The sequence below is a fragment of the Mycobacterium sp. NGS27 genome, from assembly GCF_059813005.1.
In genome coordinates, this window is the sequence record NZ_JCALDT010000007.1 from 54993 (window position 1) to 112663 (window position 57671).

General features: G+C 68.6%; 55 protein-coding genes (2 of these 55 cut by a window edge). 19 read left to right on the forward strand and 36 right to left on the reverse strand.

All coding sequences use genetic code 11. The annotated features are described in order from the left end of the window. A protein-coding gene (locus AC5Y30_RS19325; protein WP_499920298.1) for an FAD-dependent oxidoreductase crosses the window boundary here: on the reverse strand, positions 1–779 show its 5' portion. 709 nt of this gene lie to the left of the window's left edge; 779 of the gene's 1488 nt are visible here — the first part of the coding sequence; the start codon lies at positions 777–779; the stop codon falls past the left edge of the window. A 147-nt stretch (positions 780–926) separates the two neighbouring features. Between AC5Y30_RS19325 and AC5Y30_RS19330 the strand changes: the two genes are divergently transcribed. Further along, positions 927–1535, forward strand: coding sequence for a TetR family transcriptional regulator (locus AC5Y30_RS19330; RefSeq protein ID WP_499920300.1), 609 nt, complete (start codon positions 927–929; stop codon positions 1533–1535). Next, positions 1532–2356 (forward strand): hypothetical protein, encoded by an 825-nt coding sequence (locus AC5Y30_RS19335; protein WP_499920301.1) that lies wholly within the window; start codon positions 1532–1534, stop codon positions 2354–2356. The genes AC5Y30_RS19330 and AC5Y30_RS19335 overlap by 4 nt, the downstream gene beginning before the upstream one ends. Positions 2357–2464: 108 nt before the next feature. Here the strand turns inward: AC5Y30_RS19335 and AC5Y30_RS19340 are convergent, their stop codons facing one another. From AC5Y30_RS19340 to AC5Y30_RS19360, 5 genes are all read right to left on the reverse strand, one after another. Next, entirely contained in the window at positions 2465–3748 is a 1284-nt protein-coding gene (locus AC5Y30_RS19340) for a fatty acid desaturase family protein (protein ID WP_499920302.1), read from the reverse strand. A gap of 86 nt (positions 3749–3834) precedes the next feature. Continuing rightward, positions 3835–4986 (reverse strand): ferredoxin reductase, encoded by a 1152-nt coding sequence (locus tag AC5Y30_RS19345; protein ID WP_499920732.1) that lies wholly within the window; start codon positions 4984–4986, stop codon positions 3835–3837. Positions 4987–5122: 136 nt separating this feature from the next. Beyond that, positions 5123–5653 carry a DUF6912 family protein gene (locus tag AC5Y30_RS19350; RefSeq protein WP_499920303.1) on the reverse strand — a complete coding sequence of 177 codons (531 nt, stop codon included), beginning with the start codon at positions 5651–5653 and terminating at the stop codon, positions 5123–5125. A 2-nt stretch (positions 5654–5655) separates the two neighbouring features. Next, positions 5656–6507: a polyphosphate kinase 2 gene (gene ppk2, locus AC5Y30_RS19355; RefSeq protein WP_499920305.1), complete on the reverse strand. Its 852-nt coding sequence runs from the start codon at positions 6505–6507 to the stop codon at positions 5656–5658. A 41-nt stretch (positions 6508–6548) separates the two neighbouring features. Continuing rightward, a complete protein-coding gene (locus AC5Y30_RS19360) occupies positions 6549–7970 on the reverse strand; it encodes a WS/DGAT/MGAT family O-acyltransferase (protein ID WP_499920306.1) in 1422 nt (473 codons plus the stop codon). Between the two features lie 210 nt (positions 7971–8180). Between AC5Y30_RS19360 and AC5Y30_RS19365 the strand changes: the two genes are divergently transcribed. Next, positions 8181–8744: an Rv3235 family protein gene (locus AC5Y30_RS19365; protein WP_499920308.1), complete on the forward strand. Its 564-nt coding sequence runs from the start codon at positions 8181–8183 to the stop codon at positions 8742–8744. A 6-nt stretch (positions 8745–8750) separates the two neighbouring features. On the opposite strand, the gene AC5Y30_RS19370 is transcribed toward AC5Y30_RS19365, so the two are convergent. From AC5Y30_RS19370 to AC5Y30_RS19455, 18 genes are all read right to left on the reverse strand, one after another. Next, complete coding sequence (locus AC5Y30_RS19370) at positions 8751–9857, reverse strand: cation:proton antiporter (protein ID WP_499920734.1); 1107 nt, start codon at positions 9855–9857, stop codon at positions 8751–8753. A 55-nt stretch (positions 9858–9912) separates the two neighbouring features. Then, positions 9913–10395: a cation:proton antiporter regulatory subunit gene (locus AC5Y30_RS19375; RefSeq protein ID WP_499920310.1), complete on the reverse strand. Its 483-nt coding sequence runs from the start codon at positions 10393–10395 to the stop codon at positions 9913–9915. Between the two features lie 61 nt (positions 10396–10456). Next, complete coding sequence (gene mddA / locus AC5Y30_RS19380; RefSeq protein ID WP_499920311.1) at positions 10457–11221, reverse strand: methanethiol S-methyltransferase; 765 nt, start codon at positions 11219–11221, stop codon at positions 10457–10459. Positions 11222–11269: 48 nt separating this feature from the next. After that, positions 11270–12823, reverse strand: coding sequence for an HD domain-containing phosphohydrolase (locus AC5Y30_RS19385; protein ID WP_499920313.1), 1554 nt, complete (start codon positions 12821–12823; stop codon positions 11270–11272). Positions 12824–12856: 33 nt separating this feature from the next. Continuing rightward, complete coding sequence (locus AC5Y30_RS19390) at positions 12857–13603, reverse strand: hypothetical protein (protein ID WP_499920315.1); 747 nt, start codon at positions 13601–13603, stop codon at positions 12857–12859. Positions 13604–13814: 211 nt separating this feature from the next. Further along, a complete protein-coding gene (gene secA, locus AC5Y30_RS19395) occupies positions 13815–16643 on the reverse strand; it encodes a preprotein translocase subunit SecA (protein ID WP_499920736.1) in 2829 nt (942 codons plus the stop codon). Positions 16644–16794: 151 nt separating this feature from the next. Continuing rightward, a complete protein-coding gene (gene hpf, locus AC5Y30_RS19400; RefSeq protein ID WP_499920738.1) occupies positions 16795–17463 on the reverse strand; it encodes a ribosome hibernation-promoting factor, HPF/YfiA family in 669 nt (222 codons plus the stop codon). 333 nt (positions 17464–17796) lie between these two features. Continuing rightward, entirely contained in the window at positions 17797–18429 is a 633-nt protein-coding gene (locus tag AC5Y30_RS19405) for a ComF family protein (protein WP_499920317.1), read from the reverse strand. 29 nt (positions 18430–18458) lie between these two features. Continuing rightward, complete coding sequence (gene lpqB / locus AC5Y30_RS19410) at positions 18459–20213, reverse strand: MtrAB system accessory lipoprotein LpqB (RefSeq protein WP_499920319.1); 1755 nt, start codon at positions 20211–20213, stop codon at positions 18459–18461. Next, positions 20213–21889: an MtrAB system histidine kinase MtrB gene (gene mtrB, locus AC5Y30_RS19415; RefSeq protein ID WP_499920321.1), complete on the reverse strand. Its 1677-nt coding sequence runs from the start codon at positions 21887–21889 to the stop codon at positions 20213–20215. Before mtrB ends, lpqB begins: the two co-directional genes overlap by 1 nt. 37 nt (positions 21890–21926) lie before the next feature. Beyond that, entirely contained in the window at positions 21927–22613 is a 687-nt protein-coding gene (mtrA, locus tag AC5Y30_RS19420) for a two-component system response regulator MtrA (protein WP_007168097.1), read from the reverse strand. Between the two features lie 80 nt (positions 22614–22693). Continuing rightward, positions 22694–23326, reverse strand: a complete 633-nt coding sequence (locus AC5Y30_RS19425; RefSeq protein WP_499920323.1) for a dTMP kinase — start codon at positions 23324–23326, stop codon at positions 22694–22696. Positions 23327–23340: 14 nt separating this feature from the next. Next, positions 23341–24813 carry an adenosylhomocysteinase gene (ahcY, locus tag AC5Y30_RS19430; RefSeq protein WP_499920325.1) on the reverse strand — a complete coding sequence of 491 codons (1473 nt, stop codon included), beginning with the start codon at positions 24811–24813 and terminating at the stop codon, positions 23341–23343. Between the two features lie 96 nt (positions 24814–24909). Beyond that, positions 24910–25530, reverse strand: coding sequence for a TetR family transcriptional regulator AlkX (gene alkX, locus AC5Y30_RS19435; RefSeq protein ID WP_499920740.1), 621 nt, complete (start codon positions 25528–25530; stop codon positions 24910–24912). Between the two features lie 50 nt (positions 25531–25580). Further along, entirely contained in the window at positions 25581–25766 is a 186-nt protein-coding gene (locus AC5Y30_RS19440) for a rubredoxin (protein WP_499920326.1), read from the reverse strand. Further along, positions 25763–25936, reverse strand: coding sequence for a rubredoxin (locus AC5Y30_RS19445; protein WP_499920327.1), 174 nt, complete (start codon positions 25934–25936; stop codon positions 25763–25765). The genes AC5Y30_RS19440 and AC5Y30_RS19445 overlap by 4 nt, the downstream gene beginning before the upstream one ends. Then, on the reverse strand, positions 25933–27171 hold the full coding sequence (locus AC5Y30_RS19450) for an alkane 1-monooxygenase (protein ID WP_499920329.1): 1239 nt from the start codon (positions 27169–27171) through the stop codon (positions 25933–25935). Before AC5Y30_RS19450 ends, AC5Y30_RS19445 begins: the two co-directional genes overlap by 4 nt. A 101-nt stretch (positions 27172–27272) precedes the next feature. Next, positions 27273–28790, reverse strand: a complete 1518-nt coding sequence (locus AC5Y30_RS19455) for an APC family permease (protein WP_499920331.1) — start codon at positions 28788–28790, stop codon at positions 27273–27275. A 99-nt stretch (positions 28791–28889) separates the two neighbouring features. Between AC5Y30_RS19455 and AC5Y30_RS19460 the strand changes: the two genes are divergently transcribed. Next, the gene (locus AC5Y30_RS19460) at positions 28890–30272 is read left to right on the forward strand and encodes an FAD-dependent oxidoreductase (protein WP_499920742.1); all 1383 of its coding nucleotides are present in this window, start codon (positions 28890–28892) and stop codon (positions 30270–30272) included. Here AC5Y30_RS19460 and manA read toward each other — a convergent pair. From manA to AC5Y30_RS19480, 4 genes are all read right to left on the reverse strand, one after another. Further along, complete coding sequence (gene manA, locus AC5Y30_RS19465) at positions 30250–31476, reverse strand: mannose-6-phosphate isomerase, class I (protein ID WP_499920332.1); 1227 nt, start codon at positions 31474–31476, stop codon at positions 30250–30252. The genes AC5Y30_RS19460 and manA overlap by 23 nt on opposite strands. Before the next feature lie 8 nt (positions 31477–31484). After that, entirely contained in the window at positions 31485–32585 is a 1101-nt protein-coding gene (locus tag AC5Y30_RS19470; protein ID WP_499920334.1) for a TobH protein, read from the reverse strand. Further along, the gene (locus tag AC5Y30_RS19475) at positions 32582–33979 is read right to left on the reverse strand and encodes a phosphomannomutase/phosphoglucomutase (protein ID WP_499920335.1); all 1398 of its coding nucleotides are present in this window, start codon (positions 33977–33979) and stop codon (positions 32582–32584) included. The genes AC5Y30_RS19470 and AC5Y30_RS19475 overlap by 4 nt, the downstream gene beginning before the upstream one ends. Before the next feature lie 75 nt (positions 33980–34054). Then, positions 34055–34498 carry a DUF3499 domain-containing protein gene (locus tag AC5Y30_RS19480; protein ID WP_499920337.1) on the reverse strand — a complete coding sequence of 148 codons (444 nt, stop codon included), beginning with the start codon at positions 34496–34498 and terminating at the stop codon, positions 34055–34057. Between the two features lie 188 nt (positions 34499–34686). Here AC5Y30_RS19480 and AC5Y30_RS19485 point away from each other — a divergent pair, with 188 nt between their 5' ends. Beyond that, positions 34687–35109, forward strand: coding sequence for a metallopeptidase family protein (locus AC5Y30_RS19485; RefSeq protein ID WP_499920744.1), 423 nt, complete (start codon positions 34687–34689; stop codon positions 35107–35109). A gap of 61 nt (positions 35110–35170) precedes the next feature. Here AC5Y30_RS19485 and AC5Y30_RS19490 read toward each other — a convergent pair whose 3' ends face one another. Next, positions 35171–35509: a WhiB family transcriptional regulator gene (locus AC5Y30_RS19490; RefSeq protein ID WP_066868492.1), complete on the reverse strand. Its 339-nt coding sequence runs from the start codon at positions 35507–35509 to the stop codon at positions 35171–35173. Between the two features lie 389 nt (positions 35510–35898). Here AC5Y30_RS19490 and cofD point away from each other — a divergent pair, with 389 nt between their 5' ends. The 3 genes from cofD to AC5Y30_RS19505 are packed head-to-tail and all read left to right on the forward strand — an operon-like array spanning position 35899 to position 38829. After that, positions 35899–36900, forward strand: coding sequence for a 2-phospho-L-lactate transferase (cofD, locus tag AC5Y30_RS19495; protein ID WP_499920338.1), 1002 nt, complete (start codon positions 35899–35901; stop codon positions 36898–36900). Next, a complete protein-coding gene (locus AC5Y30_RS19500) occupies positions 36897–38246 on the forward strand; it encodes a coenzyme F420-0:L-glutamate ligase (RefSeq protein WP_499920339.1) in 1350 nt (449 codons plus the stop codon). Before cofD ends, AC5Y30_RS19500 begins: the two co-directional genes overlap by 4 nt. Before the next feature lie 40 nt (positions 38247–38286). Continuing rightward, the gene (locus AC5Y30_RS19505) at positions 38287–38829 is read left to right on the forward strand and encodes an NUDIX domain-containing protein (RefSeq protein WP_499920341.1); all 543 of its coding nucleotides are present in this window, start codon (positions 38287–38289) and stop codon (positions 38827–38829) included. 58 nt (positions 38830–38887) lie between these two features. Here the strand turns inward: AC5Y30_RS19505 and manB are convergent, their stop codons facing one another. The 3 genes from manB to rfbD are packed head-to-tail and all read right to left on the reverse strand — an operon-like array spanning position 38888 to position 41754. Next, positions 38888–39964, reverse strand: coding sequence for a mannose-1-phosphate guanylyltransferase (gene manB, locus AC5Y30_RS19510; RefSeq protein WP_499920343.1), 1077 nt, complete (start codon positions 39962–39964; stop codon positions 38888–38890). 1 nt (position 39965) lies between these two features. Continuing rightward, entirely contained in the window at positions 39966–40856 is an 891-nt protein-coding gene (locus AC5Y30_RS19515) for a glycosyltransferase family 2 protein (protein WP_499920345.1), read from the reverse strand. After that, the gene (gene rfbD, locus AC5Y30_RS19520) at positions 40849–41754 is read right to left on the reverse strand and encodes a dTDP-4-dehydrorhamnose reductase (RefSeq protein WP_499920347.1); all 906 of its coding nucleotides are present in this window, start codon (positions 41752–41754) and stop codon (positions 40849–40851) included. The genes AC5Y30_RS19515 and rfbD overlap by 8 nt, the downstream gene beginning before the upstream one ends. Before the next feature lie 100 nt (positions 41755–41854). Between rfbD and AC5Y30_RS19525 the strand changes: the two genes are divergently transcribed. From AC5Y30_RS19525 to AC5Y30_RS19550, 6 genes are all read left to right on the forward strand, one after another. Further along, complete coding sequence (locus tag AC5Y30_RS19525) at positions 41855–43327, forward strand: LCP family protein (protein WP_499920348.1); 1473 nt, start codon at positions 41855–41857, stop codon at positions 43325–43327. Positions 43328–43333: 6 nt separating this feature from the next. Next, entirely contained in the window at positions 43334–44050 is a 717-nt protein-coding gene (locus AC5Y30_RS19530) for a TIGR03089 family protein (protein ID WP_499920350.1), read from the forward strand. A gap of 101 nt (positions 44051–44151) precedes the next feature. Beyond that, positions 44152–44433, forward strand: coding sequence for a DUF1490 family protein (locus AC5Y30_RS19535; protein WP_499920352.1), 282 nt, complete (start codon positions 44152–44154; stop codon positions 44431–44433). A gap of 58 nt (positions 44434–44491) precedes the next feature. Continuing rightward, positions 44492–46636 (forward strand): manganese-exporting P-type ATPase CtpC, encoded by a 2145-nt coding sequence (gene ctpC / locus AC5Y30_RS19540; RefSeq protein WP_499920746.1) that lies wholly within the window; start codon positions 44492–44494, stop codon positions 46634–46636. An 85-nt stretch (positions 46637–46721) separates the two neighbouring features. Next, positions 46722–47645, forward strand: a complete 924-nt coding sequence (locus AC5Y30_RS19545; RefSeq protein WP_499920354.1) for a class I SAM-dependent methyltransferase — start codon at positions 46722–46724, stop codon at positions 47643–47645. A 3-nt stretch (positions 47646–47648) separates the two neighbouring features. Then, positions 47649–48842, forward strand: a complete 1194-nt coding sequence (locus AC5Y30_RS19550; RefSeq protein WP_499920355.1) for a CaiB/BaiF CoA transferase family protein — start codon at positions 47649–47651, stop codon at positions 48840–48842. Positions 48843–48845: 3 nt separating this feature from the next. Here the strand turns inward: AC5Y30_RS19550 and AC5Y30_RS19555 are convergent, their stop codons facing one another. Together AC5Y30_RS19555 and pstS (AC5Y30_RS19560) are read right to left on the reverse strand one after the other, a co-directional pair. Beyond that, positions 48846–50840, reverse strand: a complete 1995-nt coding sequence (locus AC5Y30_RS19555; protein WP_499920357.1) for a serine/threonine-protein kinase PknD — start codon at positions 50838–50840, stop codon at positions 48846–48848. Between the two features lie 21 nt (positions 50841–50861). Next, positions 50862–51959, reverse strand: a complete 1098-nt coding sequence (gene pstS / locus AC5Y30_RS19560; RefSeq protein ID WP_499920358.1) for a phosphate ABC transporter substrate-binding protein PstS — start codon at positions 51957–51959, stop codon at positions 50862–50864. Positions 51960–52147: 188 nt separating this feature from the next. On the opposite strand from pstS (AC5Y30_RS19560), the gene AC5Y30_RS19565 reads away from it, so the two are divergent. From AC5Y30_RS19565 to pstA, 5 genes are read left to right on the forward strand one after another with little or no spacing between them, the layout of a single operon-like run. Continuing rightward, positions 52148–52936, forward strand: a complete 789-nt coding sequence (locus AC5Y30_RS19565; protein WP_499920360.1) for an ATP-binding cassette domain-containing protein — start codon at positions 52148–52150, stop codon at positions 52934–52936. Further along, entirely contained in the window at positions 52933–54054 is a 1122-nt protein-coding gene (pstS, locus tag AC5Y30_RS19570) for a phosphate ABC transporter substrate-binding protein PstS (protein WP_499920364.1), read from the forward strand. The genes AC5Y30_RS19565 and pstS (AC5Y30_RS19570) overlap by 4 nt, the downstream gene beginning before the upstream one ends. A 52-nt stretch (positions 54055–54106) precedes the next feature. Then, positions 54107–55219 carry a phosphate ABC transporter substrate-binding protein PstS gene (pstS, locus tag AC5Y30_RS19575; RefSeq protein ID WP_499920366.1) on the forward strand — a complete coding sequence of 371 codons (1113 nt, stop codon included), beginning with the start codon at positions 54107–54109 and terminating at the stop codon, positions 55217–55219. Positions 55220–55238: 19 nt separating this feature from the next. After that, the gene (gene pstC, locus AC5Y30_RS19580) at positions 55239–56264 is read left to right on the forward strand and encodes a phosphate ABC transporter permease subunit PstC (RefSeq protein ID WP_499920748.1); all 1026 of its coding nucleotides are present in this window, start codon (positions 55239–55241) and stop codon (positions 56262–56264) included. Between the two features lies 1 nt (position 56265). Further along, positions 56266–57114 carry a phosphate ABC transporter permease PstA gene (pstA, locus tag AC5Y30_RS19585; RefSeq protein WP_499920367.1) on the forward strand — a complete coding sequence of 283 codons (849 nt, stop codon included), beginning with the start codon at positions 56266–56268 and terminating at the stop codon, positions 57112–57114. A 6-nt stretch (positions 57115–57120) separates the two neighbouring features. Here the strand turns inward: pstA and AC5Y30_RS19590 are convergent, their stop codons facing one another. Next, positions 57121–57570 (reverse strand): response regulator, encoded by a 450-nt coding sequence (locus tag AC5Y30_RS19590; protein WP_083097908.1) that lies wholly within the window; start codon positions 57568–57570, stop codon positions 57121–57123. Further along, positions 57567–57671, reverse strand: partial view of a sensor histidine kinase gene (locus AC5Y30_RS19595; RefSeq protein WP_499920369.1) — the end only. 1497 nt of this gene lie beyond the right edge of the window; 105 of the gene's 1602 nt are visible here — the last part of the coding sequence; its start codon lies beyond the right edge, outside the window; its stop codon occupies positions 57567–57569. The genes AC5Y30_RS19590 and AC5Y30_RS19595 overlap by 4 nt, the downstream gene beginning before the upstream one ends.

Here is a 57671-nt window from a genome sequence, read left to right on the forward strand (position 1 = left end):
GATTCATTGGTGCCGTCGTACCGGCTACTCAATTGTGTGCCGAGGTTGCTCGTAGGTGTGCCCTTCCACCACCGCCGGATGCCGCTCGGAAACAGACTGTCGCGGCAGGAGAAGAAGGTTCCCCGGCCGGCGACGAGGTTCACCTCGCGGCCGGGGTATGCGGTGATCAACGCATGCGCGGTGTCCATCGCGGTCTTTCCGCCGCCGACGATCCACACCGGCGCATCGCTTTCGCTGATGTCGCCCGACCGGACGTCGCAGTAGTCGGGCGACACCGAATGGACGCGCGTGCTGGAGATGCGCAGCGGCTCGTTCGGCGTGATTCCGAGGCCATAGGCTTTGATCAATCGCTTGGCCTCGACGACCAGCTTCCGGCCGTCGGCAGCGCTGGCGGTAACCCGGACGATTCCGTTCGCTTCTTCCTCCGACTCGAAGTCCCAGCCGAAGTATTCGTCCACCGGCACGCGTTCCCTGATCACGTCCACGCAGTGCCGAAAATGGTCGAGCACTTCGCCTTTGGTCGCCAAATAGGAGCGGTCCTTGCCGATGGTCCATTCGATGTTGCCCGCGGTGAACATCGGATGCGGTTGGTGCAGGCGCACATACGGGTACACATCGACCCACATGCCGCCGGCACGCGGGCGTCGATCGATCAGGATCACCTTGTTGTTGCGCGACAGGTATCGACTCGCGGCGAACAGAGCATTCAGCCCGGCGATGCCTGCTCCCACGATGCACACGTCGCAGGTTTCTACCGGTGAGGGCTGGGACGCGGACATCTGGCCACCTTTCCTTGCACCGATGACAAGTATGTGCCCGCGCCGCGGCGCGGCGACAGCGTAATCGACTACCCGAAAGCCGAGCGCCTATCCGCTTGACTGACACCCGTCATTGACGACCGTCAGCGAGTGGCGTACGGTGCATCCATGCAGTCACCACCGACGCCGCCCGCGACCGGATCGCCGGCCGGGGGCGTCCGCGAGGCGCGACGGCTGGAAACCCGCGCCCGCCTGTTCGACGCGGCGCTGGCCGAGATCTCGCGGCGCGGCGTGGCCGCCGCCGATGTCAGCGCGATCGTTGCCGAGGCCGGCGTGGCCCGGGGGACGTTCTATTTCCATTTCCCGACCAAGGAGCACGTCCTCACCGAGGTGGAGCGCCTCGAGGAGACCCGAATCATCAGTGAATTCGGCGACACCGGCGGTGATCTGGAGTCGGTGCTCTCCGAACTCGTGCCCCACGTGCTCAGTGCTGAAAGGCGCTTGGGCGAAGCCGTGTTTCGGGACATGCTCGGACTGCATTTCTCCTCTACCCGTCCCATCGAGGACGAGTTCGCGCAGCACCCGCTCGGACAATTTCTGGTGGGCGTCATAAGTCGGGCCCAGGACGCGGGACAGGTCGACTCCACCGCCGATGCAGCGGAACTCGCAACGTTCTTCCTCACCGGACTTTTCGCGCTGCTGGCCACCGGGGCCCACGACGCAACGCTGTTGCGCCACTACGTGTCAACGATTGTCAAAGGAATGGAGAAGCGATGAATCGCACGGGCATCGAGGGCTACCGAGACTTCTTGGCCAAGCGTGACGGCGAGGCCGATCTGCTCAACAGACGGCTTGCCAATCGCGAGGAGTTCTTCAACGGCCTGGAAGCCAACCCCATTCGGTCAGCCCACCCCGCGGACCGAACCACCTTCCTGCGCAACCTGCGACGCCGGCGCCCCGAACCCGGCCTCGACGAGAAGATGCTTTTCCTACTGGCGACCGCGAAGCTGAATCAGGCGGAGCGCTTCGGTGTGGGACTGGGAGAGACGTACGGGCGCAACAGCGACGAAAGCGTGCCGCCCGAGCGCGTCTACCTCGAGCTGGAGGAGCACTACCACACCCGGCTGTTGGCGTACGCCCTCGACGTCTTCGATCTGACCTTTCAGGCCGTCCCGCCGCCCTTCGTCATCCGCCAGTTCGTCAAAGCGAACGTATTCCTGCCCGAACGGCTCGGTTTCTTGTTCGTCGGAGCCGCGGAGATGGCGGGATGCATCCTGTTCGATGAGTTACGACGCGCCGGCATAAGGCTTTTCGCCGACGAACCGGTAGTCGCCGAACGGATCGAACTACTCTACAGCGAAATCCTCACCGACGAGATCGGCCACGTCGGCTACTGCGCATCACGCTGCACACCCGCCGAGCGGGCGATCATGCGCCGAATCTACCCGCTTATCGGAAGACTCTTCGCCCGTCAAACCGCGGAGATAAGCCTGCTGGTCGATCCAAAGGCGTTGCACGCACGGCTGGACCGCCCCTTCGATGTCGAGGAACTGACCGTCGGCCTGAACAACGAGACCTACCTCGTCACACACCCCTGACGGTCGCGCCGAGCGTGCATTGAGGGCGACAAATCGGCGAAATCTTCGCCCTGAGAACACGTTCGGCGCGCTGGGGTGCGCAGGCTCGGCCCGAAAGCCAACCGGCGGTCAGGCGGCCAGATCGTCGTCGGCACGGCGGGCCGCAGCCGCCTGCTTTCCACGCCGCCAACCACGCACCGCTGCGATCGCGGACTTCAGACCGCGGCGGCGGCCGGTCGCCGGATCGGTGCCGACGAAACCGGGCTCGAGCTCGGCGAACATCCGCTCACTGCGGGTCTCCGGAGCATTGTCGGCGTCGTCACGCAGGTAGGAGTTCGGCAGCGAGAGCTTGGCCAGCGTGCGCCACGTCTTGGCGTACTGGAACAGGAAAGAGCCTGTGGTGTAGGGCAAGTCGTACTTGTCGCAAACCTGACGCACCCGCACCGAGATCTCGTGCAGCCGGTTGCTCGGCAGGTCCGGGTACAGGTGGTGCTCGATCTGGTGGCACAGATTGCCGCTCATGAAACGCAGCGCCGGGCCGGCCTCGAAGTTGGCGCTGCCCAACATCTGACGCAGGTACCACTGCCCCTTCGTCTCGCCGATCATGTCGGTCTTGGTGAATTTCTCTGCGCCGTCGGGGAAATGGCCACAGAAGATCACCGCGTTGGCCCACACGTTGCGAATCACGTTGGCAAGCGCGTTGGCCTTCAACGTGGACATGTACGTGGCACCCGGCGACAACGACGTCAGCGCCGGGAACGCGACGTAGTCCTTGAGCACCTGGCGACCGGCCTTGGCCAAGAACTCGTCGACGCGTTGCCGGGCTTCGTCGTTGTCCATGCGCCGCTTGGCGATCTTGCCGAGCTCCACATGCTGCAGCCCGACTCCCCACTCGAAGAGCAGCGCGAGCATGGTGTTGTAGACCAGGTTGAAAACGTTGAAGCGCTTCCATTTCTGGTCGCGGGTGACGCGCAGCAGGCCGTAGCCGACGTCGTCGTCCATTCCCAGAATGTTGGTGTACTTGTGGTGCACGAAGTTGTGCGTGTAGCGCCAGTGCTTGGACGACCCGCTCATGTCCCACTCCCATGTCGAGGAGTGAATCTCGGGGTCGTTCATCCAGTCCCACTGGCCGTGCATGACGTTGTGGCCGATCTCCATGTTCTCGACGATCTTGGCCACGCCCAGGGTCACCGTCCCCGCCCACCAGGCCGAGCGCCGCGAGCCGGCGGCCAGCAGCAGCCGGCCGGTCACCTCCAGCGCGCGCTGGGCCGCGATGGTGCGGCGGATGTAGCGAGCGTCCCGCTCGCCGCGTGAGTCTTCCACGTCCTGGCGGATGGCATCGAGCTCAACGGCCAGGCTTTCGATGTCGGCGTCCGTCAGATGGGCGAATACGTCGACGTCTGTGATCGCCATCGTCGTCATCTCCCTGCGGTCGTTCGGTCGGTACTAGACCTACGCTATCGTAACCTACGAATGCGTAGGTTACCAATGAGTAGCATTTAAATGTCGAGGACGCAATCGCCCGAAGCCGCAGACACGCAGGTCTGCACCCTGGTCCCCGGGTCGTGCTGCTGGCCGGTCCGCAGATCACGGACGTGCCCCTCGGTCAGACTCACCACGCACGACTGGCAGATCCCCATCCGGCAGCCGAAGGGCATCTGCACACCCACGCCCTCGCCCGCGTCCATCAGCGACGTCGCCGCATCGGCAGTTACCGTGCGTCCGCTTTGGGCGAAGGTAACCGTTCCGCCGGCGCCGGCGGGTGCGGCCCTGGACACCGCGAACCGCTCGAGGTGCAGGCGCTCGCCGATGCCCGCCGCTGACCACACGCGCTCGGCCTCGGCGAGCATGCCTTCCGGCCCGCAGGCCCAGGTCTGCCGATCGCGCCAGTCCGGCACCTGCCGATCCAGCACGGACAGGTCGAGGCGACCCTGCGTGCGCGTCTCGCGCAGCTGCATCCGGTAACCGGGATGCTCGGCGGCCAGCGCGGCCAACTCGGCCCGGAACATGACGTCGGATTGGGTGGGTGCCGAGTGCACGTGAGCGATGTCACCAATCTGGTTGCGGCGCACCAGGGTCCGCAGCATCGACATCACCGGCGTGATCCCGGATCCGGCGGTGAGGAACAGGATCGACGCGGGCGCCGGATCGGGCAGCACGAAGTTGCCCTGCGGGGCGGCCAGCCGGACGATGGTGCCCGGCTCGACGCCGGCCACCAAGTGCGACGACAAGAACCCCTCCGGCATCGCCTTCACGGTGATGGTCACGGTGCGGGCCGAACCGGAGCCGGACCTGCCGGACGGAGCCGAGGTGAGCGAATACGACCGCCAGCGCCAGCGCCCGTCCATGAGCAGCCCGATGCCGATGTACTGGCCCGGCTGGTAGTCGAAGTTGAAGCCCCAGCCCGGCTTGATGACCAGGGTCGCGGAGTCTTCCGTCTCGCGGCGCACCTGCAGGACCCGGCCGCGCAGTTCGCGCGCCGACCAGAGCGGGTTGGCCAGATGCAGGTAGTCGTCGGGCAGCAGCGGCGTGGTGATGCGAGCGGCCAGCTTGCGCAGCGCGTGCCAGCCGGGGTGCCGGTCGGCGCCGGCGACAACAGGCCGCTTGGTGTCGACGACGTTGCCCGTGATCGAGGGGTTACGTCTGCCCAGGGGAAGCTCCTGCTCACGATGTGTCGTCTGACTTGCGCTCACATTGTGATCCATTCTGTGCGCCTCACGAAACCTACGGTACCGTAACCTACGGTGTCGTAGCTACCGCAGCGACGCGGATCACCTCACTTAGGCGTCACATCAGCTCCAACAGAAATGGCAGCTCCTGGTTGGCGTACCAGGCCAGATCGTGGTCTTGCGCGTCGCCGACGATCAGGTCGGCGTCCTCATCGCCCAGGTCGGCGGCGTCGACGGCCTCGATGGCCTTCGCCACCGCCGGTTCGGCCCCGGCGTTGTCGACGTAGGCGGCGATCACGTCGCCGATCGGCACCGGCCCGGACAGCCGGACCACCGCGTCGTCGAGGTCGGGACGGTACGTGACGTCCTCGACCTCGGCGGCCAGCACCGCGCGGCGCGGCCGCAGGGATTCCGATGACGCGCCGGTCCCCTCCGCCGCTTCCGCTTCGCGGGCGGCCAGCAGCCGCAACGACGCCAGCGCCGCCTCGCGCAGCGCCACGTCGGCGAGCTCGTCGTCGTCGCCCTCGGCGTAGGCCTCGCGCAACCGCGGCGTCAGTGCGAACGCGGTTCCGTTGACCGGGCGCAGCGAGCCGTCGGCGACGAGCTGCGCCAACATGGGCAGCGTGGCGGGGATGTAGACGACCGTCATGGTCAGATCAGCGTGGCCGCGTAGTCGTCGACGTACGTCGACAGTTCGCGCGGCGGGCGCTGGTAGTCACCGCTGACGACGGGACGCTCGGGCAGCTCGACCTTGGGCGTCTCGACATCGCGGTAAGGGACGGTGGACAACAAATGGGCCATCATGTTCAGTCGCGCGTGTTTTTTGATGTCGGATTCCACGACATACCAAGGGCTTTCCGGGGTGTCGGTGTGCACCATCATCACATCCTTGGCTCGTGAGTAGTCCTCCCACCGGTATACCGATTCGAGGTCGATCGGGGACAGCTTCCATCGCCGCACCGGGTCGTTGAGCCGCGCCTTGAACCGGCGCAGCTGTTCGGCCTCGGAGACCGAGAACCAGTACTTGCGCAGCAGTATCCCGTCGTCGATCAGCATCTGCTCGAAGATCGGCGTCTGCCGCATGAACAGCGCATGCTCTTGCGGCGTGCAGAATCCCATCACCTTCTCGATGCCCGCCCGGTTGTACCAGGACCGGTCGAACAGCACGATCTCGCCCCTGGTGGGCAAGTGCGCGATGTAGCGCTGGTAATACCACTGCCCCCGTTCACGATCCGAGGGCGCCGGCAGCGCGGCGACGCGTGCGATTCGAGGGCTGAGGTATTCGGTGATCCGTTTGATGGCACCGCCCTTGCCCGCGGCGTCGCGGCCCTCGAACAACACCACCAGCCGCGCCCCGGATTGCCGCACCCACTCCTGCAGCTTCACCAATTCCGTTTGCAGCCGGAACAATTCGGCCTCGTAGACGTCGTCGGAGATTTTGGGCACGGCCTGTCGAGCCGACTTCTTCTTGTTCGGCGCGCCATCACTTTTCGCGGTGCTCACAGCAACGAATGATAGCCGCACGCAGGGGTTTTCACCGCCGACTAGGAGCGGGACGCCTCGAGTAGTTCTTCGAGCGCTTGGTTCAGCAGCCCGGGCAGCAGGTCGACATCGCTCATGGCTTCACGGTCGGCGTTGATTCCGTAGTACAGCTCGCCGTTGTACGACGTCACCCCGATGGCCAGCGCCTGGTTGTGCAGCAACGGCGGCACCGCATAGGTCTCCAGCAACTTTGTGCCGGCGATGTACATCTGCGACTGCGCACCCGGCGCGTTGGTGATCAACAGGTTGAACGTGCGCTTGGAGAAGCTCGGGAAACTGGTCGCCACCCGAATGCCCATGGCGTGCAGGGTCGGCGGGGCGAAACCCGACAGGGTGACGATGGTCCTGGCGTCCACCAGCTGCGCGGCCGTCGGGTTCGCCTCGGTCGCGTGCGCGATCTGCGACAGCCGCACCACGGCGTTGGGCTCTCCCACCGGCAGGTCGACGAGGAACGGCATCACCTGGCTGATCGCCTGACCGGGACCGCTGGCGTCGAGGTCGCCGTCGTCGTAGACCGGCAGCGGCGCCATCGCGCGCACCGTCGCGGTCGACGACACCGCCACCCCCCGGGACATCAGCCAGTTCCCCAGCGCGCCGGCGATGACCGCGAGGACGACGTCGTTGACGTCGCAGTCATAGCGCGCGCGCACGGTGCGGTAATCCTCGAGCCTGCCCCGCGCGACCGTGAAGCGCCGGTGCCGCGACACGGTCGCGTTGAGCGGGCTGCTGGGCGCGGTCCCCCGGGCCACGGTGCGCACCAGGTCGACGACCCGACGCCCGGCGTCGAGCAGCTCTGTGTGGTTGGTCACCAGCCCGCCGATCATCGACCCGACGGCCTGCAGCTGCGCGCCCGGACCCGTGACCCATTCACTGATCGCGCCCAGCACCAGCCGGGTGTTGCCGGGGTCGCGCTCCGGTATCCAGATGTCCTCGGGAAAAGGGGGCGGGCGTTTCGTCCGATCGCCGATGACGTGATTGATCTCCAGCGCCGACATGCCGTTGACCAGCGCTTGATGCGACTTGGTGTAGAGGGCCAACCGGTTCTGGGACAGGCCTTCGACCAGGTACATCTCCCAGAGCGGGCGCGACTTGTCCAGCGGCCGCGCGGCCAGCCGCGCGATCAGCTCGTGCAGCTGCTCGTCACTGCCCGGAGAGGGCAACGCCGAGCGCCGCACGTGATAGGTGATGTCGAAGTCGTTGTCGTCCAGCCACACCGGCCGGGCCGTGCCGACCCGCACCTCCCGCACCTTCTGCCGGTAGCGCGGAATCTGTGGCAGCCGCTGCTCGACCGTGGCCAGCAGCGTGTCGTAGCTCAAGCCGGCACGGGGGCGACGCAGGATCGCCAGCGATCCGACGTACATGGGGGTCGCGGTGTTCTCCAGCCGAAAGAACGACGCGTCCGGCGGGGACAAGCGAGTCACCATGCGGCGCTGTCCTCCTGGTCAGTTCGGCGCCCGTCCCGGGGCCCTGGGCCCCTGGGGCCCGATGTCCCGCCCACGGTAATCGTGCGGCCGTGCGCCAAGTCAGCGTGGGTACGCGTGCGGCGGAGTTGTGCCATGATGACCACTGACTAACCGCTGTCTGCCCCTCTCCAGCAGGCTTGAAGGTCCGGCCGAAGAGTTGGAGAGTGCGCGTTGAACACCAGTCCGGTTGCGAATCCGTCTGACGCTTTCACCGTCATACCAGTCGTCGACTACGAGCCGCCGACGCAGGACGCGCCGCACACCGCCACGCCGTGCCGGCAACCGTCACGTCCCGCGTTGCGGCGCCGCAGCAGCCACGCACCGCCGCGGCCCTATACCGGGCAGCCCAGCAGGGCGCCGGCATCGGATCCTGGCGCGGTCATGTCCCCGCGGATGCGTCAAGCGGCCGTCTTCGCCGACGCCGCGCTGCGCCGGGTGCTGGAGGTCATCGACCGCCGCCGCCCCGCCGCCCAGTTGAATCCCCTGCTGGCGCCCAGCCTGGTGGATTCGGTAGCCGCGCTGGGCCGTTCGGCCGCGAGCCGGAGTCGTGACGCGGCGGTGTTGCGCCGGATGCGGCTGCAGCCCGCCGGCCACCCGGAGCCGGATTCGGCGGCCGAGGTGTTCGGTTCCTACCGCCGCGGGAACCGGATGCACGCAATCGCCTGCCGGGTCGAGCAGGTCACCGCTGCCGCGGGCGGAAGCCGGTGGATGGTGGTGGCCCTGCACATCGGGTGAGAGCGGTCAGCTGACCGGTGCGGCGCCGGCCGCCCGCGGGCCGCCGGTGTAACGGGTGAGGACGGGTCCCACGATCGCCATGACGAAAACGTAGGACGTCGCCAGCGCGGCGACGGCAGGCAGCGACTTGCCCGCCAATCCGATGATGATCAACGAGAACTCACCGCGGGCGATCAGCGCGGTGCCCGCCCGCAGCTGCCCGCGCCGCGCCACCCCGTCGTGCCGGGCGGCGAACATCCCGGTGGCCACCTTGGTCGCCGCGGTAACGGCGGCCAGGATCAGCGCCGCCGGCAGCATCGGCACCAATTCGTGCGGGTCCACCGAAAAGCCGATCGCCAGGAAGAAGATGGCGGCGAACAGGTCCCGCAGGGGGCTCAGCACCTGGCGCGTCCGCACGGCAGTCTCGCCGGTCAGGGTCAGCCCGACCAGGAACGCCCCGACCGCGGCCGAAGCATGCAGCGACTCCGCCATGGCGGCCACGATCAGGGTGATGCCCAGCACCCGCAGCATGAGCTGTTCGGAGTCGGGGTGTTCCACCAGCCGCTCCACGTGGTGGCCCCAGCGATAGGACGCGGCGAACGCCGCCATCAGGGCGCCGACCGCCAGGACCATGCCGGCTACGGCGTGCAGCCATCCGCCGCCCGAGGCCAGGACCGCGAACAGCGGCAGATAGGCGGCCATCGCGAAATCTTCCAGCACCAGTACCGACAACACCGCCGGGGTCTCCCGGTTGCCGAGCCGATGCAGGTCTTCCAGCAGCCGCGCGATGACCCCCGACGAGGAGATGTAGGTGACGCCGGCCAGGCACAGAATGGCCACGCCATCCAGCCCCAGCAACCAGCCGGCGATCGCGCCGGGCGCGGCGTTGAGCACGATGTCGACGCCCGCGGACGGCAGGTGGTGGCGCATGCTGCTGGAGAATTCGGCTACCGAGAACTCGCAGCCCAAAGTGAGCAGCAGCAGCACGACGCCGATGGGTGCGCTGGTGGTGATGAACTGCCCGCCGGCGGCCATCGGCAGGATGCCGCCCTTGCCCAGCGCCAGGCCCGCCAGCAGGTATACCGGAATGGGCGACAACGCGAATCGCCTTGCGGCAGCGCCCAATACGGCCATAGTGGCCAGGAGGGCGCCGAGTTGCAATAGCAGCGTCCCCGAAATCTGCACCGGCTCAGCCCTTGTCGATGATCTTCTCGACGCCCGCGATGCCGTTTTCGGTGCCGATGACGATCAGAACGTCCTGGGCATGCAGCATCTCGGCGGGCCCGGGCGAGGCGAGCACTTCCTCGTTGCGCACGATCGCCACGATGGACGCGCCGGTGCGGGTGCGGGCCCGGGTGTCGCCCAGCGGGTGATCGACGAAGGGGCTGCCGGCCAGGATGTGCACCTGACCCGTCTCGAGTCCGGGGATCTCGCGGGCCAGCTCGGTGAACCGCTCGGCGATCCGCGGCGCCCCCAGGATCTGGGCCACGGCCTCGGCCTCCTGATCGCTGAGGTGAAGCAGCGGCCGGGCCTCGTCCGGATCTTCGCGCGCATACACGACGACGTCGAAATCGCCGCTGCGCCGCGCGATGATGCCGATGCGGTCGCCGTTGCGATCGGTGAATTCGTAACGCAGACCGACCCCGGGGAGCAACACCTCCTTGACATCCATACGTCAATCCTGACAGGTCGCCCGGCGCCACCGTCGCCCGGCGCGGCCGGCCGCCCGAAAGCTAATGCAGCTCCGCCGGTTGGGTCGGCCCACCGCGGGGTCGGCGCCCCAGCGGCAGCAGCATCGGCACCTGACGGCGGTAGTCGCGGTACTCATCGCCCAGCGCGGCCACCAGGTCGCGCTCTTCGAATTGCGTAGCGATCAGGATGTAGCCCGTCATCGCGATGGAGAACAGCAGATGTCCGGCCGTCATGGTGGGCACCGCCCAGAACGCGATGACGAAGCCGAGCATGAGCGGGTGCCGCACCAGGCGGTAAAAGAACCGAACGCGAAAGTCGAGGTTGGTGTAAGGCCTTGCGCGCCAAGCCAAATAAACCTGTCGAAGGCCGAACAAGTCGAAATGGTTGACCATGAACGTCGACGCCAGCGCGATCGCCCAGCCGAGCCCGAACAACGTCCACAGCGCCAGGCGCCCGGCCGGCGGCTCTACCTCCCAGATGACGGCCGGCATCGTTCGCCACTGCCAATAGAGCAGCACCAGCACGACATTGGACAGCATCACGTAGGTGCTGCGCTCGATCGACGGCGGCACCAGGCGCGTCCACCGCGCCTTGAACCCCGGCCGTGCCATCACGCTGTGCTGCAGGCCGAACACGCCGAGCAGCACCATATTGACCAACACCGCCTCGCCGATGGGCGACGCGACCCCGTGATCGACCGTCCGCGGCACCCAGAAGTTGCCCAGGAACGCGACAAGGTACAGAAATACGGCGAGAAAGAGCAGATAAGCGGCCGCGCCGTAGCCGACCGTCAGGTAACGCTTCATTAGCTGATTGTGCGCCTGATCGCCCGCGAAGAACATGGGGCGATTGCCTCATTGTTCGGCGAGCACCAGCCCGTGCTGCAGGGCATACATGCTGGCGCCGATGCGGTTCGAGACGCCGATTTTGGCGTACGTCCGCTCGACGTGGTTGCGGGCCGTTTTCTCGCTGATCACCAGCGCCGCCGCGATCTCCTTGTTCGACGCGCCACGGGCGACCAGGCACAGCACCTCGATCTCCCGCGGGGTCAGCCCGTCCGGCCGCAGGGCCGGCCGCTGCGCGGGTTGCCCCGCCGCGTGCAGCACCGCCTCGACGGCGACCGATTCGAGTTCGCCGGCCTGCGCCCGCCCGCGCAGCCGGCGCGCGGCCGCGGCGGGTGACAGCTGTTCGCGATACGGCCGGGGCTCACAGGCGGACTGGTAGCACACGGCGGCGGCCAGAATGCGGTCCGGCAGGCCCAGCGCGGACCCGGCCAGGCCGCGCGGATATCCCGACCCGTCAAGGCATTCGTGATGATTGCCGGCCACCTCGGCCAGCCGCGCAAGGCCCGGTACCTGGCTGAGGATGCGCACGGTCAGATACGGATGCAGCCGCACCCGCTCGAACTCCGACGCGCTCAACGGACCTTGCCGGGACCAGATGTGATTCGACACCCCGATGCGGCCCAGATCGTGGACATGACCGGCGCGCCGGGTCAGCGCGATCGCGTCGGGGCCAAGACCGGCGGCCAGCGCGGCCTCGCCGGCGAGCCGGGCCACCGCTCGCGAATGCCCAAGCGTGAAAGGACATTTCAAGTCGACGAAGTCACCCAGCGCCACAAGCAACGTGTCCAGCAATCGGTCGTCGAGCCGCTGCTGACGATCGGGCGCCTCGCGCAGCGCCGCCGCCCACGCTTCGCCGGCCGGCGGGCCGGCCAGGATCGCGTCGGCGTCGCCGACCAAGGCGTCGACCACCTGAGGATCGAATTGGCCGCCGCGTCGGGCGCTGACCATCGCAACGGCCCCCGCGACGCCGTACGTCCGGTGGTGGACCTCGACCATGTCGGCGAGCTGGGCGATGCGCATCTGGACCGGAATGGCGTCGCCCCGGGCGCCCGCGGGCAGCCCGCCGCCGTCGTAGCGCTCGAACGCGAATGCGAGCGCGGCCTGCACGTTGGGGCCCAAGCCAATCCGGTCGGCCAGCAGCGCCGCGGACGCGCAGTGCGAGTGGATCAACCGGGAAATGTGGCCCCGCGCGTTGGCGAACAACGTTGCCATCACGGTGATCCGGTGCGCCAACGGCTGGCCGCGACCCACATTGCTCGCCAGGAAGCGCAGATAGGGAATCCCTGACCAGTCGACCAGATACGAGTCGTGGCGCACGGCGATGTCGTCGCCGAACCACCGCGCGTACTCGTGGGAGTCCGCGTGGCAGCCGATCCACATGATCAGGGTCGTGTAGTAGACGCAGTCGCGCTGTTCGGCGTCCAGACCGAGCCGGTCGGCCAGCCGGGTCGCGATCAGCCCGGCCCGGAGCATGTGCTCGGCGGGCTGACCCAGGCCGAGGTCGATCGCCACCGACAGCGCCGCCAGCAACTCGGCACGGGTCGGTAATTCGGGCTCCGACATGAGGTTCATTGTGCCCAGCTAATCGGCGTGGGGTCACCCGATTGGGATAGTGCGCCGCACGGCCTGATGCCGGGTCGCGTCGAACGTCTCGAAATGCCCGGAGCCCACCGCGAACACGCCGCGTTGCGGCGGCCGAAAACCGCCCAGCCTGGCCTGCCGGTGAAGCGGTCCCACCGGTCCAAGGTCGACGTCGCGCAGCACCGCGCGCGACTGCGCCACCGCCCACACCCGTGCGGGCGCGATCATGAATCGCTGGCCGTTGGGCGCCGTCCCGGATAGTCGGACCCGCCCGGCGCGCAGGGTCGGGCCGGCCACCCGGCCGAGCACGGCGAGCGCCGCCGGGTTGGTCCAGGCGCGTGCCGGCAACCGTCCGCCGACCGCGCTCATCAGTCGCGTCGCCGCGGTGGCGCAGATATCGATCTGCCAGGCAAGCAGATTCGGGATCTCGACGAACAGCGACCACGGGGTGACCCACCCGACGTCGATGTCGCATTGGACCGCGTCGTGCGGGGTCGCGGCGCTGAAAAACCGGGCGCAGCTCTGCGGTCCGGGCGTCGTCGCGTAGAACGTCCAGACACCCTCGGGGTCGCGATGCCACACCGATCGATAACCCGGCGAAAACGATGTCGCCGGAAATTGCCGCAGCGCCAGGTAATGCCCGCTGGCGAACGGGAGCCCCATGACCCCGAAACCGACGAAGCGTTCGTCACTTCCGGCGGGTAGGACGGGATGTCGCAGGACGGCGTTGGCGGCGTCCAGCGGGGTGCGCAAACTGGTCATGCCCGAATAATCCGCGTGGGCGCCGCCGCGGCGCATGAGGCGGATGCCTCAAACTTCGCGGCGCGTCGGCGCCGAGTGTGAAGTTAGCCGCACGCTCGGCTTCGAGCGTGAAGATAACTTCACACTCGGCAAAAAAGGGCGCGCCGGCCAATGGCGGCGGGGACGCTGCGGGCGGGGACACTCGGCGAGAAGGCGGCGGGGACGCCCCGGCTTAGCGCCGCTTGGCCGACTTGGGGGACTTGGTACCGCGGCCCTGTTGCCTCGCCGCGGCGCGGCGCTCGCGCCGGCTGGCGCCGCCGGGCACCCCGGCCGGGGCCTTGCCGTCGCCGCCGTTGCGCTGCACCGCGGCCGAGCCGTCCTCGGACGGACCGGAGTAGGTCATGGCCGGCGCTTCGTTGTCAATCCCCTTGGCGCGCAACTGGGTTGGCGCCTCCTCGCGCACGGCCGTTGCCGCACCCCCCTGCTGCCCGGCGGCCGCGGTGGCGAACTCCTCCAGCCCTTCGGGCGCTTCGACCGGCGCGACCTGCGGGCTGGGCACCGCCTCGACGGTGACATTGAACAGGAAGCCGACCGACTCCTCTTTCATGCCGTCGAGCATCGCCATGAACATGTCGTAGCCCTCGCGCTGGTACTCCACCAACGGATCGCGCTGCGCCATCGCGCGCAGCCCGATGCCCTCCTTGAGGTAGTCCATCTCGTAGAGGTGCTCGCGCCACTTACGGTCGATGACGTTGAGCAGCACGTTGCGCTCCAGTTGGCGCATCGCGCCCTCGCCGGCGATCCCTTCGAGCTCGGCTTCCCTTGTGGCGTAGGCGTTTTCGGCGTCTTTCAGCAGCGCGTCGAGCAACTCCTCGCGGGTGAGGTCGTCGCGGTCGGAGTCGGCGTCGTGTTGGATCAGCGGCGCGTGGTCGATGCCCACCGGGTACAGCGTCTTCAGCGCCGTCCACAGCGCCTCGAGGTCCCAGTCCTCGGCGTAGCCGTCGGCGGTCGCGCCGTTGACATAGGCGGTGACCACATCGCGGACCATGTCCAGCGCCTGCTCCTTGAGGTTCTCGCCCTCCAGGATGCGGCGGCGCTCGGCGTAGATCACCTTGCGCTGCTGGTTCATCACCTCGTCGTACTTCAGGACGTTCTTGCGGACCTCGAAGTTCTGCTGCTCCACCTGGGTCTGGGCGCTCTTGATCGCGCGGGTGACCATCTTGGCCTCGATGGGCACGTCGTCGGGCAAATTCAGCCGGTTGAGCATCGCCTCGAGCGCGGCGCCGTTGAACCGGCGCATGAGTTCGTCGCCCAGCGACAGGTAGAACCGCGACTCGCCCGGGTCGCCCTGCCGGCCGGAGCGGCCGCGCAGCTGGTTGTCGATGCGGCGCGACTCGTGGCGCTCGGTGCCGAGCACGTACAGGCCACCGGCCTCGATCACCTCGGCGGCCTCGGCGCTGACCTCGTCCTTGACCTTGGGCAGTTCCTCGTGCCAGGCCGCGTCGTATTCGTCGGGCGTCTCGACCGGGTCGAGGCCGCGCTCACGCAGCCGCTGGTCGGTGAGGAAGTCGGCGTTGCCGCCCAGCACGATGTCGGTGCCGCGGCCGGCCATGTTGGTGGCCACCGTGATGCCGCCGCGACGGCCGGCGACGGCGACGATGGTCGCCTCCTGCTCGTGGAACTTCGCGTTGAGCACGTTGTGCGGCACGCGGCGCTTCTGGAACTGGCGCGACAGGTACTCCGAGCGCTCCACGCTGGTGGTACCGATCAGCACCGGCTGGCCCTTTTCGTAGCGCTCGACGACGTCGTCGACCACCGCGATGTACTTGGCTTCCTCGGTCTTGTAGATCAGGTCGGACTGGTCGGCGCGGATCATCGGCTTGTTGGTCGGGATCGGCACCACGCCGAGCTTGTAGATTTCGTGCAGCTCGGCCGCCTCGGTCTGGGCGGTGCCGGTCATGCCGGCGAGCTTGTCGTAGAGCCGGAAGTAGTTCTGCAGCGTGATCGTGGCCAGCGTCTGGTTCTCGGCCTTGATCTCGACGTGCTCCTTGGCCTCGATGGCCTGGTGCATGCCCTCGTTGTAGCGGCGGCCGTAGAGCACGCGGCCGGTGAACTCGTCGACGATCAGGACCTCGCCGTCGCGCACGATGTAGTCCTTGTCGCGGTTGAACAGCTCCTTGGCCTTCAACGCGTTGTTGAGGTAGCTGACCAGCGGCGAGTTGGCGGCCTCATAGAGGTTGTCGATGCCGAGCTGGTCCTCGACGAACTCCACGCCCAGCTCGTGCACGCCGACGGTGCGCTTGCGCAGGTCCACCTCGTAGTGGGTGTCCTTCTCCATCAGCGGCGCCAACCGGGCGAACTCGGTGTACCAGTTCGAGGCGCCGTCGGCGGGGCCGGAGATGATCAGCGGGGTGCGGGCCTCGTCGATCAGGATGGAGTCGACCTCGTCGACGATCGCGAAGTTGTGCCCGCGCTGCACCAGGTCGTCGAGCGAATGCGCCATGTTGTCGCGCAGGTAGTCGAACCCGAACTCGTTGTTGGTGCCGTAGGTGATGTCGGCGTTGTAGGCGACCCGGCGCTCGTCGGGAGTCATCTGCGCGAGGATCACGCCGACGTCCAGGCCGAGGAAGCGGTGCACGCGGCCCATCCACTCGCTGTCACGTTTGGCCAGGTAGTCGTTGACGGTGACGACGTGCACGCCCTTGCCGCCGATGCCGTTGAGGTAGGCCGGCAGCACCGAGGTCAGCGTCTTGCCCTCACCGGTCTTCATCTCGGCGACGTTGCCGAAGTGCAGCGCCGCCGCGCCCATCACCTGCACGTCGAAGGGCCGCTGGTCGAGCACCCGCCAGGCCGCCTCGCGGGCCACCGCGAAGGCCTCCGGCAGCAGGTCGTCGAGGCTTTCGCCGTCGGCGTGCCGCTTCTTGAACTCGTCGGTCTTGGCCCGCAACTCGGCGTCGGTGAGCTTCTCGATCTCGTCGGACAGGGTGTTGACGTAGTCAGACACCCGCTTGAGACGCTTGAGCATGCGACCTTCGCCAAGGCGCAGCAACTTCGACAGCACGGCGTTGTCCCCTTTTGGGATGTGCCCCTGTTGGTAGGAGTCTTGCAATGAGCGACTCCCATGGTAGGCGACGACCGGGTCGGGGCCGCCGTAGCGGCGATCGCAAGCGCGGCAACGCCGGGCGCCGCGGGTCGTCGCCCGAGGACACCGCTCAGGAGAGCCTGATCAGCCCGTAGTCGTAGCCGTGCCGTCGGTAGACCACGCAGGGTCGTTCGGTCTGCTTGTCGTGGAACAGGAAGAAGTCGTGCCCGACGAGCTCCATCTCGTAGAGGGCGTCGTCGACCGTCATTGGCGTGGCCGGGTGCTCCTTGGTCCGCACGATCCGCCCAGGCTCGTGGTCGGCCTCGACGCCGTCGTGCTCGGCCGGCGGGGGCTGCGCCGCGCTGTGCTGCGGCGCGGGTGGCGGCACCGCGGTGGCGGCGGCCAATGACACCGGGGTCTTATCGCCGTAGTGCACCTTGCGGCGGTCCTTGACGCGGCGCAGCCGGTTCTCCAGCTTGTCGACCGCGGACTCGAACGCGGCGTAGAAACTATTGGCGCAAGCCTCCGCCCGCGTCACCGGGCCGCGGCCACGGGCGGTGATCTCCACGCGCTGACAGGACTTGCGCTGACGCCGGTTGGGCGCGTGCTTGAGCTCGACATCGAAGAGATAGATGGAGCGATCGAACCGCTCGAGGCGGGCGAGTTTTTGCGAGACGTACAGACGGTAATGATCGGGGATCTCTACGTTGCGGCCCTTGAACACAACGTCGGCGGTGGTTGTCGGTGGGGCTTGCCCATCGGTGACGGGCGGTTGGTCCAGAATCTGACCGGAATCCACGGATAGCCTTGACATACGTGACAACTCGTTTCTCTTCTTCACGTCACACGCGCCCTGCGTGCCTGGCTGCCTAACGCGCCGACGAGGTGGGAGCGGTTCGAGACTGGCTACCGCCGCAGGCTGCCCGCCGGAGCAAGGTGTCGATTACTCACCCCCTCCGCAGATGGGTCTCACCTGGAAAATCGCGACCAATGAGTCAGACCGATGAGTCGTTCTTCGTTGTTTTCGACGTTAGCTCGTGTTCGCCTGCCGATGCCACTAATTTGGTCGAGCTGTTGCATGTTCTTCACAAGCTCTTGGCTGGTTCATGGGTTGTGCGCGGCCGCGGGAGATTCAGACCATAGCGATCGCAAGGACCGCGGCGACCCGAACCCCGGCGGCCTGCAGGACCCGCACCGATTCGCGCGCCGTCGCGCCGGTGGTGACGATGTCGTCGACGAGCATGACTTCGGTGCGCGGCGGTGCGCCGCGCAGCACCACCCGGCCGGCGATGTTGCGCTCGCGCGCGGTGGTGCCCAGGCCCACCGAGTCGCGGGTCAGCGCCCTGAGCCGCAGGGCCGGCGCGACGGCGATGTCGGGGTGCCGCGCGACCGCGGCGCGCGCCAGCCGGGTGACGGGGTCACCGCCGCGCCGGCGCGCGGCCGAACGCCGGGTCGGTGCCGGCACGACGGTCAGCGGGGTCGTGACGATCCCCCACGACAGCAGCCGGTGCACCCCGACGGCCACCGCGCGCGCCAGCGGTTGAACAAGATCGGCGCGGCCCTGCTCCTTGAGCGCCAGGATCGCGTGCCGGCGCGCGTTGGCGTAGCGGCCCAGCGCGAACACCGGGACCTCGGGGTCGATGCGCGGGTTCACCACGTGCGGCTGATCGGCGGTCACCGACAACTCGACGGCGCACGCGTCGCACCAGCGGGTCGACGGCGCCCCGCAGCCGCCGCATTCGGCCGGCAGGAACAGGTCGAGCATGGCGTCAGTGTGCCGCCCGGGTGTGACAGCTAGCCCGGCAGCACCGGGGCCGCACCGGGCACCGTCAGCCCAGGCACGTCCGACCAGCCCTGCTGACCGTCGGCCGACGGCGAATACTGCAGCACCCCTTGCGGACCCGCGACGTAGGCCGTCGACGGATTGGCGGCCACCGTCGTCACCGGCATCTGCAAACCGTGCGGCGGCGCATCGGAGTTCACCCCGTCGATGTTCACGTACGACACCGGATGGCCGGCGTCGGTACGCGTCACCACGATGTCGTCGCCGGTGCGCCACGACAGCGACACCACCGAATTGCCCAGCCCGAAACCGAGCCGCCGAGGGAAGGTCAACGCGTACTGCCCGGCCTGGGTCTGCTCGACGCTGGCGAGAATCACCTGGCCGCCGATCACCATCGCGGCGCGGGTGCTGTCGCGGGACAGCTGCAGGTCGGTGATCGGTCCCGGGAACCGGGTGGCCACCGCCACCGAATCCACCGGGAGGCGCGCGGGTTGGCCGGAAGCCGGCTCCTGGATCGCCCGCAACACGTTGTTGCCGTCGACCACCACCCAGACGACGTCGTCCAGCGACCAGGTCGGCCGCGACAGGGTGTGCCCGTCGGCGGATTGCACCGCCTCCTGGCCGAGATCACCGATCCACAGGGACGCGGCCATATCCGGGGCACCGCGATGCAGCGTCACCACCGACGCGACCTGCCTGCCGCTGCGCGAGAGCGCCGCGCCGGTCTGGTCACCCATGCGGCCGAACGCGCCGGCCACCATCGTGGTGTGCTGGCCGTCCAGCGCGACCAGTGAGCCGTTCACCAGGGCATGCAGCCCCGCTCCCGCGCCGTCGGCCGCGCCGGGGTCGGTGGCGGCGACGTCGGAGGTGGTCCACCCGTCGCGGAACCGGTCGTCCAGCGGCGCACCGTCGGCGTTGATCACATACGGTCCGCGGATGTCGGCCCGGGCCAGGGTCCAAATGATCTGTGCCGCAACCAATTGCCGGCTGTGCGGATCGGTGGTGGACAGCTTTTCCAGTTCGACGCGCGCACCGCCGTAACCGCGCCCGATGCCGTTCTTGCCGCCGTCGGCCCGGGTCACCGGGCCGCGCAGCCGCAGGGGCGGTGCGAGCAGGTTGCGGACCGTGTGCGCCATCTCGGGCCGCGGCCCGGCGATCATCTTGGAGATCAGCTCGGTGGCCAACTGGTCGTGGTCGGGCACCGCGACGTAGCGCGGGTCGGGAACCACCGTCTTGCCGGTCGGGTCGTCGAAGTACAGCGTGTTGCGTTTGTAGGTGGACTGAAACTGCTGCCAGTCCAGAAACACTCCGTTGGGTAGCCGGTCGATGCGCCAGCCGCCGGAGGTCTTGACCAACTCGATCGGCCCGGGGTCGGGCAGCACACCCTCGGCGGTCTCGAACACTCCCACGTCGGACAGCGAACCGAGGATGTCCGCCCGCATGGTCGCCGAAACACGTTCGGCCGCACGGGTTTCCACGAACACCACATGGTCGATCAGCAGCGCGCTACCGGCATCGTCCCAGGCGTTGGACGCCGACTGGGTGAGGAACTGCCGCGCAGCCAGATGCCGGTTCGCGGGATCGGCTGTGGCCTTGAAGAATTCGCGCAGCAGCACGTCGGGATCCATGCCCGGGGTCGGCTTGGGCAGGTTCGACGGCGCGGGCCGCTCGACGGTGCCGATGGCCTGGGGCGCCGACGAGCTGGGCACCCCGGCACAACCGGCGAGCAGCATGGCCAGCATCAGCAGGCCCAACAACCGCCGCATCACAACGTCCTCTCGGCCGGCTCTCGTTGCCGCGTACGGTCTTTGGCGTGCTGTGGCCCCGTGGGGGCGGGTTGCGGAATCGGCTTCATGGGCAACGGGCTGGTGGTGACCTTGTGGCCGCGCACCAACGGCAGCGTCAGCCGGAAGCACGAACCGTCGCCCGGTTCACCCCACGCCTCCAGCCTGCCCTGGTGCAGGCGCGCGTCCTCGATGCTGATGGCCAGGCCGAGCCCGGTGCCGCCGGAGCGGCGCACCCGCGAGGGGTCGGCTCGCCAGAACCGGCTGAACACCAGCTTCTCCTCGCCCGGTCGCAGCCCCACCCCGTAGTCGCGGACGGTGACGGCGACCGTGTCCTCGTCGGCGGCCATCCGGATCTTGACCGGCTTGTGCTCGGCGTGGTCGATGGCATTGGCGATCAGGTTGCGCAGGATGCGCTCCACCCGGCGCGTGTCGACCTCGGCGATCACCTCTTCGGCCGGCAGATTCACCTTCAGTTCGATGCCGGCTTCTTCGGCCAGATGCCCGACGTTGCCCAGCGCGCTCTGCACCGTGGTGCGCAGGTCGACGGCCTCGACCGACAGCTCGGCGACACCGGCGTCGTGCCGGGAGATTTCCAGCAGGTCGTTGAGCAGCGACTCGAACCGGTCCAGCTCGTTGACCATCAGCTCAGTGGAGCGCGCCAGCGTCGGGTCCAGGTCGGCGCTGTGGTCATAGATCAGGTCGGCGGCCATCCGCACCGTGGTCAGCGGGGTGCGCAGTTCGTGGCTCACGTCGGAGGTGAAGCGACGCTGCAGATTACCGAACTCCTCCAGCTGGGTGATCTGGCGCGACAGGCTCTCGGCCATGTCGTTGAACGACATGGCCAACCGCGCCATGTCGTCCTCGCCGCGCACCGGCATGCGTTCGGACAGATGGCCTTCGGCGAAACGTTCGGCGATGCGCGACGCCGATCGCACCGGCACCACCACCTGCCGCGACACCAGCAGCGCGATGCCGGCCAGCAGCACCAGCAGCACCGCGCCGCCGGTGATCATGGTGCCGCGCACCAGCTGGATGGTGGCCTGCTCGTTTTTCAGCGGGAAGATCAGGTACAGCTCCAGGTTGGCCACCTGAGACGACGCCGGCGTGCCGACGATCAGCGCCGGCCCGGAGAAGCCGTCGGTGTGCACGGCGGCGTACTGATACGACGCCTGCCCGGCCTTGACGAAGCCGCGCAGCGAACCGGGCACCTGGTCGACGGGGCCGGCCGTGGTCGCCGCGCGCGGGCCGTCACCCGGCACCATCAGCACCGCGTCGAAGGCGCCGGCCAGCCCCGCACCCGAGGCCGGATCGGTCTTGGAGGTCAGCGTGTTGCGCGCCAGCTGCAGGCTGCTGTCCAGCGAACGCGCCTCTTCGCCGTTGACGATCCCGCCCACGGTGGTGCGCGCCCGCTCGATCTGCTCGATGGCGGCCTTGACCTTGACGTCGAGCACGCGATTGGTGACCTGACTGGTCAATACGAATCCGAGCGCCAAAATGACCGCGAGGGACAGCCCCAGCGTCAGCGCCACCACCCGCAGCTGCAGCGAGCGCCGCCAAGCGATGGCCACGGCCCGGCTCACTGTACCCATGCCACGAGTCATGGGGCCGGAGCGCCCCCAGCGGCTCCGAGTGCGTCGCCGGGAGCCCCAGATCACCGCCGGCGCCCCCTACGGCGCTCTAGAAGTGCGCGGGTCACGGAGGTCCGGCCTTGTAACCCACTCCTCGAACGGTCAACACAACGGTCGGGTTCTCAGGGTCTTTCTCGACCTTGGCACGCAGACGCTGGACGTGCACGTTCACCAAGCGGGTATCCGCCGGGTGACGATAGCCCCACACCTGTTCGAGCAGCACATCACGAGTAAACACCTGCCGCGGTTTGCGCGCCAACGCCACCAGCAGGTCGAATTCCAGCGGTGTCAAGGAGATCTGCTCGCCGTTGCGCGTGACCTTGTGCGCCGGCACATCGATCTCGACGTCGGCGATCGACAGCATCTCGGCCGGCTCGTCGTCGTTGCGCCGCAGCCGCGCCCGCACCCGGGCCACCAGCTCCTTGGGCTTGAACGGCTTCATGATGTAGTCGTCGGCACCCGACTCGAGGCCCAGGACCACGTCGACAGTGTCCGTCTTGGCGGTGAGCATCACGATCGGCACACCGGAATCGGCGCGCAACACCCGGCACACGTCGATGCCGTTCATGCCGGGCAGCATCAGGTCCAACAACACCAGATCGGGGCGCAGTTCGCGCACCGCAGTCAGGGCCTGGGTACCGTCACCGATGACCGCAGTGTCGAAACCCTCCCCACGAAGCACGATGGTGAGCATCTCGGCTAGCGAAGCGTCGTCGTCGACGACCAAAATCCTTTGCCTCATGGAGTCCATGGTGTCACCAGATCGGGACAAAACTCGGGCACCACACGGGCGTTTCTCCTTCGAAACGGCCGAATCGTGACAAATCTGTGCTAGTTGGCGGTCAAATCGGCAACCAGCCGGCCCGGATCGACGTCCGCGTCGACGCTGCGCCAGCGGCCGCCCCAGCCCGCGGCGGCCAGTTCGGCGTAGACCGCGCCGGTGCGCTGCTGAAGCCCGTCGTCGCGTTCGTAGCTGTCGCGCGCCCGGCCCGGATCGGCCTCGGCCCGGCCGCGGGCGCGCCGCCCGGCCAGTTCGGCCGGCACCGCGAGCAGCACCTGCCAGTCGGGCGCGGGCAGCCCGAGGCGCTGGTACTCCAGCGCGTATATCCATTCCACGGCCGGCCCGGCGGCATCCTGGTGCAGGCGGGCCGCGGTGTATGCCGCGTTGGAGGCGACGTAGCGATCCATGATCACCACGTCGTGCTCGCGGCGCAGCGCGCCGATTTCGTCGACCGCCCCGGCGCGGTCCAGCGCGAAGAGCATCGCCATCGCATAAACCGACGACGCGAGGTCGCCGTGCTCGCCGTGCAGGGCCTCGGATGCGATGTCGGCGGTCACCGATCGCCCGTAACGGGGGAAGGCCAGCATGGCGACCGACTTGCCGTTCGCCTCGAACAAGTTGCGGAGCTTGTCCGTCAGCGTGCGCTTGCCGGCGCCGTCGATGCCTTCGATCGCGATCAGCACGGCGGCCGGGCGGCTCAGTAGCGGTAGTGGTCGGCCTTGTAGGGGCCGTCGACGTCGACGCCGATGTACTCGGCCTGCTCCTTGGTGAGCTTGGTCAGTTCGCCGCCGAGCGCCTCCACGTGGATGCGCGCCACCTTCTCGTCCAAGTGCTTGGGCAGCCGGTAGACCTCGTTGTCGTACTCGTCGTTCTTGGTCCACAGCTCGATCTGCGCGATGACCTGGTTGGAAAAGCTGTTGCTCATCACGAACGACGGGTGGCCGGTGGCGTTACCCAGGTTCAGCAGCCGGCCCTCGGACAGCAGGATGATCGACTTGCCGGTGTCCGGAAACGTCCACAGGTCGACCTGCGGGCGGATGTTGGTCTTGGTGGCGCCGGACTTCTCCAGCCGGGCCACCTGGATCTCGTTGTCGAAGTGGCCGATGTTGCCCAGGATCGCCTTGTCCTTCATCGCCTTCATGTGCTCGAGGGTGATGATGTCCTTATTGCCGGTCGTGGTGATGACGATGTCGGCCTCGCCGATCACGTCCTCCACCCGCTTGACGTCGAAGCCCTCCATCAGCGCCTGCAGGGCGTTGATCGGGTCGATCTCGGTGACGGTCACCCGCGCGCCCTGCCCGGCGACCGACTCGGCGGACCCCTTACCGACGTCGCCGTAGCCGCAGATCAGCACCTTCTTGCCGCCGATCAGCACGTCGGTGCCGCGGTTGATTCCGTCGATCAGCGAGTGCCGGCAGCCGTACTTGTTGTCGAACTTGCTCTTGGTGACCGAGTCGTTGACGTTGATCGCGGGGAATGCCAGGTCGCCGGCGGCGGCGAACTGGTAGAGCCGCAGCACGCCGGTGGTGGTCTCCTCGGAGACGCCCTTGATCGACGCGGCGATCTTGGTCCACTTGTCCTTGTCGGTCTCGAACCGCTTGCGCAGCAGGTTCAAGAACACCCGGTGCTCGGTCGAGTCGTCTTCCTCGTCCGGCGGCACCACGCCGGCCTTCTCGTACTGCGCGCCGCGCAGCACCAGCATGGTGGCGTCACCGCCGTCGTCCAGGATCATGTTGGCCGGCTCGTCGGGCCAGGTCAGCACCTGCTCGGCCGCCCACCAGTACTCCTCGAGCGTCTCGCCCTTCCACGCGTACACCGGCACGCCCTTGGGCTCCTCCGGGGTGCCATGGGGCCCGACGACCACCGCGGCGGCGGCGTGGTCCTGGGTGGAGAAGATGTTGCAGGACGCCCAGCGCACCTCGGCGCCCAGCGCGACGAGGGTCTCGATCAGCACCGCGGTCTGCACGGTCATGTGCAGCGAACCCGAGATGCGCGCGCCCTTGAGCGGCTGCACGTCGTGGTACTCGCGGCGCAGCGACATCAGACCCGGCATCTCCTGCTCCGAGAGCTCGATGTCCCGGCGACCGTAATCCGCCAACGACAGATCGGCGATCTTGAAATCGATGCCGTTCCGAACGTCGGGGGTGAGTGCGTTTTCGGTCGTCGTCATAACGTGTCTTCCTTTTAGGCTCGCTCGGATCCAAGCGGTAATTAGCTTAGGTATGTTCTTGGGCCACTGTAGTCGCGGGTCCGCGCGCCGTGCGGGTCAGGGAACGTTGATGACGCCGTGACGCTCCGCGAACGGCGTCATCAACCGGGCCAGGTCGGCGGCCACGTCTTCGCTGCGAGCGGGAGACACCCCCGGGTCCGCCTCAGGCGGCATCGACACGTAGCTCAGCGCCAGCCGCACGATGGCACGCGCCAGCACGCCGGCGTCCTCGTCGCTGGCGGCCACCCAGCTGTGGGTGAGCGCCGTGGCCAACCGTTCGGAGGCGCGGTTGACGATGGGGGCGCTGCCGATGGTGATGAGCTGCAGCAGGTCCGGCTTGGCCACCCCGGTGAGCAGCGAGATCACCAGGGGGTCCGCCGCCAGCTCGGTGAACAGGTCGCGGAAACCCTGCAAAAACGCCTCGTAGATGTCGCCGATGTTGGCTTGCAGCGCGGCGTCGACGGCGTCGACCAGCCGATCGGCCAGGCGCAGGGCGTACCCCTGCGCCAGGCCCTGCCGGGAGCCGAACTCGTTGTAGATCGTCTGCCGGCTGATGCCGGCGGCGCGGGCCACGTCGGACAGGGTGATGGCCGACCAGTCCCGCGTCAGCAACAGATCCCGCATCGCATCGAGCACCGAGTCACGCAGCAGGGCACGCGACGCCTCGGCGTACGGCATCCGCTTCACAGGCGCGACAATAGCGGCTTTCGCTGCGGCGGTGGCTGCGATCACGGTCGGGCGATCTCCACCATCACGAAATCGGACTTCGCGGCACCGCAATCCGGGCAGCTCCAGTCCTCGGGGATGTCGTCCCACCGGGTCCCGGGCGCGATGCCGTCCTCCGGCCAGCCCTTGGCCTCGTCGTACTCGAATCCGCACTGCACGCAGGCGAAAAGCTTGTAGTCCTCACTCATCGGTTCACTCCTATAGTTTCGAAATCGACCTTCTCGCGCACCGCGCAATCGGGGCAGCACCAGTCTTCGGGGATTTCACCGAACGGCGTGCCCGGCCGAAAGCCTTCCCGCGGTTCGCCTTTCGCTTCGTCGTAGGTGTAATCGCAGCCTGGGCAACGATAGGCGGTCATGCCGTCACCCCGTGACGGGCCAGCAGCTTCTCGCGCAACCGCGGCTGCACGTTGATCCGGGTGATGTCGCCGTCGTAGTGCGCCAGCACCCGGTGGTCCATCACCTTGCGCCACAGCGGCGGGAAGTAGGTGAGCGAGATCATCGACGCGTACCCGCTCGGCAGGTTGGGCGCGCCCTCCATGCTGCGCAGCGTCTGGTAGCGCCGCGTGGGGTTGGCGTGGTGGTCGCTGTGCCGCTGCAGGTGGTAGAGGAACAGATTGGTCACCACGTGGTCGGAGTTCCAGCTGTGCGCGGGGGTGCAGCGCTCGTAGCGCCCGCTCGAATTCTTCTGCCGCAGTAGGCCGTAGTGCTCCAGGTAGTTGACCGACTCCAGCAGGCTGAAGCCGAAGACCGCCTGGATGACCATGAACGGGATCAGCGCCGGGCCGAAGATCGCGATCAGCACTCCCCACAGCACCACCGACATCAGCCAGGCGTTGAGGACGTCGTTGGACAGATACGTCTTGGGGTGCCACGGGCTGGAGCCCTGCCGGCGGATCCGTTGCGCTTCGAGCCGCAGCGACGAACGCAGGCTGCCGAACACGCTGCGCGGCAAGAACTCCCAGAACGTCTCGCCGAAGCGCGCCGACGCGGGGTCCTCCGGGGTGGCGACGCGGACGTGGTGGCCCCGGTTGTGCTCGATGTAGAAGTGCCCGTACCAGGTCTGCGCCAGGGTGATCTTGGACAGCCAGCGCTCCAGCGAGTCCTTCTTGTGGCCCATCTCGTGGGCGGTGTTGATGCCGACGCCGCCGAGCACGCCGACCGAGAGCGCCAGTCCCAGCTTGCCGGCCCAGCCGAGGGCGCCGTCGAAGCCCAGCCAGCTCAGGTTCGACGCGGTGAACAGGTAGGCGCCGAAGATCACGCTCAGGTATTGGAAGGGGACGTAAATGTAGGTGCAGTAGCGGTAGTACTTGTCGTTCTCCAGCTGCTCCATGACCTCGTCGGGCGGGTTCTGCCCGTCGGGCCCGAAGCGCAGGTCCAGGATCGGCAGCAGAACCCAGAGCAGGATCGGCCCGATCCACAGCGGCACCTGCGCGGCGCCGTGCCAGCCCAGCCGGTTCAGACCCCAGATGAGCGGCAGCATCGCGAACAACGCCGTCGGGGCGATCAGCCCCATCAGCCACAGTCTGCGCTTCTTGTCCCGCCAGGCCAGCGGCTCGGAATCCCTGCTCAGTTGCGGTTCGAATGTGGTCATATGCCAAACCTCCTTGTGAGTCACACCACGTTGAGATTGGACAATACCGCCGTTTGCGTCTCCTGTCTAGACAAAAGACGTCAATTTGTAAAGCCGCTGGCCTAGGGCACCGGGGTGTGGGGGTCGGCCTCGAGCGCGTCGCTGCGTTCCGTCTCCCCTTCCTCACGACGGCCCAGCACCGAGTGCCGGTAGCCGTATCCGGCGTAAATGGCCGTGCCGACGGCCAACCAGACGCCGAACCGGACCCAGGTGAGCGCCGTGAGGTTGAGCATCAGCCACGCACACGCGGCGATCGAGGCGATCGGAAGCAACGGCACCCACGGCGCCTTGAAACCGCGCTCCAGATCCGGTCGCGTCCGGCGCAGCACCATCACGCCGGCCGAGACCAGGACGAAGGCGAACAGCGTTCCGACGTTCACCATCTCCTCGAGCTTGGTGATGGGAAACACCGACGCCGTCACGGCCACCACCACGGCGACCAGCACGGTGATCCGTACCGGAGTGCCGTGCGTGCCGGTCTTGGCCAGCGACCGCGGCAGCAGCCCGTCGCGCGCCATCGCGAACAGGACCCGGCACTGGCCGAGCATCAGCACCATCACCACGGTGGTCAGTCCCGCCAGCGCGCCGATGGAGATGATCTTGCTCGCCCAGTGGATGCCGTTCGCGGTGAAGGCGGTGGCCAGGTTCGCCTGCCCGCGGCCCTTGACCGTCTTGAGCTGGGTGTAGGAGACCATGCCGGACAGCACGACGGCGACGGCGACGTAGAGCAGGGTGACGATGCCCAGCGACGCCAGGATTCCCCGCGGCACATCGCGCTGCGGATTCTTGGTCTCCTCGGCCATGGTGGCGACGATGTCGAACCCGATGAACGCGAAGAAGACGATCGACGCGCCGGCCAGCACGCCATACCAGCCGTAGTGGCTGCCGTGCGCGCCGGTCAGCAACGACAGGACGGACTGGTCGATGCCCTTGGCGTCACGGCCCGCCTCGGCCTTCGGGATGAACGGCGAGTAGTTGGCGCGCTTGATGTAGAAGACACCGACCACCACGACGAAGATCACCACCGACACCTTGATCGCGGTGATCACCGCCGAGAACCTCGATGACAACTTGGTGCCCAACGCGATCAGGGTGGCCACCCCCGCGACGATCACCAGTGCCCCCCAGTCGACCTGGGTCGAGCCGAATTTCGCGGTGCCGCCGGCGAATCCGAAGACGGTGCCCAGATAGCTCGACCAGCCCTTGGCCACCACCGCGGCGCCGATCGCCAGTTCCAGCACCAGATTCCAGCCGATGATCCAGGCCAGGAACTCCCCGAAGGTGGCGTAGGAAAAGGTGTAGGCGCTGCCCGCCACCGGCAGCATTGAGGCGAACTCCGCGTAGCACAGCGCGGCCAGCGCGCAGGTGCCCGCCGCGATCACGAACGACACCCAGATGGCCGGCCCGGTGATGTCGCCGGTCGTCGACGCGGTGACCGTGAAGATGCCAGCGCCGATCACCACCGCGACGCCGAACACCACCAGGTCGCGCCAGGTCAGGTCCTTGCGCAGCTTGGTGTCCGGCTCGTCTGTGTCGGCGATGGATTGCTCGATCGATTTGGTCCGCCATCGATTGGCCATGCATTCGCCCTTTCCCAGCGCTGGGAGCCGTTGGTCCGTCACAGTACTGGGTACTCTCGGCAAATGCCGGATAGCGGAGCAGCGGCCAGGGATCATGCTGTGGTCATCGGGGGGAGCATCGCCGGTCTGTGCGCCGCTCGGGTGCTTTCGGATTCGTACGCGCGGGTGACGGTGTACGAGCGCGACGAGTTGCCGGACGGCCCGGCGAACCGGGCGACGGTTCCTCAAGACCGGCACCTGCACATGCTGATGGCGCGCGGGGCGATCGAATTCGAGGGCCTTTTCCCGGGCCTGCTCGACGACATGGTGAGCGCCGGGGTGCCCAAACTGGAGAACCGGCCCGATTGCATCCACCTCGGCGCCGCGGGCCACGTGCTGGGTACCGGGCACACGCTGCGCGATGAGTTCACCGCCTACGTGCCCAGCCGCCCGCATCTGGAATGGCAGTTGCGACAACGGGTCCGCGGCATCGACAACGTCGACCTGGCGCGGCGCTCGGTGGCCGAGCCGCGGTTCGACCGCGCGCGACAGCGGGTGACCGGCGTGCTGCTGGATCCGGCCGACTCCGAAAGCACGGACCCCGAATTCGTGGCCGCGGATCTGGTCGTCGACGCGGCCGGCCGGGGCACCCGGCTGCCGGCGTGGCTGGCGGAATGGGGTTTCGAGCGCCCGATCGAACAGGAGCTGGACATCGGCATTCACTACGCCACCCAGCGATTCCGCATCCCCGACGGGCTGATCGCGGAGAAGGTGGTGGTCGCCGGCGCCTCGCATGACATGTCGCTGGGGTTGGGCATGCTCTGCTACGAGGACGGCACCTGGGTACTGACCACCTTCGGCGTGGCCAATGCGAAGCCGCCGCGGACCTTTCCCGAGATGCTCGCGCTGGCGCGGCGGCTGCTCCCGGACCATTTCAATGCGGCGCTGACGCGGGCCGAGCCGCTGGGCGATCCGGCATTTCACGCCTTCCCGGCCAGCAAGTGGCGCCGCTACGACAAACTGGACCGCCTGCCCGCCGGCATCGTCGCCTTCGGCGACGCGGTGGCCAGCTTCAATCCGACCTTCGGGCAGGGCATGACGATGACCTCGCTGCAGGCCGGGCATCTGCGCCGCGCGCTGCGATTCCCGGACCATCAAGTCGCCGCGGAGCTGAACCGCGCCACCGCCAAGAGCACTTTCCCGGTGTGGACGATGAACGCGATCGGCGACGTCACCTTCCACCACGCCGGCTCCAAGAAGCCGATCCCCTGGTGGTGGCGGCCCTCAGGCGCGCTGTTCGATCAGTTTCTGGGCGCCGCGGAGACCGAACCCGTTCTGGCGGAATGGTTCTTGCGGCGATTCTCGCTGCTCGACAGCCTCTATATGGTCCCGCCGCCGCGGATCATCGGCCGCGCGATGGCGCACAACCTGCGGCTCTGGTTAGGCGAGCGGCGCGAAGCCGCCAACCGGCGGCGCCGGCTCACAGCCCAACCGTCGCCCTGAACAGCTTGGTCGGTTCGTGCGCCTCGAGCCGGATCGGGGCGTCGTCGGCCGCCACCCAGGCGGCCATCCCCCGCTTCAACGTCAGCGAACCGGATTTGCCATGGACGGTCGTGGAACCCTGGCTGCACAACAGGATCTGCGGGCCGTCGTGGCTGCACGTCGCGTCCACCTCATGGCCGACGTACTCGTCATCGAGCGCCAACAGCGCGACCGCGAACTCGTCGGTCGGTGTCTCATAGATCAGTCCGAAGCCCTCTCGGCGGATCCGCGGCCGCAGCTGCTCCTCGGTGGTGGGCGCGAAGTCCAGCACGCGCAGCAGCTCGGGCACGTCGACGTGCTTGGGGGTCAGGCCGCCGCGTAACACGTTGTCCGAGTTGGCCATCACCTCCACCGCGAAACCCCGCAGATAGGTGTGCAGGTTGCCGGCGGAGACGAAGATGGCCTCGCCCGGGGCCAGGCTGATGCGATTCAGCAGCAGCGCCGCCAGCACACCGGCGTCGCCGGGATAGCGCTCGCCGAGCTCCAGCACCGTCTTGGCCTCGGCCGCGAATTCCGTTGCGCCCGAGCTGAGGTACGCGATGGCGCCGTCCAGCACGGCGGTCACCAGCACGTCGATGTCGGGCTGCGGCGCGGTGATCCAGGTGGTGAACAACGCGCGCAGACCGTCGGCGTCGGACTGGTCGTTGAGCAGGTCGATGTAGGGGTCCAGGTCGGAGACGGCCAGGGCCCGCAACAGCTCGACGGTGCGCGACGCCTGCCGGAAGCCGGCCAGCGCCTCGAACGCGTGCAGCGCCACCAGCAGCTCGGGCTTGTGCGAGGTGTCGCGGTAGTTGCGCACCGGCGAGGTCAGCGGAATGCCGACCCGCTCCTCGCGCAGGTAACCCTCGGCCGCCTGCGCGGCGCTGGGGTGCGCCTGCAGGGACAGCGGCTCGTCGGCGGCCAGCACCTTGACCAAAAACGGCAGCACGTCGCCGAAGCGCGCCCGCGACGTCGGCCCGAGCTGGCCCTCCGGGTCGTCGACCAGGGCCTCGAGCAAGGTGATTTCGCCGCTGTCGGTTTCCAGCCAGGCCGGATCACCCGGGTGCGCCCCAAACCACAGCTCCGCCTCCGGATGCGCCGCCGGCACCGGACGCTCGGTGAATTCGGCGATGGCGGTACGCGAACCCCAGGCGTACGTTCTCAAGGCCCCGCGAAGCAGTTCCACTGTTGTATCTATCCCCGCACCAGTCGCATATAAACCGCGGCCATTTCCAGCCGGACGGCCAATACTGCCAGTTGCTGCTCGGGGCTACCGGGTCCCCCCAGCGCCGGCGAAACGCCGTAGCCGGCCGAGCCGCCGGGCCCGTCGGGCACGTCCTCGGCGGCGAGCAGGTACACGTCGTCGAGCCCGGCCGTCCGCGCGGCCACACCCGTCTGCTCGGACTCCAGGACGACGGCCAGCACACGCAATCGCTGCGGCAGCGGTCCGTCGATCTGTTCGTCGTGGAACAGCGCGGCGTCGGGATCCTCGAAGCCGCCCGCCGCCCCCGCGCGCAAGGCGACCACCGCGTCCGCGAGGCAGGCGGCCGGGGTCACCTGGTTCGCGACCCGCAGCAGCACCGAGCTGCCGTGCCGGGCCAGCGCGAGCGTCGCGGCCCCGTCGCCGGCCAGCACCACCTGGCGCTCGGCGATCCGCGCGGCCAGCAGCTTGGCCGGGTTGGTGAACAGCTCGCGGGCGGCGCTGTTGCGCAGCGCCTCGGCATCCAGCTCGTCGGCGAGCAACGCCAGGTCGACCTTGGGCCGGGGGTCCACGGCGTGCAGCAGCGCGAGCCCGGCGGCCAGGTACCGGCACAGGCCGAACTCGTCGGGAACCCAGAGCCGGGGCGCCAGCACGGCCGCTCCCCCGGCGGTGGCGTCCCGCAGCGGACCCTCATAGGGCGCCGCCACGACCACCCGCGCGCCGCGGCGCAAGCCCGTGGCGGCCGCGGCGACCAGCGCGGGATCGCCCGGATCGCCGCCCGCGACGACCAGCACATCGAGCGGGCCCACCCACGGCGGTGCCTCGCCGGCCAGAGTGAAGGGCTGGGAAGCGGTTCCACCCATCGTCGCGGCCAGCATCGTCCCGGCCGTCTCGGCGGTGCCGCGCCCGGCGACCCAGATGACGCTGCGCGGACGGTCGTCGGCACCCAGCGGGGCCAGCGCACCCTCGTCGACCGCGGCGGCGACCGCACGCACCTGGGCACCGGCCGACGAAGCGGCGCGCAGCAGGCCGTCGCGGTCGGCGGCCAGCAGGCCCTCGGTGTCCTCCAGATCGATCGCCCGGGTGGCGTTCACGGCGCGGCCTTCGCGCCCGCCGAGGCCGCCGTGATTTCGGAACTGATCTGGGCGACCACCGCGGCCACGTCCTCAACCGTGCGCGCCTCAACGTTCAGCCGCAGCAACGGCTCGGTGTTGGAGCTGCGCAGGTTGAACCAGCTGCCGTCGCCCAGGTCGGCCGTCACCCCGTCCACATGATCGAGGGAGTGAATCCGGGCGCCGAACGACTTGAGCACCGCTTCCGTGCACTGCCCGGCGTCGGCGACGGTGAAGTTGATTTCGCCCGACGATTCGTAGCGCTGGTAGTCCGCGGTCAACTCCGACAGCGGGCGGTCCTGCTCGCCGAGGGCGGCCAGCACGTACAGCGCGGCCAGCATCCCCGAGTCGGCACCCCAGAAGTCGCGGAAGTAGTAGTGCGCCGAATGTTCGCCGCCGAAGATCGCGCCGGTGTCGGCCATCAACGCCTTGATATAGGAGTGCCCCACCCGCGACCGCAGCGGGGTGCCGCCGCGCTCGGCGACCAGTTCGGGCACCGCGCGCGAGGTGATCACGTTGTGGATGATCGTCGCGCCGATCTCCCGGCTCAACTCACGGGCGGCCACCAGGCTGGTCACGGTCGACGGCGACACGGGGTTGCCGCGTTCGTCGACGACGAAGCAGCGATCGGCGTCGCCGTCGAAGGCCAGGCCGATGTCGGCGCCGGTCTCGCGCACGAACGCCCGCAGGTCCTCCAGGTTGGCGGGGTCGAGCGGGTTGGCCTCGTGATTGGGAAACGAGCCGTCGAGCTCGAAGTACAACGGCTCCAACGTGATCGAGCCGATCGGGCCGAGCACGGCGGGCGTGGTGAGGCCGGCCATGCCGTTGCCGGCGTCCACGGCCACCCGTAGCGGGCGCAGCCCGGAGGTGTCCACCAGCGACCGCAGGAACTGTCCGTAGTCGGCCAGCACGTCGCGATCGCTCGCGTCTCCCGGTTGCCCGTCGTAGGCGTCGACGCCGGCGATCACGTCGTCGGCGACCAGCCGCAGCCCGGTCTCGGCGCCCACCGGTTTGGCCCCCGCACGGCACAGCTTGATGCCGTTGTAGGCCGCCGGGTTGTGGCTTGCGGTGAACATGGCGCCCGGGCAGTCCAGCAGTCCGGAGGCGAAGTAGAGCTGATCGGTGGACGCCAGGCCGATGCGCACCACGTCCAGTCCCTGGCTCCGCACCCCGGCGGCGAACGCCGCCGCCAGCGCGGGCGAACTGTCCCGCATGTCGTGGCCGATGACGACCTGGCGGGCGCCCTCGCCGCGCATGAGTTTGGCGAACGCTGCGCCGAGATCGGTGACCAGCGACTGGTCGAGCTCTTCGCCGACTAGCCCACGCACGTCGTATGCCTTGACGACACGGTGGACAGTCGCGGCGGGCCGAGACATGCGGGACTCCTGACGACGTGAACTCTTGGCGTCAGCCTATCGGGCTACGGAGAACTGAGGTCACCACCGTCAGGGCTAGTCGCTGGGATCGGGCAGCACGCGCAGATGTCCGCGGCGCCGTCCGGAGCGATGCTCGGGCGGTGCCAGCAGGCTGCTACTGGGCGCGGTGGCCTGAGATCCGCCGTGATGGATGTGCGCGTCGGAGAAGCCGTTCGCGGGGGTCGCCGCGTAGGGCGCGCCGCGATCGCCGCCCTCGCGCACCGCGTCGGCCAGGGCGACCAGGTCGTCCTCGTCGGGGTGGGCGGGCTCCGAAAGGAGGGGTCCGGCATGGCGCACCAGCTCCCACCCGCGGGGCGCGGTGATCCGGCCGGCGTGGTTGACGCACAAATCCCAGGAATGCGGTTCCCGCGCGGTCGCCAACGGACCGACGACCGCCGTCGAGTCCGAGTAGACGAACGTCAGGGTTGCCACGGCGTAGTGCGGGCACCCGGGCCGGCAACAGCGACGGGGAACGTTCACGATCGAAAGGCTATCGTGCGCAAACGTCGCCGAAGCGCCGGACACGCGCAACCGGCCGGCCCTCGATGTGCAACCGTTACCATCGGCGCGTGGGTGATTCGCGCAGCTCCCCGCGAAGAGATCGGTTCTCCGGCGGACCGGCTCCGCGCCGGACCGGGACCCACCGACTCTTCCGCAGGGGCCGCGATATGCGCGGCCCGCTGTTGCCCCCGTCCGTGCCGGGGTGGCGCAGCCGCGCCGAGCGGTTCGACATGGCCGTGCTGGAGGCCTACGAACCCATCGAGCGAAGCTGGCAGGATCGGCTGGCCGAACTCGACGTGGCCGTCGACGAGATTCCGCGCATCTCGGCCAAGGATCCCGACAGTGTGCAGTGGCCACCCGAGGTGATCGCCGACGGGCCGATCCCGCTGGCGCGGTTGATCCCGGCCGGCGTCGACATCCGCGGCAACTCCACGCGGGCGCGAATTGTGTTGTTCCGCAAGCCAATTGAGCGACGGGCCAAAGACACCGTCGAACTCGGCGACCTGCTGCACGAAATCCTGGTGGCCCAGGTCGCGATCTACCTCGACGTCGAGCCGTCGGTCATCGATCCGACGATCGACGACGAATAACTGCTGCTTGCGCGTGAGTGCTGGCGGCTTAACGCTCAGCGCGCGTTGCGATCAGCGTGCGTCAGATGATGCCGCGCTTGAGGCGGCGGCGCTCGCGTTCGGACAAACCGCCCCAGATGCCGAAGCGCTCGTCGTGCTCGAGGGCGTACTCGAGGCACTCATGACGCACCTCGCACCCCAGGCAGATCTTCTTGGCCTCGCGGGTGGAGCCACCCTTCTCCGGGAAGAAGGCCTCGGGGTCGGTCTGGGCGCACAGCGCGCGGTCCTGCCATTGGTCGGCGGCCGGCTCCGGCATGGGCTCGGGCTCGAATGCGATTGGCGCATCAGGAACCACGGTCAGATGCGGCCGAGCGGGGCGGTCCAGTGCCGGGTCGATGTCGGTGTGCGGCGTGCTCGCCATGGCGCCTTGAAAAGTTTCGTAAGACATACGGTCGTCCGCCTCCTCAGCTTGATTGAGAGAGAGTGATTGGTTTCCCACTGTTCTGATGTACAGACAATTCGAACAAGTGATCGAATCTCGGTCTGCGACACCGGAGTCGGCCGGCCAACCGGGAAATGACACTGTTGTGATTAGACACGGGTTGACCTGCCGGGTCAAGCACTTCGGCGCATTTCCATACCATCTCGTGATCGAATTTCGGCGTTTCTGTTGTTTTGGGCCTTCGGCGTGTCGATCACAGTGCCCTCAACTTCCTCAGGAGTTGCCCACAACCGGTGGGGAACCGCAACTTTGAGGCACCCCCGGTGGGCCCACCACAGCGCCGCCGCCGGGCAGTACTGTCGTGCAATGTGAAGGTCACCGTTCTGGTCGGTGGGGTTGGCGGCGCCCGCTTCCTGCTGGGGGTTCAACAGTTGTTCGGGCTCGGTCAGTTTCAACCGCAACGGCGCCCGGACACGGAGGCCGACAGTCACGAGCTGACGGCGATCGTCAACATTGGCGATGACGCCTGGATACACGGACTGCGAATCTGCCCCGATTTGGACACCTGCATGTACACCTTAGGTGGAGGTGTAGATCCGGAGCGAGGGTGGGGGCACCGAAACGAAACCTGGCACGCCAAAGAGGAATTGGCGCGCTACGGGGTGCAGCCGGATTGGTTCGGGCTCGGCGACCGCGACCTGGGTACCCACCTGGTGCGCACCCAGATGCTCAACGCCGGCTACCCCCTGTCGCAGATCACCACCGCGCTGTGCGACCGCTGGCAGCCCGGCGCGCGGCTGTTGCCCGCCAGCGACGACCGGTGCGAGACCCACGTCGTGATAACCGATCCCGACGACGGCAGCCGGCGGGCCATTCACTTCCAGGAGTGGTGGGTGCGGTACCGGGCCCAGGTGCCCACGCACAGCTTCGCCTTCGTGGGCGCCGAAAAGGCGGCCGCCACAATCGATGCCACAGCGGCCATCGCGGACGCGGACGTCATCCTGCTGGCGCCGTCCAACCCGGTGGTGAGCGTCGGCGCCATCCTGGCCGTGCCCGGCATTCGCGGCGCGTTGCGCGCCGCACGCGCCCCGATCGTCGGCTACTCGCCGATCATCGGTGGAAAGCCTTTGCGCGGCATGGCCGATGCCTGCCTGTCGGTGATCGGGGTCGACTCCACCGCCGAGGCGGTCGCCCGGCACTACGGCGCGCGCCGCGACACCGGCATCCTGGACGGCTGGCTGGTGAGCGAAGACGATCGCGCCGACATCGACGCCGTCGAGGTGCGCTCGGTGCCGCTGGTGATGACCGACCCGAAGGCGACGGCCGAGATGGTCAGGGCCGGGCTCGACCTGGCGGGGGTGACGCCATGACGACCGCCGGCGAGCACGGCGCCGCCGCCGCCATCGAAATCCTGCCCGTCGCCGGGCTGCCCGAATTCCGGCCCGGCGACGATCTTGGCGCGGCCGTCGCCGCGGCGGCCCCGTGGCTGCGCGACGGCGACATCGTCGTCGTCACCAGCAAGGCGGTGTCCAAGTGCGAGGGCCGGCTGGTGCCGGCGCCGCAGGATCCCGAACAGCGCGATCGGTTGAGGCGCAAACTGGTCGACGACGAAGCCGTCCGAGTGCTGGCCCGCAAGGGCCGAACCCTGATCACCGAGAACCGGATCGGCCTGGTGCAGGCCGCCGCGGGCGTGGACGGATCCAACGTCGGGCGCGACGAACTGGCGCTGCTGCCGGTCGACCCGGACGGCAGCGCCGCGGCGCTGCGGGCCGCGCTGCGCCGGCGCCTCGGGGTCGACGTCGCCGTGGTCATCACCGACACGATGGGCCGCGCCTGGCGCAACGGCCAGACCGACGCGGCCGTGGGCGCGGCGGGTCTGGCTGTGCTGCACGGCTATTCGGGGGCCGTCGACCAGCACGGCAACGAGCTGCTGGTCACCGAGGTGGCGGTGGCGGACGAGGTCGCCGCCGCCGCCGATCTGGTCAAGGGCAAACTGACCGCGATGCCGGTGGCGGTGGTGCGGGGCATGTCCGTGACCGACGACGGCTCGACCGCGCGGCAGTTGTTGCGGCCGGGCACCGAAGACCTGTTCTGGCTCGGCACCGCCGAAGCCCTCGAGGCGGGCCGCCGCGAGGCGCAGCTGCTACGGCGATCGGTGCGCCGGTTCAGCGCCGAGCCGGTGCCGGCGGATTTGTTGGAAGCCGCCGTCGCCGAGGCGCTGACCGCGCCGGCGCCCCACCACACCCGCCCGGTGCGGTTCGTCTGGCTACAGACCCCGGCCACCCGGACCCGGCTACTGGATCGCATGAAGGACAAGTGGCGCGCGGACCTCGCCGGTGACGGCCGGCCCGCCGACTCGATCGACCGGCGGGTGGCGCGCGGCCAGATCCTCTACGACGCGCCGGAAGTCGTCATCCCGATCCTGGTGCCCGACGGCGCCCACTCTTATCCCGACGCCGCCCGCACCGCCGCCGAGCACACCATGTTCACGGTTGCGGTCGGCGCGGCCGTGCAGGCCCTGCTGGTCGCACTCGCCGTGCGCGGGCTGGGCAGCTGCTGGATCGGCTCGACGATCTTCGCCGCCGACCTGGTGCGCGCCGAGCTCGGGCTGCCCGCCGACTGGGAGCCGTTGGGCGCCATCGCCATCGGCTATGCCGCCGAACCGGCCGGGCCGCGCGATGTCCCGGACCCCGGTGATCTGCTGATCCGCAAGTGATACTGGGCCCAGGGTGTCGTTGCGGGATCGGCGGGGTGCGATGAGCGTTCGGGAGTCGGCGATCGCGATGCTGTCGGATTGGGAGCCACCCGACCCGGCCCAGGATTCGTTGCGCCACGCGGTGTTGGCGTTCGTGCACGCCCGCAGCGATGCGTGTCGGCGCGAATGCGTGCCGGGGCACGTGACCGCCTCGACGCTGGTTCTCGACCACTCCGGCAGCAAGGTGCTGCTGACGTTGCATCCCCGCCTCGGCCGATGGGTGCAGCTGGGCGGCCACTGCGACGATGACGACGCCGACGTCCTCGCCGCCGCCCTGCGCGAGGCCGCCGAGGAGTCCGGGATCGACACGCTGCGCATCGAACCCCGCCTGGCCGCGCTGCACGTGCACCCGGTGACCTGCTCGCTGGGCGTGCCGACCCGCCATCTGGATCTGCAGTTCGTCGCGCACGCCCTGGCCGGCGCGCAGATCGCGATCAGCGACGAGTCCGACGACTTGCGGTGGTGGCCCGCCGACGCGCTGCCCGACGGGACGGACTACGCGCTCGCCTACTTGGTCGCCCGGGCCACGCGAACGTCACGCTAGCGTGGCCGCCGGGGTCGAACGCCACGCTGGCGTGACGCTCGGCGGGGTGAGGCGCCGCCTAGACGTCGGACGAGTAGCGGATCCCGCCGTCGGGAATCGACACGCCGGGCCACACCCGGGCGCCGCGCAACAACTCGCAGCGCGCCCCGATGTCGGCGCCGTCGCCGATCACGCCGTCGCGGACCAGCGCCCGCGGGCCGATGCGCGCGCCGAAGCCGATGATCGAACGCTCGATCACGCTGCCCGCCTCGACCTTGACGCCGTCGAAGATCACGGCGCCGTCCAGCCGGACGCCGGGGCCGATCTCGGCTCCCCGCCCGACGACCGTGCCGCCGATCAGCACCGCGCCCGGCGACACCGCCGCGCCGTCGTGCACCAACTGCTCGCCGCGGTGGCCGTGCAGCGCCGGCGACGGCGCGATGCCGCGCACCAGATCCGCCGAGCCGCGGACGAAGTCCTCCGGCGTACCCATGTCTCGCCAATAGCTGGCGTCGACGTAGCCGCAGACCTTCACGTCGGGATCCGACAGCAGCGCGGGGAATACCTCGCGTTCCACCGAGACCTCACGGCCCCGCGGAATCCGGTCGATCACCGCGCGCGAGAAGACGTAGCACCCGGCGTTGATCTGGTCGGTCGGCGGGTCCTGGGTCTTCTCCAGGAACGCGGTCACCCGGCCCTCCTCGGTGGTCACGCAGCCGAACGCGCGCGGGTCGCCCACCCGGACCAGGTGCAGCGTGACGTCGGCGTCCTGAGCCGAGTGAAAGTCGAGCATCTGGCCCAGGTCGGCTCCGGAGAGCACGTCGCCGTTGAACACCATCGCGGTGTCGTGCCGCAGGTGGCCGGCGACGTTGGCGATGCCGCCGCCGGTGCCCAAGGGCCGCTCCTCGGTGACGTACTCGATCTGCAGACCCAGCTTGGAGCCGTCACCGAACTCGGCCTCGAACACCGCCGCCTGATACGAGGTGCTCAGGATGACGTGGTCGATGCCGGCCGCCGCGACCCGCGAGAGCAGGTGCGTGAGGAACGGCAGTCCCGCGGTGGGCAGCATCGGCTTGGGCGCCGACAGGGTCAGCGGCCGCAGCCGGGTGCCCTTGCCGCCGACCAGGATCACCACATCGACGTCTGGAGTTCCCACCTCAGTGTCGCCCTTCTAGGAGTTTCCGCCGCCCGGACGCGCGCAACGCACTGCGCACCATCAGGCGCGACCGCACCATCAGCGAGGCGCGCAGCGTCCAGCGCAGCGGAGCGCGCAACCAACCGGAATGCCGGTCGGCCAGAAACATGTACGTGCTCCTGTGGTGCGCGGCCAGGTGGCTGGCTGGGTCCGAGCCGGTGGAGTGGCCCTTGTGATGCAGCACCTCCGCCGACGGCACATACACCGACAGCCAGCCGGCCTTGCCGAGGCGGTCGCCCAGGTCGACGTCCTCCATATACATGAAGTAGCGCTCGTCGAACCCGCCGATCTGGCCGAACGCCGACCGCCGCACCAGCAGGCACGACCCCGACAGCCAGCCCACCGGGCGCTCGCTGGGCTCCAGCCGCTCCTGGCGGTACGCCGCCGACCACGGGTTGCTCTTCCACAACGGCCCGACCACCGCGTGCATGCCGCCGCGGATCAGGCTGGGCAGGTGCCGCGCCGACGGATACACCGATCCGTCCGGCTCGCGGACCAACGGGCCCAGCGCGCCGGCGCGCGGCCAGCGCGACGCGGCCTCCAGCAGTTCGTCGATGCTGCCCGGGCCCCACTGCACGTCCGGGTTGGCGACGATCACCCAGTCGTCCTCGGGATCCAGTTGCGCCACGGCGCGATTCACCGCGGTCCCGTAGCCGAGGTTGGCGCCGGTGTGGAACAGCCGCACGTTGGGATAGCGGTCGACGGCCGCCTCCGGGGTGCCGTCGGTGGAGCCGTTGTCGGCCAGCAGCACGCACACCTCTCGCTCCGTGGCCAGCGACAGGGAAGCCAGGAAGCGTTCCAGGTGCGGACCCGGCGAGTAGGTCACGGTCACGACCGGCAGGACGTCAGTCACGCGTAGAGGGTAACGGTCGATCGGCGGCGGCCCCGTTATCGGCGGCGGCCAGCGCCGCGGCAAGCGCGGGGCGCCAAGGCCGCAGCGGCCGCATCCCCGCCGCGACGGACTGGCCGCTCGACAACGCGGAGTAGACGGGCCGGGGTGCGGGGCGGGGGAAGTGATCGGTGGTGACGGGCCGCACCCGCTCCGGGTCGGCGCCGCATTCCTCGAAGACCGCGCGGGCCTGCTCGAACCGCGAGCAGGCGCCCTCGTTGGCGGCGTGCAGGATCGGGCCGGGCGTGCGATCGTCGACGATCTGCAGCAGCGCGGCGGCCAGGTCGCCGACGTAGGTCGGCGAGCCGGTCTGGTCGTCGACCACGTCCACCGGGCCGTCGCCGGCGGCCAGCCGGCGCATGACGGCGACGAAGTCCTTGCCCGTGCCGCCGGTATAGACCCAGGCGGTGCGGACCACGACCGCCTCCGGCAGCGCCGCGAGCACGGCCCGCTCCCCCGCGGCCTTGCTGCGTGCGTACACACTCTGCGGCGCGGTCTGATCGGTGGGCTCGTAGGGCCGCGGCGGTGCGCCGCCGAAGTCGCCGTTGAACACGTAGTCGGTGGAGACGTGGACCAGCTGCGCGCCGGCCCGCGCGCAGGCGCGGGCGATGTGCGCGGGTCCGGCTTCGTTGACCGCGAACGCGCCCGCCTCGTCGGTTTCCGCGCCATCGACGTCGGTGTAGGCCGCGCAGTTGATCACCACGTCCCGACGCCGCACGATCCGCTCGGCCGCCGCGGGGTCGGTGATGTCCCACTGCGACGACGTCAGCGCCAGCGCGTCACGGCCCTGACTCGCGGTCAGCGAGGTCAAATAGCCGCCCAGCTGGCCACCGGCACCGGCGATCACAATCCTGCCTGACATGGTTTTCAGTCTGGCATGGCCCGAGAAGGCTGGAACCAAGCCCGGGGCGCGCGGGCGCTGGCTACCAGTGAAGCCACTGTGTCGCAAGTAATGTAGTGGGATGCCTGTGCAACGTGTGGTTCGTGTGATTGCCACCGCGCTGACGCTCGCGGTCGTCGTCGGCACCGGGATCGCGTGGAGCAACGTCCGGTCCTTCGAAGACGGGATCTTTCACATGTCCGCGCCCTCGTTAGGCAAGGGTGGCGACGACGGCGCGATCGACATCCTGCTGGTCGGCATGGACAGCCGCACCGACGCGCACGGCAATCCCTTGTCGCAGGAGGAACTGGACACGCTGAAAGCCGGCGACGAGGAAGCCACCAACACCGACACGATCATCCTGATCCGCATCCCCAACAACGGGAAGTCGGCCACCGCGATCTCGATCCCGCGCGACTCCTACGTCGCCGCCCCGGGGCTGGGCAAGACCAAGATCAACGGCGTTTACGGCCAGACCCGGGAGGCCAAGCGCACCGCCCTGGTCAAGGCCGGCGCCTCCCCCACCGAGGCCGCCGCGCAGGGCACCGAGGCCGGTCGCGAGGCGCTGATCAAGACGGTCGCCGACCTCACCGGCGTCACCGTCGACCACTACGCCGAGATCGGCCTGCTCGGCTTCTCACTGATCACCGACGCCCTCGGCGGCGTCGACGTGTGCCTCAAAGAGCCGGTGTTCGAACCGCTTTCGGGTGCCGACTTCCCGGCCGGCCAGCAACGACTCAGCGGCCCCGAGGCGCTCAGCTTCGTGCGTCAGCGCCACGAACTGCCGCGCGGAGACCTGGACCGGGTGGTGCGCCAGCAGGTGGTGATGGCCTCGCTGGCCCACCGGGTCATCTCCGGCCAGACGCTGTCCAGCCCCACCACGGTCAAGCGGCTGGAGTCCGCCGTCCAGCGCTCGGTGGTGATCTCGGCCGGTTGGGACGTCATGGATTTCGTGCAGCAGATGCAGAAGCTGGCCGGCGGCAACGTCGCCTTCGCCACCATTCCGGTGCTCGACGGTGCCGGCTGGAGCGACGACGGCATGCAGAGCGTGGTGCGGCTGGACCCGCATCAGGTCGCCGAGTGGGTGGGTGGCCTGCTGCACGATCAGGAACAGGGCAAGACCGAGGAGATCGCGTACACGCCGGCGAAGACCACGGCCAGCGTCGTCAATGACACCGACATCAACGGGCTGGCCGCGGCCGTATCAGATGTGTTGAGCGCCAAGGGGTTTGCCGCCGGCACGGTGGGCAACAACGACGGTGGGCACGTGAAGGCCAGCCAGGTGCGCGCCGCCAAGAGCGACGACCTGGGGGCCAAGGAGGTCTCCAAGGAGTTGGGCGGGTTGCCGGTGATCGCCGACGCCTCGCTGGCGCCGGGTGCGGTCCGGGTGGTGCTGGCCAACGACTACAGCGGTCCGGGCTCGGGCCTGTCCGGCGGCGAGACGGTCATGCCCGCCAAGGTGTCCACCGCCGGCGCGGTGGCGACCGACCCCAGGGTCCCCGCGCCGTCGCCGATCCTGACCGCCGGCTCCGACAAGCCGGAGTGCATAAACTAACCACCGGTGCATCAACTGATCACGCTCAGCGGGGCCATCCTGGATCCGATGCTGCGGGCCGATCCGGTCGGTCCGCGCATCACCTACTACGACGACGTCACCGGCGAGCGCATCGAACTGTCCGCCGTGACGCTGGCCAACTGGGCGGCCAAGACGGGCAACCTGTTGCGCGACGAGCTGGGCGCCGGGCCGTCCAGCCGGGTGGCGATCCTGTTGCCCGCGCACTGGCAGACGGCGGCGGTGCTGTTCGGGGCCTGGTGGATCGGCGCCGAGGCGGTGCTGGCGGGCCCGGCGGACCTCGCGCTGTGCACGGCGGAGCGGCTCGAGGAAGCCGACGCCACGGTATCGGGGGGCGAGGTGGCGGTGCTGTCGCTGGATGCGTTCGGCCGCCCGGCACCCGACCTGCCGATCGGCGTGACGGACTACGCCACCGCCGTGCGGGTGCACGGCGATCAGATCGTTCCCGAGCCGCGCCCGGGGCCGGCGCTGGGTGGACGATCCGTCGAGCAGGTGCTCGCCGATTGTCAAAGCTCCGCCGCGACAAGGGGTTTGACGTCGAGCGATCGAGTACTGTCCGGCGCGTCATGGTCCGGGCCCGCCGAACTGGTGGACGGCCTGCTGGCGATCATGGCCGTCGGCGCCTCGCTGGTGCAGGTGGCCAACGCGGACCCGGCCGGGCAACAGCGCCGAATCGAGAGCGAAAAGGTCACCAGGGTGCTGTGACGCCCGGCGGCCCCGCCCCAATACATATTGATATCGCTATATTTCGATGTTAACGTCGTGCAAGCATGGCTGAACGCTGAGGCGATAGGAAGGGTGCGGCAATGGCGGTGTACGGACTCCTGGCAAAGGCGGCAGGCACGGTGGTCACCGGGCTGGTCGGCGTGACGGCCTACGAGGTGGTGCGCAAAGCCGTGGCCAAGGCGCCGCTGCACGAGACCGCGGTCAAGGGGGCCGAGCTCGGACTGCGTGGCACCCGCAGGGCCGAGGAGGCCGCCGAGTCGGCGCGCCTCAAGCTCGCCGACGTCATGGCCGAGGCCCGCGAGCGAATTGGCGAGGAGGCGCCCACGCCGTCGATCGCCGATACCCACGACCACGAGCACTGATCCTTTGATTCAGCCGCAAGACCCTGCGCTGCAAGTCATTTCGGATGCCGGCGGACGCATGCGGGTGGCCGTCGACTGGGTGCGCGCCAACTCCCGGCGCGCCGTGGCGGTGGAAGAGGCCGTGGCCAAGTGTGACGGCGTGCGCGTGGTGCACGCCTACCCGCGCACCGGATCGGTCGTCGTCTGGTACTCGCCCCGGCGCTGCGACCGCTCCGCGGTGCTCGCTGCAATCGGCGAGGCGGCGCATGTCGCCGCCGAGCTGATCCCGGTCCGCGCGCCGCATTCGGACGAGATCCGCAACGCCGACGTGCTGCGCATGGTCGTCGGGGGCGCCGCGCTGGCCCTGCTCGGGGTGCGTCGCTACGTCTTCGCGCGGCCGCCGCTGCTGGGACCCAGTGGCCGGCTGTTCGCCACCGGTGTCACCGTCTTCACCGGCTATCCCTTCCTGCGCGGCGCGCTGCGCTCGCTGCGCTCGGGCAGGGCCGGCACCGACGCGCTGGTCTCGGCGGCGACCGTGGCAAGCCTGGTGCTGCGCGAGAACGTCGTCGCGCTCACCGTGCTGTGGTTGCTCAATATCGGTGAGTACCTTCAGGATCTGACGTTGCGCCGGACCCGCCGCGCCATCTCCGAACTGCTGCGCGGCAGCCAGGACACGGCCTGGATCCGGCTGTCCGACGGGCCCGAGGCGGGAACCGAGGTTCAGGTGCCGATCGACACCGTGCAGATCGGCGACGAGGTGGTGGTGCACGACCACGTTGCCATACCGGTCGACGGCGAGGTGGTCGACGGCGAGGCGATCGTCAACCAGTCCGCGATCACCGGCGAGAATCTGCCCGTCAGCGTGGTGGTCGGTGCGCACGTGCACGCCGGTTCGGTGGTGGTGCGCGGACGCCTGGTGGTGCGCGCCCGCGCCGTCGGCAACCAGACCACCATCGGCCGCATCATCACCCGGGTCGAGGAGGCGCAGCACGACCGGGCGCCGATCCAGACCGTCGGCGAAAACTTCTCCCGCCGTTTCGTTCCCACCTCGTTCATCGTCTCGGCCATCACGCTGGCGATCACCGGCGACGTCCGGCGGGCAATGACCATGCTGCTCATCGCCTGTCCGTGCGCGGTGGGCCTGGCCACCCCCACCGCGATCAGCGCGGCGATCGGCAACGGTGCCCGCCGCGGCATTCTGATCAAGGGTGGTTCGCACCTAGAGCAGGCCGGCCGCGTGGACGCGATCGTGTTCGACAAGACCGGCACGCTGACCGTCGGCCGGCCCGTCGTCACCAATATCATTGCGCTGCACTCCGATTGGCAACCCGAGCAGGTGCTGGCGTATGCGGCCAGCTCGGAGATCCACTCCCGGCACCCGCTGGCCGAGGCGGTGATCCGGTCCACCGAGGAACGCCACATCACCATTCCGCCACACGAGGAGTGCGAGGTCCTGGTGGGCCTGGGCATGCGGACCTGGGCCGACGGCCGGACCCTGCTGCTGGGCAGCCCCGGGCTGCTGCGCGCCGAAAAGGTGCGGGTGTCCAAGAAGGCGTCGGAGTGGGTGGAACGCCTGCGCCGGCAGGCCGAGACCCCGCTGCTGCTCGCCGTCGACGGCAAACTGGTGGGACTGATCAGCCTGCGCGACGAGGTGCGCCCCGAGGCCCCCGCCGTCCTGGAGAAGTTGCGCGCCAACGGGATTCGCCGGATCGTCATGCTCACCGGCGATCACCCCGACATCGCCGAGGTGGTGGCCGGCGAGCTCGGGATCGACGAGTGGCGTGCCGAGGTGATGCCCGAGGACAAGCTCGCTGCGGTGCGCGACCTGCAGGACGAGGGTTATACCGTCGGCATGGTCGGCGACGGCATCAACGACGCCCCCGCGCTGGCCGCCGCCGACATCGGGATCGCGATGGGGCTGGCCGGAACCGACGTCGCCGTCGAGACGGCCGACGTGGCGCTGGCCAACGACGACCTGCATCGCCTGCTCGATGTGGGCGACCTGGGCGCTCGCGCGGTCGACGTGATCCGGGAGAACTACGGCATGTCCATCGCCGTCAACGCCGCCGGGCTGATCATCGGCGCGGGCGGCGCGCTGTCCCCGGTGCTGGCCGCGATCCTGCACAACGCGTCGTCGGTTGCCGTGGTGGCCAACAGTTCTCGGCTGATCCGCTACCGGCTGGACTCGCCACGCGGCTCGGTGAACGGCGAGCGCGCCGGCTGAAGACAGCGCGGGCGCGCACCTCGCGCCCGGGCCTCCGGCGCCGGTAGTTATGGTGGCTAACCAGTAGATCGGAAGGAATCCCTCGATGGCGCGCACCGACGACGACACCTGGGACCTGGCGACCAGCGTGGGAGCGACCGCCACCATGGTGGCCGCCGGGCGGGCCCGGGCCACCCGCGACGGGCTGATCGACGATCGGTTCGCCGAGCCGCTGGTGCGCGCGGTCGGCGTCGACTTCATGACCCGGTGGGCCGCCGGCGAGCTCGCCGCCGCCGACGTCGACGAGCCGGGCGCCCCGTGGGGCATGCAACGCATGACCGACATGATGGCCGCCCGTACCCGGTACATCGACGCGTTCTTCGCCGAGGCGGGCGTCCAGAAGGACCCCGCCATCGACCAGGTGGTCATCCTGGCCTCCGGCCTGGACGCGCGCGCCTACCGCCTGCCGTGGGCGCCGGGCACCACGGTGTTCGAGATCGACCAGCCCCAGGTCCTGGAGTTCAAGGCCGCCACCATCGCCGAACTCGGCGCCGAGCCCACCGCCGAGGTGCGCAACGTCCCGGTCGACCTGCGCCACGACTGGCCGTCGGCGCTGCGACAGGCCGGCTTCGACACCGGGCGGCCCGCCGCCTGGGCGGCCGAGGGGCTGATCGGCTTCCTGCCGCCGGAGGCTCAGGATCGGTTGCTGGACAACGTCACCGACCTGTCCGCCGACGGCAGCCAGTTGGTGGCCGAGGTGTTCACGAACACAGGGGTCAGCGGGGACGCGCTGAACGCCGCGAGCGAGAAGTGGCGGCGCAGCGGCCTCGACATCGCCCTAGGCGAACTGGGCTTCCCCGGCGAGCGCAACGACGTGGCCACCTACCTGCAGCAGCGGGGGTGGCAGCCGGTGCGCACCCCGCTCAACCAGCTGCTGGCCAACACCGGCCTGCCGCTGCAGTCGACCGACCCCGACGCGCCCTTCGCCCAGAACTACTACTGCACCGCGGTGCTGAACAAGACGGGGTAGACGATGCCGAACAGCAAGCCCGCCAAGCCCCTTGACGGATTCCGGGTGCTCGACTTCACCCAGAACATCGCCGGGCCGATGGCCGGACAGGTGCTGGCCGATCTGGGTGCCGAGGTCATCAAGATCGAGGCGCCCATCGGCGAGGCGGCCCGGCACATCACCGCCGTACTGCCCGGGCGCCCGCCGCTGGCCACCCTGTTCCTCCCCCACAACCGGGGCAAGAAGTCGGTGATGGCCGACCTGCGCAGCGACGACGCCAAGCAGCAGATCCTCAAGCTGGTCGACACGGCAGACGTTGTGCTGGAAGGGTTTCGGCCCGGGGTGATGGAACGCATGGGCCTGGGTCCCGACGAGCTGCAGTCGCGCAATCCCAAACTCATCTATGCGCGTCTTTCCGCGTACGGCGGCAACGGCCCCGAGGGCAGCCGGCCGGGGGTGGACCTGATGGTCGCCGCCGAGTCCGGCATGACCACCGGGATGCCCACGCCCACCGGCAAACCCCAGATCATCCCGTTCCAACTCGTCGACGCCGCCAGCGGTCACGTGCTCGCCCAGGCGGTGCTGGCCGCGCTGCTCAACCGTGAACGCCACGGGGTCGCCGACGTGGTGCGGGTCGCCATGTATGACGTCGCGGTCAGCCTGCAGGCTAGTCAGCTGACCATTCACCTGAACAAGCCGAGCGACGCCCCCCAATCGGAAGCCACGCCAAAACCCAAGCGGCGCAAGGGTGTTGGATTCGCCACCCAACCGTCGGACGCCTTCAAGGCCGCCGACGGCTACCTGGTGATCAGCGCGTACGTGCCCAAGCACTGGGACAAGCTGTGCGAGATCATCGGCCGGCCCGACATGCGCGACGACGAGCGATTCGTCGACCAGCGCGCGCGGGCGCTCAACTATCCCGAACTGACCGAGGAACTCGAGAAAGCTTTGGCCGCCAAGACCGCCGACGAATGGGTCCGGCTGCTACAGGCGGGTGGCCTGATGGCCTGCCATGCCTACACCTGGAAGCAGGTGGTTGCCACCCCGCTGTTCGCCGAGAACGAGCTCGCCCTGTCGGTCGGCGAGGGCGCGGATGAGGTCACGGTAATCCGCACTCCGGCACGCTATTCCAGCTTTGACGCCTTGTCGGCCGGGTGGGCCGCCGAACCCCCGCCCGCCCTCGGCCAGCACACCGAAAAGTATCTGGGCGCACCCTAGGCCTTACGGCATCAGCTTGACCACCCGGTCGTTGCCGCGGTCGGCGACGTAGAGGTTCTGGTCCTTGTCGACCGTCACCGCCAAGGGGGTGTTGAGTCCGGTGAACGGCACGACGGTCCCTGTGGTCGCGCCCTGAGGGTATTTCATGACGTCGTTTTTGTCGTGCTCGGTGACGTACACCGTGCCGCTGTTGTCCACGGCGATCCCCCACGGCACCGACAGGTCGTGAAATGGCAACTCCGACGCGGTATTCGACGCGGCGTCGAGCTTGACCACCCTGTTGTTGTCGGTGTCGGCGACGTACACGTTGCCCGCGGGATCGACGGCCACGCCGTCCGGGTTCTTGAGCCCGTTGAACGGAAGCACGGTCTGAGTGCTGGATCCCGCCGCCAGCTTCACCACCCTGCTGTTGCCGCGGTCGGCGACATACACGGCACCCTGGCTGTCGACCGCGACGCCCTCCGGATAGCTCAGGCCGGTAAACGGCAGCTGCTTCTGGCTGTTGGAGCCCGCGGCCATGCTGAGCACCCGGTTATTGAAATCGGCGACGTACACCGTGCCCGCACCGTCGACGGCCAAGCCCTGCGGCTGGTAGAGCCCGTTGAACGGCAGCACCGTCGTGGCGTCCGAACCGGTCGTCAGCTTCACCGCCCGCCCGTACATGCCCTCGCTGGTCACGTAGACGTTGCCTGCGCTGTCCAGCGCCACCCCACCCGGGGACAAACGAAAGTCAATGCCCTTGAACGGCAACACACTTTGACCGCTCGCCTGCTTCGACGGCCCAGAGGATTCGGTGGAAAGGTAGCCGACGACCGCCACGACGAAAGCGACCAGCGCGACCAGAGCGATGGCGCCGACGATGATCCACTGTCGACGTTTGTTGTCGGGCGGCACGACGGGACGCCTGAAGTCGGTCGGGGGTCCATACATGCGGCCGGAAGTCGTTGGGGCGGCACGGATCAGCGAGGGTCCCTGACCGGACCGGTCGCTCCTGATCGCGCCGCTGCCCCCGGAGGGCCACGGACCGGCCACGGTGTCGGCGCCCGGCGACGGGGCGAACGATTGCGGCCCGCGCGCCCCGCCCTGGGCGTTGACGGCCGCGCCCAATGCCGCGCTCTCGCCCTCGCGCAGGATGGTGGTGGCCTTGCGCTGCTCGGATGTGGTCAGCGCGTCATGGGCGGCGGCGGCGAATTCGCCGGCGGTGCGATAGCGCTCCTCGGGGCGTTTGGCCATGCCCTTGGCGATCACGTGATCCAGGGCGGGCGGAAACGCGCCGGGGCGCAATTGGCTGGGCGGGGGGGCGGTCTTCGTCAAATGCGCGGCGACCAGCCGTTCGACGGTATCGGCCCGGTACGGCGGCGAGCCGGTCAGGCACTCGCTCAAAACGCATGCGAGCGAATAGATGTCGACACTGTGGGTGACCTCGTCGTCGGTGAAGCGTTCCGGGGCCATGTAGTAATACGTTCCGATCGCGGTCCCGACCTGGGTCAGGCCCGGATCCGTCGCGGCCTGCGCGATGCCGAAATCCGCCAGGTAGGCGAAGTCGCTGGGGGTGACGAGGATGTTCCCGGGGGTGACGTCGCGGTGCATCACCCCGGCGGCGTGCGCCGCGTCGAGTGCGGCGGCGACCTGGCGGATGATGGCGATCGCCCGCGGCGCGGCCAACGGCCCGTCCCGGTGCAACAGCGTGCCGAGATCGACGCCGTCGACAAGGCGCATGTCCACGTAGAAGCGCCCGTCGAACTCGCCGTAGTCGTGGATCGGCACCACATGCGGTTCGGTCAGCCGCCCCGCGATGTCGGCCTCGCGCTGCAGGCGCGCGCGGAACTCTGAGTTGCCGGTGAACTGCTGGGAGATCAGCTTCAGGGCCACCCTGCGGCGCTTGCGGGTGTCCTCGGCCTCGTAGACCTCACCCATGCCGCCCTTGCGCAGAAGTCGCACCAGCCGGTAGGGGCCGAACCAGGACCCGACCAGTGAGGCCGGCGCGCTATCGCTCACCCTCGAGCCTCCTTCACATCGTCACGAAATCGCATTGACCGCGCTCGACAGCTTCGTCGTGAACGAGCTGGGCAGCGGGATGGAACCGTACTGCTCCAATCCGTCCTGGCCCGGACCGATCGCCGCCTGCATGAACGCCTTCACCGCCTTGCCCGTGGCCGCGTCCGGGTACTTCGAGCAGACGATCTCGTAGGTGGCGAGCACGATCGGGTACGCGCCGGACTGCGTCGGCTTGTAGAACGACGAGGTGTCCAGCACCAGGTCGTTGCCCTGCCCGCTGAAGGTCGCCCCGGCGATCGTCTTCTCGACGGAGTCCTTGGTGATGGCCACCGCGTCCGGGGCCGCCGACGTGATGATCGACGCCATGCTCAACTGCTTGCCCACCGCGAAGGACCACTCGTTGTAGGTGATCGACCCCTCGGTGTTCTGCAGCAGCGCGGACGTGCCGTTGTTCCCGCTGGCGCCCTGCCCGACGCCGCCGTTGAACGTCTCGCTGCCGCCCTTGCCCCAGGCGCCGTCGGACGCGCCATCGAGATACTTCTGAAAATTCGCCGTCGTACCGGATTTGTCACTGCGGAAGATGACCGTGATGGGTGTCGAGGGCAGGTTGAGGCCCGAGTTGATCGCCTTGAGCGCCGGATCGTCCCACTTGGTGATGGTGCCGTTGAAGATCTTCGCGGCGGTCGGCCCGTCCAATTTCAGCCCGTTCACCCCGCTGAGGTGGTAGGTGACCGCGATCGGCCCGAACACGGTGGGCAGATCCCAGGCCGGCGAACCGCACCGCTGCGCCGCCCGGTCGTTCTGGCCCGTCGAGGGGTCCAGGGGGACATCGGAACCGGCGAGGTCGGTCTGGTTGTTGACGAATTCCGTCACGCCGGCGCCGGACCCGTTCGCGTCGTAGTCCAGCGTGTAGCCCGGGCACGCACGGACGTAGGCGTAGACGAATTGTTCGATCGCGTTCTGCTGCGCCGTCGAGCCGCTGTCCTTGAGCACCTTCTTGCCGCCGCAGTCCACCGGCGGCGCCTTGGCGCCGGAGTTCGAATCGCCGCCGCATCCCGTCAGCGCCAGGGCGGTGACGGCCGCCAGGCCCAATGCGACACAAGATCGGGCGAACCTCACAAAACTCCTTCGATCGTCAACAAAAGTTAACCAATCGCGAATATACAAACCCTTGACAAAGAATGAGAGGTTACTGAGCGGTGACCGCGTGCCGCGCCGCAAACACGTAGCATCGGTTGTCAATGCGTCGCGAACAACAGATACCCGCCGCAGTTGCGGCTCCTGTCGCCGACAAAGGTGGCCAGCCCATGCGCGCGGTCGACCTGACCCTGGGATTCGGCCCCAAGACGGTCCTCGAGCAGGTCAGCCTCGATTTCCCCGCCCGCTCCGTCACCACCCTGCTTGGCCCGACCGGCTCGGGCAAGACCACCTTTCTGCGAACCCTGAACCGGATGAACGACAAGGTCTCCGGATTCCGGCACAGCGGTGATGTCCTGTTGGGCGGGCGCACCATCTTCGCCGACCGCGACCTGATGGAGTTCCGCCGCAGCGTCGGCATGCTGTTCCAGCGCCCCAATCCGTTCCCGATGTCGATCATGGACAACGTGGTGGCCGGCGTGCGCGCCCATAAGATGGTGCCGCGCAAGGAATTCAAAAACGTCGCCGAGGCCCGGCTCACCGAGGTCGGCCTCTGGGGCGCGGTCAAGGATCGGCTCGGTGATTCACCATTCCGGCTCTCCGGTGGCCAGCAGCAGCTGTTGTGCCTGGCCCGCGCGCTCGCCGTCGACCCGGAGGTGCTCCTGCTCGACGAGCCCACCTCCTCGCTGGACCCCACCACGACCGAGAAGATCGAGGGACTCATCCGATCACTCGCCGACCGGCTGACCGTGATCATGGTCACCCACGACCTCGCGCAGGCCGCCCGCACCGGCGACCGGACGGCTTTCTTCTTCGAGGGAAGGCTCGTCGAGGAGGGGCCGACCAAGCAGTTGTTCCTGTCGCCGAAGCACGAGGAGACCGTCCGCTACTTCGCGCCGTTCCGGCCCCCGGCCGGGAGCGCCTCGCCGGACAACGGGCACGAGGAAGCGAGGACGTGACGGCTCGGTGGGTTGCGCTGTTGGGCCTGGTGGGCGCCGCGCCCCTGGCCCTGGTCGCGGCCTGCGGGTCGCACGCGACCGGCGGCGCGCAGAGCCCAGCCGAAAGCGCCGCCACCGTCGCCACCGCGCCGGCGGCGTCCACGATGGAGCTCTCCGAGACCGGCAGCACGCTGCTCTACCCGCTGTTCAGTGAGTGGGGCGCCGCCTATCGGGCCAAGTACCCGAACGTCACCATCACCACCCAGGGTGGCGGCTCCGGCGCCGGGATCTCCCAGGCCGCGGCCGGGGCGGTCGTCATCGGCGCCTCCGACGCCTATCTGTCCGAGGGCGACATGGCCGCGCACAAGGGATTGATGAACATCGCGCTGACGATTTCGGCGCAGCAGGTCAACTACAACCTGCCCGGTGTCCATCAGCACCTCAAGCTCAACGGCAAGGTACTGGCCGCCATGTACCGGGGCGCCATCAAAACCTGGAACGATCCGCAGATCGCCGGCATCAACCCCGGCCTGCAGCTCCCGGACACCCCGGTGGTCCCGCTGCACCGCTCCGACGGCTCCGGCAGCACGTTCCAGTTCACCCAGTACCTCTCCAAGCAGGACCCGGACGGCTGGGGCCGCTCGCCCGGTTTCGGCACCACCGTCGCCTTCCCGGCGGTGCCCGGCGCGCTGGGCGAGAACGGCGACGGTGCCATGGTGACCGGCTGCGCCGCGAACCCCGGCTGTGTGGCCTACACCAGCATCGGCTCGCTCGACGAGGCCGACCAGCACGGGCTGGGCGAGGCCAAGCTGGGCAACGCCTCCGGCAAGTACCTGCTGCCCAAGGCCAAGAGCATTGCGGCCGCGGCCGCCGGCTCCGCCTCGAAAACCCCGGCGAGCCAGGCGATTTCGCTGGTCAACGGCCCAGCCCCGGACGGCTATCCGATCGTCAACTACGAGTACGCCATCGTCAACGAAAAACAGCGCGACGGCGCCACCGCCCAGACGCTGCAGGCGTTCCTGCACTGGGCGATCACCGATGGCAACAGCGCCTCGTTTTTGGACAAGGTTCACTTCCAGCCGCTGCCGGCCGAGGTGGCGAAGTCGTCGGACGCCCAGATCGCCAAGATCAGCGGGTGAGCACAGAAACGCAGGGGACACCAAGGAAAGGGAGAAGATCGTGAAAGTTCGGATGAGTAGGTTGCTCGCGGCGGCCGCCGCACCGTTGGTCCTCATCGCGGCGGGGTGTGGTTCGAACTCGCAGAACGGCGCGCCGAGTCAGGGTGGCGGCGGCGGCCCGGTGGCGACGACGCCGGCGTCTTCGCCGGTGACGCTGTCGGAGACCGGCAGCACGCTGCTCTACCCGTTGTTCAACCTGTGGGGCCCCGCCTATCACGACAAGTACAACAACGTCACGATCACCACCCAGGGCACCGGCTCGGGGACCGGGATCTCGCAGGCGGCGGCCGGGGCGGTCGCCATCGGCGCCTCCGACGCCTACCTGTCCGAGGGCGACATGGCCGCGCACAAAGGGCTGATGAACATCGCGCTGGCGATCTCGGCGCAGCAGATCAACTACAACCTGCCCGGTGTCACCGAACACATCAAGCTGAACGGCAAGGTGCTGGCCGCCATGTACAACGGCACCGTCAAGACATGGAACGACCCGCAGATCGCCGGGCTGAACCCCGGCGTGAATCTGCCCGCCACGCCGGTCGTTCCGCTGCACCGCTCCGACGGCTCCGGCGACACCTTCCTGTTCACCCAGTACCTGTCCAAGCAGGACCCGGACGGCTGGGGTAAGTCGCCCGGTTTCGGCACCACCGTCGCCTTCCCGACGGTTCCCGGCGCGCTGGGCGAGAACGGCAACGGCGGCATGGTGACCGGCTGCGCCGACACCCCGGGCTGCGTGGCCTACATCGGCATCAGCTTCCTCGACCAGGCCCAGCAGAAGGGGCTCGGCGAGGCGCAGCTGGCCAACGCCTCCGACAAGTACCTGCTGCCCGACGCCAAGAGCATCCAGGCCGCGGCGTCCGGCTTCGCCTCGAAAACCCCTGCGAATCAGGCGATCTCGCTGATCAACGGCCCGGCTGCGGACGGCTACCCGATCGTCAACTACGAGTACGCCATCGTCAACAGCGGGCAGAAGGACGCCGCCACCGCCCAGACGCTGCAGGCGTTCTTGCACTGGGCGATCACCGACGGCAACAACGCCTCGTTCCTGGACAAGGTTCACTTCCAGCCGCTGCCGGCCGAGGTGGCGAAGTCGTCGGACGCCCAGATCGCCAAGATCAGCGGCCAGTAAGGGTTCGGTGACCGACGTGATGGGGGGCGCGCTGCGGCGGATCCGTGGCGTGCGCCGCCCCGGCCTGGCGATCCGTTCCCTGGGTGCCCTGGGTGCGGTGGTTCCGCTGCTCGCGCTGGTGTTCGTGCTCGCGACCCTGCTGCTCGAGGCGCTGCCCGCGATCAGGGTCAACGGGCTGCACTTCTTCACGGCCACCGACTGGAACCCCGGCAACACCTACGGCGACGCCGTCGTCACCCGCGGCGTCCAGCATCCGACCGGCGCCTACTACGGTGCGCTGCCGCTGATCGTCGGGACCCTGGCGACCTCGGCGATCGCCCTGATCATCGGGGTGCCGGTGTCGATCGGGGCGGCGCTGGTGATCGTCGAGCGGTTGCCGAAGCGTCTCGCGTCGGCCATCGGGATGGTGCTCGAACTGCTCGCCGGCATCCCCAGCGTCGTCGTCGGCCTGTGGGGCGCAATGACATTCGGGCCGTTCATCGCCCACTACGTGGCTCCGGTGATCGCCCGCAACGCCCCCGACGTGCCGGTGCTGAGCTACTTCCGCGGCAACACCGGTAACGGCGAGGGCTTGTTGGTGTCCGGCCTGGTGCTGGCGGTGATGGTCATTCCCATCATCGCCAGCACCACCCGCGACCTGATCCGGCAGGTGCCGGTGCTGCCCCGCGAGGGTGCCGTCGCACTGGGGATGACCGATTGGGAGTGCGCGCGGCGGGTCACCCTGCCGTGGGTGTCGAGCGGCATCGTCGGCGCCGTCGTGCTCGGACTCGGGCGCGCGTTGGGCGAGACCATGGCCGTCGCCATGGTGTCGGGCGCGGTGTTGGGCGCGATGCCCGCCAACATCTACGCGACGATGACGACCATCGCCGCCACCGTTGTGTCGCAGCTGGATTCGGCGATGACCGACTTCACCGACTTCGCGGTGAAGACGCTGGCCGAGGTCTCCCTGGTGCTGATGGTCATCACGTTGCTGACCAACGTCGCTGCCCGCGCGATGGTGCGGCGGGTGTCGGGCACGGCGCTGCCGGTGGGGCGGGGGGTCTGACGTGGCCGGTACCCGGCGCAAGGTCGTCAACGCGCTGTTCTGGGTTGCGTGTGCGTGCTGCCTGGCGGTGGTGGTCGTGCCGACGCTGTGGATGCTGATCGAGGTCGTCGGGCGTGCGTTGCCGGTCTTCAAATGGAGTGTGCTGACCGAAAACACCCGCGGCAACGGCGGGGGGCTGCGCAACGCCATCGTCGGGACCGTCGTCGTCGGCGTCGGCGTCATGCTGGTCGGCGGCACCGTCAGCGTGTTGACCGGCATCTATCTCTCCGAATTCGCCGGTGGCAGAACGCGTTCCATTCTGCGCGGCGCCTACGAAATACTGTCCGGCATCCCTTCGATCGTGCTCGGGTACGTGGGCTATCTGGCGCTGGTGGTGAAGTTTGGCTGGGGGTTTTCCCTGGCGGCCGGGGTGCTGACGCTTTCGGCGATGAGCATTCCGTACATCGCCAAGGCCACCGAATCCGCGCTTGCCCAGGTGCCCACGTCCTACCGGGAGGGGGCCGAGGCGCTTGGCTTGCCGCTCGGTTGGACGCTGCGCAAGATCGTGCTCAAGTCCGCGATCCCCGGGATCGTCACCGGCCTGCTGGTGGCGCTCGCGCTGGCGGTCGGCGAGACGGCGCCGATGCTGTACACGGCGGGCTGGTCGAATTCGGCCCCGAGCGGAAAGCTCACCGGCTCACCGGTCGGGTACCTGACCTATCCGATCTGGACGTTCTACAACCTGCCGTCGAAGACGGCGCGCGACCTGTCGTATGACGCGGCGTTCCTGCTGATCGTGTTCGTGCTGCTGCTGATCGTCCTCGGCAGGCTGATCACCTGGTTCGCGCGGCGGCACTCGGAATCGCAGTGACCCCGGCTAGGCCCCGTTGCCCGGCAGCCGCACGACCTGAACGAAGAACTCGTCGATCTGCCGGACGGCCTTCATGAACTGGTCCAGGTCAACGGGTTTGGTGACGTAGGCGTTGGCGTGCAACTTGTAGCTCTTGAGGATGTCCTCCTCGGCCGAGGACGTGGTGAGCACCACGACCGGGATGCGCGCCAGGTCGGGGTCGGACTTGATCTTCTCAAGTAGCTGGCGGCCGTCGTATTTGGGCAGATTCAGGTCGAGCAGGATGAGGTCGGGCCGCGGCGCGTCGGCGAATTCACCGCGCCGGTAAAGGTAGTTGAGGCCTTCCTCCCCGTCGTGTGCGACGTGCAGGCGGTTCTTGAGCTTGTTGTGCTCGAACGCTTCTCGGGTGATGAGCTCGTCGCCCGGGTCGTCCTCGACGAGCAGGATGTCGATTGCTCTGCCTTCCGGCGTGGTCATTGATGCGCTCCTTCCAAAGCAACCGAGTCTGCTTCGTCGACGGGTTCGGGCATGGGAAGGGTGAATTCGAATCGGGTCCCCTCGGTGTAGGACGTGTCGAT

Coding starts and splice junctions, on each gene's coding strand:
- AC5Y30_RS19330 (WP_499920300.1), top strand. CDS start 927: ATGCAGTCACCACCGACGCCGCCCGCGACCGGATCGCCGGCCGGGGGC.
- AC5Y30_RS19335 (WP_499920301.1), top strand. CDS start 1,532: ATGAATCGCACGGGCATCGAGGGCTACCGAGACTTCTTGGCCAAGCGT.
- AC5Y30_RS19340 (WP_499920302.1), bottom strand. CDS start 3,748: ATGGCGATCACAGACGTCGACGTATTCGCCCATCTGACGGACGCCGAC.
- AC5Y30_RS19350 (WP_499920303.1), bottom strand. CDS start 5,653: ATGACGGTCGTCTACATCCCCGCCACGCTGCCCATGTTGGCGCAGCTC.
- AC5Y30_RS19360 (WP_499920306.1), bottom strand. CDS start 7,970: ATGGTGACTCGCTTGTCCCCGCCGGACGCGTCGTTCTTTCGGCTGGAG.
- AC5Y30_RS19370 (WP_499920734.1), bottom strand. CDS start 9,857: ATGGCCGTATTGGGCGCTGCCGCAAGGCGATTCGCGTTGTCGCCCATT.
- AC5Y30_RS19375 (WP_499920310.1), bottom strand. CDS start 10,395: ATGGATGTCAAGGAGGTGTTGCTCCCCGGGGTCGGTCTGCGTTACGAA.
- mddA (WP_499920311.1), bottom strand. CDS start 11,221: ATGAAGCGTTACCTGACGGTCGGCTACGGCGCGGCCGCTTATCTGCTC.
- AC5Y30_RS19385 (WP_499920313.1), bottom strand. CDS start 12,823: ATGTCGGAGCCCGAATTACCGACCCGTGCCGAGTTGCTGGCGGCGCTG.
- AC5Y30_RS19390 (WP_499920315.1), bottom strand. CDS start 13,603: ATGACCAGTTTGCGCACCCCGCTGGACGCCGCCAACGCCGTCCTGCGA.
- AC5Y30_RS19405 (WP_499920317.1), bottom strand. CDS start 18,429: ATGCTCGACCTGTTCCTGCCGGCCGAATGCGGCGGCTGCGGGGCGCCG.
- lpqB (WP_499920319.1), bottom strand. CDS start 20,213: ATGCGGCGGTTGTTGGGCCTGCTGATGCTGGCCATGCTGCTCGCCGGT.
- mtrA (WP_007168097.1), bottom strand. CDS start 22,613: ATGGACTCCATGAGGCAAAGGATTTTGGTCGTCGACGACGACGCTTCG.
- ahcY (WP_499920325.1), bottom strand. CDS start 24,813: ATGACGACGACCGAAAACGCACTCACCCCCGACGTTCGGAACGGCATC.
- alkX (WP_499920740.1), bottom strand. CDS start 25,530: ATGCCGTACGCCGAGGCGTCGCGTGCCCTGCTGCGTGACTCGGTGCTC.
- AC5Y30_RS19440 (WP_499920326.1), bottom strand. CDS start 25,766: ATGAGTGAGGACTACAAGCTTTTCGCCTGCGTGCAGTGCGGATTCGAG.
- AC5Y30_RS19445 (WP_499920327.1), bottom strand. CDS start 25,936: ATGACCGCCTATCGTTGCCCAGGCTGCGATTACACCTACGACGAAGCG.
- AC5Y30_RS19450 (WP_499920329.1), bottom strand. CDS start 27,171: ATGACCACATTCGAACCGCAACTGAGCAGGGATTCCGAGCCGCTGGCC.
- AC5Y30_RS19455 (WP_499920331.1), bottom strand. CDS start 28,790: ATGGCCAATCGATGGCGGACCAAATCGATCGAGCAATCCATCGCCGAC.
- AC5Y30_RS19475 (WP_499920335.1), bottom strand. CDS start 33,979: ATGTCTCGGCCCGCCGCGACTGTCCACCGTGTCGTCAAGGCATACGAC.
- AC5Y30_RS19485 (WP_499920744.1), top strand. CDS start 34,687: ATGCGCGGCCCGCTGTTGCCCCCGTCCGTGCCGGGGTGGCGCAGCCGC.
- AC5Y30_RS19490 (WP_066868492.1), bottom strand. CDS start 35,509: ATGGCGAGCACGCCGCACACCGACATCGACCCGGCACTGGACCGCCCC.
- AC5Y30_RS19500 (WP_499920339.1), top strand. CDS start 36,897: ATGACGACCGCCGGCGAGCACGGCGCCGCCGCCGCCATCGAAATCCTG.
- AC5Y30_RS19505 (WP_499920341.1), top strand. CDS start 38,287: ATGAGCGTTCGGGAGTCGGCGATCGCGATGCTGTCGGATTGGGAGCCA.
- rfbD (WP_499920347.1), bottom strand. CDS start 41,754: ATGTCAGGCAGGATTGTGATCGCCGGTGCCGGTGGCCAGCTGGGCGGC.
- AC5Y30_RS19525 (WP_499920348.1), top strand. CDS start 41,855: ATGCCTGTGCAACGTGTGGTTCGTGTGATTGCCACCGCGCTGACGCTC.
- AC5Y30_RS19535 (WP_499920352.1), top strand. CDS start 44,152: ATGGCGGTGTACGGACTCCTGGCAAAGGCGGCAGGCACGGTGGTCACC.
- ctpC (WP_499920746.1), top strand. CDS start 44,492: ATGCGGGTGGCCGTCGACTGGGTGCGCGCCAACTCCCGGCGCGCCGTG.
- AC5Y30_RS19545 (WP_499920354.1), top strand. CDS start 46,722: ATGGCGCGCACCGACGACGACACCTGGGACCTGGCGACCAGCGTGGGA.
- AC5Y30_RS19550 (WP_499920355.1), top strand. CDS start 47,649: ATGCCGAACAGCAAGCCCGCCAAGCCCCTTGACGGATTCCGGGTGCTC.
- AC5Y30_RS19565 (WP_499920360.1), top strand. CDS start 52,148: ATGCGCGCGGTCGACCTGACCCTGGGATTCGGCCCCAAGACGGTCCTC.
- pstS (WP_499920366.1), top strand. CDS start 54,107: ATGAGTAGGTTGCTCGCGGCGGCCGCCGCACCGTTGGTCCTCATCGCG.
- pstC (WP_499920748.1), top strand. CDS start 55,239: ATGGGGGGCGCGCTGCGGCGGATCCGTGGCGTGCGCCGCCCCGGCCTG.
- AC5Y30_RS19590 (WP_083097908.1), bottom strand. CDS start 57,570: ATGACCACGCCGGAAGGCAGAGCAATCGACATCCTGCTCGTCGAGGAC.